The following is a 55,492-nucleotide window of genomic DNA, read 5'->3' as shown; positions in this document are numbered from 1 at the left end:
GATCGGCCCGGCGATCACCAGGATGTCCGCCGCCATCACCTTTTCGTAGAGCGACGGCCACTCGTCGCTCGCCCGGCCGCGCTCGGTCATGTCCGGCCAGACCCCGGTCGCGATGTCGTGGTCGATCGCGCGCACCACCTCGGCCCCGACGCCGTTCTTCTCCATGATCCGGCGGCCCGGCTCAGCCGGCGGACGCTTCCGGGGAGCGGGTGTCGAGGACGACGCGGAACCGCGCGTCGCCGGACATCATCCGTTCGTAGGCCTTCGGGGCTTCGGACAGCGGCATGATCTCGTTGCGGCTGCGGATCCCGCGGTCGTGGGCCAGCCGGAGGCTGTCTTCGTTCTCGATGGCCGAGCCGGTGAGGGCGCCGACGACCGCGTGCGTGCCGAAGATCAGGTCCGGGGTCCGGACCTCGATCGGGTCCGGCGCGGCCCCGACGACGAGCAGCTGCCCGCGGGTGCCCAGCCCCGCCACCAGCGGCGACATGGAGGCGCCGCTGGACGCCGTCGCGATGATCGCCGCGGCCCCGCCGAGCCGGGTGAGCGCTTGGCCCGGGTCGGTGGCGGTGCTGTCGATGTACTCGTCCGCACCGAGTTCGGCGGCCAGTTCGGCTTTGCCGGTGCCGCGGGCGATCGCCGCCACGCGGTGGCCGAGGGTCTTGGCGTACTGGATGCCGAGGTGGCCGAGGCCGCCGATGCCCTGGATCGCGACCAGCGAGCCGGGCCGGGCGCCGGCGGTGAGCAGGGCGCGGTAGACAGTGAGCCCGGCACACAGCAGCGGCGCGACGTCGAGCGGCCGGGCGCCGTCGGGGATGCGGACCAGGCCGGTGGCGCGGGCGTAGGCGACTTCGGCGTAGCCGCCGTCGGTCGTGGTGCCGGTCCAGGGCTGGTCGGTGCAGTTGACGAAGTCGCCGCGGCGGCAGTTGTCGCACTGTCCGCAGTGGCCGTTGAGGTAGCCGACGCCGACGTGGTCGCCGGCCGCCCACGCGGTCACGCCCGGGCCGGCGGCGTCGACCACGCCGACGATCTCGTGGCCGGGCACGACGGGCACCGACGGGTCGGCGCGCAGCCCTTCGACGGCGAGGGTGTCGCTGTGGCAGACCCCGCAGGCCTCGACCCGCAGCCGGACCTCGCCGGGCCCGGGCTCGCGGAGCTCGCGCTCCACGAGAGCGAACTGGCGGCCGCCGGTCACTTCGAACGCACGGTAGGACATCACGGGGCTCCGATCGGGGTGTGGACTCGGGCGTCGAGGTCGCGCAGGACGTGCAGGAACGCTTCGGAGAAGGTGGGGAACGGCTGGACGACGTCGAGCAGCACGGCCAGGGGGACGCGGGCGCGGATCGCGAGGGTGGCCTGCTGGAGCCATTCGCCGGCTTCGGGCCCGGCGGCGTAGGCGCCGGTGAGCCGCTCGCCGTCGGAGAAGACGGTCAGGAAACCGGGCCGGGTGTCGTAGGCGCGGGTGTAGGTGGCCGTGCGGGGCACGCCGGACAGCGGGACCGTCGCCGTGAAAGCGCCTTCGGCGGCGCCGACGGCCGCGGCCTGCGGGTCGGTGAACACCACGCGGGGGATGGCGTCGTAGGTGACGGTCGTGGGCCGGCCGAGGATGTTCGCGGCCACCACCCGGCCCTGGTACTCGCCGACGTGGGTCAGGTTCCACTGGCCGGTGACGTCGCCGACGGCCCACAGGCCGTCGCCCGCGGCCATGCGTTCGTCGACCGGGATCCCGTGGGGGTCGGCTTCGATGCCGACGGTTTCGAGCCCGATGCCGTCGACCCGCGGCCGCCGTCCGGTGGCGACGAGCAGCCGGTCGGCGCGCAGGCCGGTGCCGTCGGGCAGGTCGAGCACGTACTCGTCGCCGTCGAGCCGCGCCGCGCTCGCGTGCTGCCCGAGGTGCAGGGCGATGCCGTCGGCGCGCAGGGCTTCTCCGACGGCTTCGCCGAGCGCCCGGGGTTCGCGGGGAAGGACGTGGCCGGCGCCGTCGACCAGGGCGACCTCGGCGCCGAGCCGGGCGAACGCCTGGGCCAGTTCGACGCCGGTCGGCCCGGCGCCGAGCACGAGGAGCCGGCGCGGGATCTCGGTCGCGCCGGTGGCCTCGCGGTTCGTCCACAGCCCGGGCAGTTCGCGCAGCCCGGACACGGGCGGGAGCACCGGCGCGGAACCGGTCGCGATGACGATGTGGTCGGCGGTGTACGGCTTTCCGTTCACGGCGACGGTGTGGGGTCCGGCGAGCTCGCCTTCGCCTCGGAGGACCTCGATGCCGGTGTCGTGGGCCCACTTCTCGGCGCCCGCGTCGTCGTAGGACGAGACCATGAAGTCGCGCCAGGCCAGCGCCGCGGCGGCGTCCGCCTGGCCGGTGACGGCCTCGCGAGCACCCGGGACGGCCCGGGCGGCGGCCAGTGCTTCGCCGGGCCGCAGGAGGGTTTTGGACGGGATGCACGCCCAGTAGGAGCATTCGCCGCCGAGCAGTTCCCGCTCGACGACGGCGACCCGGAGGCCGCCCGCGGCGAGCGCGGCCGCGGTGTGTTCGCCCGGTGCGCCACCGCCGAGGACGATGGCGTCGAAATCGTGGTGAGCCATGGTTCCTGCTTTCGGGGTTTCGGTGCGCGGGTCGCCCCGCGCACCGCCGGAGGGGCTCAGGCGTCCTGGTGGTCGGTCATGTACTGGGCGTACCAGACCGGCCACTGCTCGTCGTACTGCCCGGTCTCCTTCTCGTGCTCGCCGTGCGCGGCCGCGGCCTCGCGCAGAGCCTTCTCCAGCTGCTGCGTCGAGCCGTAGGTCACGCCGGTGACGCGGCCGGGGAACCGGGTGGTGATTTCCTGCAGCAGCCAGGTGTTGCCGTCGGGGTCGCTGAAGGACGCGAACGACGAATACGTGCCGCGGTCGGGGTGCGCGCCCGGGGCGAACGCGCCCGTCGCGTCGCGGTGGAAGACCTCGCTGACGTCGACGCCGTGGCCGGCGAGCTCGGCGCGGGCGGCTTCGACGTCGTCGACGACGAGGTAGGTGCCGCGCACCGAGCCGGGGGTGGCGTCGGTGATGCCGGTGCCGAAGTGGACCGACGCCGGTGACCCCGGCGGGGTCAGCTGCACGACGCGCGAGGCGCCGAACTCGATGTCGGCGTCTTCGCGCCAGCCGAGTGTCTTGTAGAAGTGCTTGGTCCGGTCGACGTCGGTGACGGGCAGGACCACGACTTCGAGCTTCATGTCCATGATCGGACTCCTTCTGGGGGTGGCGGTGGGTTCGTCGCTCACCACCACACTCGTCCTCCGGCGGCCCGTTCGCCCCCGTGAGACACCCTGGTTCACCCCGGGCCCGGGCCCGGGGATCGCGCTAGGGTTCCGGGTCATGCCGGGTCGGGAGGCGGAGCTGGTCGGCCGCGGCGACGAGCTCGCCGCCCTCGATGGCGCGCTCGCCGCGGCGCGGACGGGGCAGAGCCGGGTGCTGGTGCTGCGCGGCGAGGCCGGCATCGGCAAGACCGCGCTCCTGGAGCACGTCGCGGCCCGGGCGACCGGCTGCCGGGTCGCGCGGACGGCCGGCGTCGAGTCCGAGCAGGAGCTGCCCTACGCCGGCCTGCACCAGCTGTGCGCGCCCTTCACCGACCGGGCCGAGCACTTGCCGGCTCCGCAGCGGACGGCCCTCGGCACGGCGTTCGGCCTGACCGCCGGGGAACCGCCGGACCGGTTCCTGGTCGGGCTGGCGGTGCTGACCCTGCTCGCCGACGTCGCCGAGGACCGGCCCCTGGTGTGCCTGGTCGACGACGCCCAGTGGCTCGATCGGGTGTCCGCGCAGACGATCGCGTTCGTCGCCCGGCGATTGCTCGCGGAGCCGATCGCCCTGGTCCTCGCGGTGCGGGAACCCGCGGAGCAGCTCGACCTGGCCGGGTTGCCGGAGCTGGCCGTCCGCGGCCTCCCAGACGCGGCGGCCGGCGCCCTGCTGGACTCGGTGCTCCAGGGCCCGCTGGACGTCCGGGTGCGCGACCGGATCGTCGCCGAAACGCACGGCAACCCCCTCGCCCTGGTCGAGCTGCCCCGGTTCTGGACCGCCGCCGAGCAGGCCGACGGTCTCCGCCGGCCGGACGGCGACGGGCTGGCCGGCCGCCTCGAGCGGTGCTTCCTGCAGCAGCTGGCGCCGCTGCCGGCCGGCACCCGGAAGTTGCTGCTGATCGCGGCCGCGGAGCCGCTGGGGGACGCGACCCTGCTCTGGCGCGCGGCCGGGGAGCTCGGCCTGGGTGCCGACCCGGCGGCCGCGGCCGAGGCGACCGGGCTGATCGAGTTCGGGCCGCGGATCCGATTCCGGCACCCGCTGGTGCGCTCGGCGGTCTACCGATCCGCGGCCGGCCCGGACCGGCGGGAAGTGCACCGGGTGCTGGCGGAGGTGACCGACGCCGTCCTCGACCCGGACCGGCGCGCCTGGCACCGCGCGCAGGCGACCGTCGCCCCGGACGAAGACGTCGCGGCGGAGCTGGAGCGCTCGGCCGGCCGGGCCCAGGCGCGCGGAGGTCTCGTCGCCGCCGCGGCGTTGCTCGAACAGGCGGCCACCCTCACTCCCGACCCGGCGTGGCGTGCCCGTCGCGAGCTCGCCGCGGCCCGGGCGAAACGCGGTGCCGGCGCGCTGGAAGCGGCGCTGGGCTTGCTGGGCGCCGCCGGGGCCGGGCCGCCCGATCCGGTGCGAGACGCCGAAGCCGAACGGCTCCGCGGGCAGATCGCGTTCGACCAGCGGCGCAGCGGCGACGCGGCCGGGCTCCTCCTGCGTGCCGCCGGGCACCTCGACGGTGACCCGGCCCGCGAGACGTACCTGGAGGCGCTCGGCGCCGCCGTGTGGGCGGGATCCGGCGTCGCCGAAGCCGCGAAACGAGCGCGCGCGGCGCCGCCGGCCCAGGTGCCGCCCACCGCCGTCGACCTCGTGCTCGACGCGCTCGCGACCCGGCTCACCGACGGGTACGCGGCCGCGGCCCCGCTGATGACCGGGGCGATCGACGCCGTCCGCGCGCTGGACACCGGCGGCGAGAACACCGCGCGCGTGCTGTGGCTGCTGGGCAACCGGGCCGGCGGAACCCTCGCGACCGAGGTGCTCGACTACGCGGCCGGCCGCACACTCGCCGAACGTCAGGTCCGGCTGGCCCGCGACACCGGCGCGCTCGTCCAGCTGCAGTTCGCCCTCAACTTCCTGGCCAACCACGAGCTGGCGGCCGGCGACCTGACGGCGGCCCAGGTGCTGGTCGACGAAGACCGCCTGCTCGCCGACGTCACCGGCGGCCGGCCGGTCGGGTACAGCGCGATCCTGCTCGCCGCCCTGCGCGGCCGGGACGCCGAGGCCGGCGCGGTCATCGCCGCCGCGACCGCGGAGGCCGCCGGACGCCGCCAGGGCCGGGTCGTGCGGTTCGCCGACTACGCGCGCGCCGTGCTCGGCAACGGTCTCGGCCGCCACGACCTCGCCCGCGACGCGGCCCGCCGGGTGTTCGAGCACGACACCGTCGGCCACCAGGCCCTGGCGACCGCCGAACTGGCGGAAGCCGCTTCGCGCACCGGCGACGACGATCTCGTCACGGCCGCGCTGGACCGGATGTCCGGACGTGCCCGGGCCACCCCGACGGTGTGGACGCGGGCCCTCGAAGCGCGCCTGCGGGCGCTGGCCGGCGAGACCCCGGACGAGTGCTACGCCGAATCGATCGCGTTGCTCGCCGGGACGCCGTTGCGGGTCGAGCTGGCCCGGGGCCATCTGTTGTTCGGCGAGTGGCTCCGGCGTGCGGGACGCCGTGCCGACGCCCGGGAGCACCTGCGGACCGCACACACCATGACCTCCGCGATGGGCCTCGAAGCCTTCGCCGACCGCGCGCGCCGCGAACTGCTGGCCACCGGCGAGACGGCCCGCAAACGCACCGCCGGGACCACCGGGGAACTGACCGCCCAGGAGTTCCAGATCGCGCGCCTGGCCCGCGAAGGACTGTCCAACCCGGAAATCGGCACGAGGCTCTTCCTCAGCCCGCGCACCGTGGAATGGCACCTGCGCAAGGTGTTCGGCAAGCTGGGGATCAGCTCACGGCGTCAACTGCGCGAAACGGTGCTCGAGAAGGCCTGAGCGCGCCGACCCGCTCAGCGGCTGCCGGCCGGCAACTCCCCGATCCAGCGGTGTGCTGTGGTGCACGCCTCGGCTTCGCTGCCACGCAGGTGCTCGACGACCTCGCCGTCGGCCCACAGCATGAGGGCGACCGTCCCGGGCCGGATCGGGGTCAGCCCGATGAGCAGGCGCCGCCCGTCGCGCTCGACGATCCGCTCGGCGGTGAGCCAGTGCCCGGTCGTGCCGGTGCGGGTGACCGTCCAGGCCGAGTCGGCGGCGAGCTCGGCCACCGACCGGGGTACGAGTTCTCCGGTCTGTTCGTCGGGCACGTCCACCACCCTCGCATGGGTTCTCTGATCCGGTGTTCTAGCGGTGAATCTTAGGTTGACAACGGCTGGCGCGGTTTTCCGGAGCGTCACGCTGAGCTGCGTTTTCGGTGTGCGCCGGTCCGGTCGGCACAGTTCCTGTGTGCCGCCGGTGGTTCCCCGCCGCGGACATGATCCACTACGGTGGGCCGAACCTGGGGGCCGCGACCGCAGGGAGCCGTGATGCCGACCCTCACCACCGTGGCCGACTGGACGATCACCGCGTCCGGTGACACCGCGACCTTCACCCATGCCGCCGCCGGTGGCCATTGGGCGCCGCGGGTGTGGAGCGGGCAGGGTCTCGCGATCGCCGAGGCCGACCTCCCCGCGCTCGACAAGGTGCTGGGCGAGGTGCTGAAGCTGCCGGTCTACTGGCTGGCCCGCGCTCGCCGCCGCGATCCCGGCGCAGGAGAGGCGGCGGTGTGGTCGGAGCCGCGGTACGACTCCGGCGACCAGTTCGTCCACCTCGCCGGCCCGTGCCGGGCCGACGACCCGGCCGCGGGGTACCGGCCGGTCCCGGCGTTCGCCATCGACCTGGTCCACCTGCGCGGCCTGCGGATCAGGATCGCCGCGTACCGGGCGGCGGCCTGCCGCTGAACGCGGAGGTCGGCGAGACGACGTCCGGCGCGCGGACTGCTCCTCGCGGTTTTCGCCGTCGAGGACGCGACAACGCACGGTTCTTCGCCATGCCGCTGCCCGTCGTGCTGCACATCTTCGGCGCGACCGTCTTCTGTGTCCTGGGGGCGTCCAGTTTCGTGCCGGCGACTCGGCTGAGATCGGGCCGGCGAGACGGCCCGGTGTGAGCGGCGTCACCGATCAGAAATCCGCCGCCCGGTCGTCGGTTTCGGCAGCCCCCTCGCACCGGTGGAAGGATTGACGACCATGACCGACGCCAGACCGCTGGGCGCCGACGAGGCCACGTTCATCGCGGCGGCCGGCTCAGGTGACGCGGCGCGGTTCGCGCTCGTCACCGAGCGCCACCGGCGTGAGCTGCAGGTGCACTGCTACCGGATGCTCGCGAACTACGAGGACGCCCAGGACCTGACGCAGGAGACGTTCCTGCGGGCGTGGCACAAGCGGGAGTCGTTCCAGGGCCACGCCGCGCTGCGGACCTGGCTGTACCGGATCGCGACGAACGCCTGCCTCGACTTCCTGGAGAAGCGCAACGGCCGCACACCCCGGCCGGCCGAGCTGCCGGGCGAGGCCTCGGAGGTGCCGCACCTGCAGCCCTACCCCGACCGGCTGCTCCCCGAGGACCCACAGGAATCGGTGGTGGCGCGGGAGACGGTCGAGCTGGCGTTCATCGTCGCCGTCCAGCACCTGCCGCCGCGGCAGCGGGCGGTGTTCGTCCTGCGCGACGTCCAAGGCTGGCCGGCGTCGGAGGCCGCCGACGCGCTCGGGCTGACCGTCGCCTCGGTGACCAGCGCCCTGCAGCGGGCGCGCGTGACGATGCGGGAGCAGCTGCCCGGCCGCCGCCTCGACTGGCGCAGCCCCGCCACCCACGAGGTGTCGGATGACGAACGCGGCGTGGTGAAGTCGTACATCGACGCCCATGAGCGCAACGACCTCGACGCGTTGACGTCCCTGCTGCGCGACGAGCTGCGGTTCGCGATGCTGCCCGATCCGGGCACCGTGACGATCGGGGCCAAGGATGCGGTGGACGGTTGGGTCTCCGGAGGGCTTTTCCAGCGCGGCTACGACGACTGGCGCGGTATCCCCACGACCGTCAACCGCATGCCGGCCGCCGTGCTGTACCGCCGCGCCCCCGGCGACCCGGAGTACCGGCTGTTCGTCATCGCGGTCCTGCACGTCGTCGACGGGAAGATCGCCGAGCTCACCGGATTCGACGCCACCGGCAAGCCATGGCTGGGCGTGTCCCCGACGCTGTGACCGGGCACCGTGCCCCGCCGACGCCGCCGGCGGGGCACGGCGAGCTCATCGCCTGGTTTCGTACCGGGTCAGCACCACGCCGCCGGGAAACGTCCGCGTCTCCACCAGGTTCAGGTGCACCCGGCTGTCCAGCGCGCTGAAGAACGGCGTGCCGCCGCCCGCCACGACCGGGTAGGTGGCCAGGGCGTACTCGTCGATCAGCCCGGCCCGCATGGCCGCCCCGGCGAGCGTGGCACCGCCGATGCGCATCGGGCCGCCGTCCCCGGCCTTGAGCCGGGTGATCTCCGCGACCGCGTCGCCGGTGACCAGGCGGGTGTTCCAGGCGACCTCGCCGACCTTGCCGAGCGTCGAGGAGAACACCACCTTCGGCGTGTCCCGCCAGTTCCGCGCGAACTCGATCCGCGCCGGCGTGGCGCCGGGCTGCTGGTCGCCGGTCGGCCAGTAGGAGCTCATCGTCTCCCACAGCTTGCGCCCGTACAGCGTCAGTTCACTCGCCCGCTCCTGGTCGAGCCACCACTGGAACAGCTCGTCACTCGGCGGCCCGCCCCAGCCGATGTCATCCCCGGGCGCGGCGATGTAGCCGTCCAGGGTCACGTTCATGCCGAAGATCAGGTTCCGCATCGTGCCAGCCTCCTGTGAGTCGGTCTCACAGGTACAGACGGTCGCGGCGCGGGAACCTGATCGGTGCGCGATCGGACGGCGTGCCGCTTGAGAGGTCCAGCCGCCCTTCTCCACGGTCAGACGTCGCGGCGGGTGACGCACAGGGTCGCGGCGGTGATCGAGACGGCGAGGTAGGTCAGGCAGACCAGTGTCGCGAAGCCGGCGGACGGCCATTCCGGGTCGTGGAAAGTGGTCCAGGTCAGGCCTTCTCCGGCGACGCCGGGTGCCCAGCGGACGAGTGCGGGGGAGCCGGAAATTCCCTTCAGGACGATGACGCTGAGGAACAGCAGCCCGACCACGACGGCGGTCGCGCCCGCGGTGTGCCGGACGATCATGCCGGTCGCGGCTCCGAGCAGGGCGACGGTGCCGAGGTAAAAGCCCTGGCCGAGCACGGCGCGCAGGACGTTCGGGTCGCCGAGGCCGACGTCGAGGTGCCGCCCGGCGAGGGCGGCCTGCCCGGTGAAGAAGGTGAGGAAGGCGAGCAGTTCCCCGGCCGCGGCCGCGATCGCGCCGACGACGAGCAGCTTGGCGGCCACGACCCGGCCGCGTCGCGGGGCGGCGGCGAAGGTGGCGCGGATCGTGCCCGTGCCGTATTCCGAGGTGACGGCGAGGACGCCCAGCAGCCCGAAGGCGAACTGGGCCGGCTGGAAGCCGGTGAAGGTGCCGAACACGGGGTCGAACTCCGTGCGCGCCCGTGGTCCCCACGTGTCCCAGGACCGGACGGCGGAACGTGCTTGGACCACGGCGAGGGAGAGCGTTGCGGCGGCCGCGACGGCCAGGATGAGCGGTGTCGAGCGCAGTGAGCGGAGCTTCGTCCACTCGGCGGCCAGCAGGCCGCGGCCGGGCGGGAACGGGCTCATCGGGCGTCCTCTCGGTGGGACCGGCCGCGGTACTGCAGGCCGGGGTCGGTGATCCGGCGGAAGACGTCTTCGAGCGACGGCGGGCGCGGGGTCAGTTCGAGCAAGGGGATGCTGTGCGCGGCGGCGATCGCGGCGATGTCACCGGGGGCGAGTCCGGCGACCGCGAGGCCGTGACGTGGCTCGGTGGTCACGCTGGCGCCGCGCGCGGTGAACAACGCCGCGAGTGGCGTCTCCGCCGCGGTGCGGACCAGCACGTCGCCGCCCCCGGCGTGGTGCACCAGATCCGACATGGACGAGTCCGACAGGAGCCGTCCGCGGCCGAGGATCAGGACGTGGTCGGCGGCCAGCTGCAGTTCGCTGATCAGGTGGCTGGAGATCAGCACGGTGCGTCCTTCGCCGGCCATCGACCGGAGCAGCCCGCGGATCCAGTGCACGCCCTCGGGATCGAGCCCGTTGACGGGCTCGTCGAAGATCAGGATCCCGGGGTCGCCGAGCAGTGCGGCGGCGATGCCCAGCCGCTGTTTCATGCCGAGGGAGAAACCGCCGACCCGCCGGTGGCCGACGTCGGCGAGCCCGGTGATCGCCAGGACTTCGGTGACGCGGCCGGCGGGGATGTCGTTGGTCTGGGCGAGCCAGCGGAGGTGATCGCGGGCGCGGCGGCCACCGTGCAGGGCGGTCGCGTCGAGCAGGGCACCGATCTGCCGCAGCGGCCGCTCGAGCGCCCGGTACGGCCGGCCGTCGACCAGGACCCGGCCGCCGGTCGGCCGCCACGCCGGCGGGTGCGTCACCCGCGAACCACTGCAGTCTCGGAGTTCTCTGCATTGCCAGCGGCTTCAACTACACCGGAACCGGGATCAACGTGTGGAAATGCGGTGAAATCCGAAACATCGGCGCCGAATGGGGTTCCGGCCAGGTTCGCTCGTTCCATCCCTACGCCCCGGAGGCGTTCTACTCCGTCCCCGGCGGTGTCGATGGGGTCAAGCCCTGCTGAGTGATTCCCCGAAGACCGTTCGATGGGGTCAGCCGGAAACAGCGAGCACGTGTTTTCCCAGGACGCCGCCGCGTTCGAATGCCCGGTGCGCGGCGGCGACGTCGGTCAGGGGGTAGACGCTGTGCACGATCGGGCGTAGTGCGCCGGAGGTGATGTGGCCGGCCGTGTCGTCCAGCACGGCCGAGCCCGGATTGGCGCTGAACGTGCGGATGCGCCGGGAACCGTGGATGGTCGATGCCGCGATCGCGGCCAGTGCGGGCGCCGACAGCCCGACGGTGACCATCCGGCCGCCCTTGGCCAGCCGGCCGCGGTAGCGGTTCAGCTCGGAGCCGGCCGTGTCGAGGATGACGTCGAACGGCCCGATCTGCTCCGAGGTGGTGGTGCCGTAGTCGAGGACCTCGTCGGCCCCCAAGGCACGCAGGGCGGTGGCGTGGCGGCCGCGGGCCAGCGCGGTGACGTGGCCGCCCATCGCGTGGGCCAGCTGCACGGCCGCGGTGCCGACCCCACCCGCGGCGCCGCGGACCAGGACCCGCTCGCCGTCGCGCAGCCCGACGCTCTCGCGCAACGCGAGCAACGCGGTGCTGCCCGCCACCACCAGGGACGCCGCTTCGATCGCCGAGACACCCGCGGGAGCGAGACCGACGCGGTCGGCGGCGACCACGACGTACTCGGCCGCCGCCGCGGTCGTGTGCCGCTGCCGCGGGTGCACCGTGCCCCACACCCGGTCCCCGGCGCGGAAACCCGCCACGCCGGCGCCGGTCGTGACGACGACACCGGCGAAGTCCAGGCCGGCACCGATCGGGAACTTCCGGCCCGACACCACCTTCAGCCCGCCGGCGCGGACGATCGTGTCGTGTCCGTTCACGCTGGACGCCTCGACCGCCACCAGGACTTCGCCGGCACCGGGCGTGGGGGCGGCGGTTTCGGTGACCCGCAGGACGTCCGGCGTTCCGAAGCTCATGATCTGGGCGGCCCTCATGTCGTGTTTTCCTTTCGTGACCGGCTGGTACGGAACCGATCCTGGGCCCTGCGAGCGTCAGCTCGGTCGTTCCCCTTTTCCTGGGTTCGCCGGACCCACCCTCGCCCGGCACGTCGTCGGCATACTGGGCCGATGACCGACGACTCCCGCCGCGCGCTCGCCGACTTCCTGCGGACCCGGCGAACCCGGCTCCGGCCGCAGGACGTCGGCCTGGAACCCGGCCCGCGACGGCGCGTCGCCGGGCTGCGCCGCGAAGAACTGGCCCTGCTGGCCGGCGTGAGCTCGGACTACTACCAGCGCATGGAGCAGGGCCGCGACGTGCGGCCCTCCGGCCAGGTCCTCGACGCCATCGCCGGCGCGTTGAACTTCTCCGCCGAGGAAACCCGGCACCTGCACAGCCTCGCCGCCGCCGCGCGCACCCCGCCCCGCCCCGCCCGCGCGTACCCGCCGGAGGAGGTGCCGGAGACCACGCTGCGGCTGCTGCGCGCGACCACCTCGCCCGCCCTGGTCGTCGGGCGCTTCCTGGACTTGCTGGCCTGGAACCCGCTGGCCGGGGCTCTGCTCGGCGCGTCCACCGAGCTGCCCCGGGCCGAGCGGAACCTGCTCGCGCTGCTGCTGCACCCGGAGGGCGGCCGGACGTGCCCGGAGCGGGCGGCCACCGTCGCCGAACTGACCGCGATGCTGCGGGCCCAGGTCGCCGCCGAGCCGGGGCACCCGCGTGCGGCCGAACTGGTGGGTGAGCTGGCGGTACGCAGCACGGAGTTCGCGACGCTGTGGGCCCGCCACGACGTCGAGGACACCACACGTGGCCGGATGCGCGTCGAGCACCCGCTGGTCGGCGAGCTGAACCTGGACTGGGACGCCTACCCCATGCCGGGTGCCCCCGGGCCCGTGCTCATCGTCTACACCGCCGCGCCGGGCGGCCCGGACCACGAACGACTTCAGCTGCTGAGCGGCCTGCTCGACGCACCCGGCAGACCGGCGACCGCCGGCTGAGCGGGTTGCCGGCTCACGATCGCGCTCGGTGGGCGATCTCCGCGGGATCCGGGGGAGTGGTCGGGTAGACCTCGGCATCGAAGAACCGGGCGAACGGCAGGGTCGCCAGCGTCTTCGCGACTTCCGCCTCATCGGCGGCGACTACCTCGACGAACGTCGCCCGCCGGGCGGGGGAAACGTAGTGGGCGCCGATCCGCCCCTGGGAGCGCAGCACTTCCAGCTGCTTCTGCTCGTCCTCTCGCAGTGCGGCGAATTCCGCGAAGTCGGTGTCGTCGCGGAGGGTCGCGAACACCATGAACGTGGGCGTCGCGGCGGCGTTCGGGGTTGACATGGTCGGTCCTTTCGAAGGGTGATTCGTGGCGTCGACCCGGGTGATGTCAGCTGATGACATCACCGTACCACGGCGATGTCATCAGCTGACATCACCCGGCGAGTTCGCGGGCGATCGCACTAAACTCGCCGGATGGGGCGATGGGAGCCGGGAGCCGGTGGCCGGCTGCGCGAGGCTGCACTGAACCTGTACCTCGAACGCGGCTTCGACCAGACCATGGTCAACGACATCGCCGAACGGGCCGGCGTGACCGCCCGCACCTTCTTCCGCCACTTCGCCGACAAGCGCGAGGTTCTCTTCGACGCGGCGACCGAGGTGGAGGAGAAGTCGCTGGCCGCGCTGGAGGGGGCGCCCGCCACGGCGTCGGCGCTGGATCTCGTCGCGGCCGCGCTCGAGGCGGTGGCCGACACCATCGGACACGACCATGAGCTCGCCCGGATCCGGCACACGGTGATCATGGCCAACGCCGATCTCCGGGAACGCGAACTGATCAAGCACGCCCAGATGACGGCCGCACTCGCCGACGGCCTTCGCCGGCGGGGTATCGGCGACGCCGAGGCCGAGCTGGCCGCCGAAACCGGCTCCGCGGTGTACCGGGTCGCCTTCCGGCGATGGGTCGGCGCCGACGGCGACCTGGCTCTGCGCGAGGCCATCGCCCAGTCGTTCGCTCAGCTTCGAACGCTGACCGCGGCCGACTGATCCCCGTGCTCGGCAGTGCCGGCCGGAATTGCTGTCCATTGGCCAATTAGAGTGTTGATTAGGCGATGTCGACCTTCGCTCGACCGTCGACTTTTACGTTGCTTTTACCTGGGCGACCATTCCTGACTTGGCTCAAGATCGCTGATCTTGGGTAGGGTGCTGGCTGTTGAGCTGCGGTTTCGTCGTGTGAACGGCGAAAATCTGCGCACTAAGCGGCCGGTTCTAGGGGTCTGCTCATCGCTTCCCGGTTACGGCTTCAGCGACAAGCCGGCCGCGCCGGGGTGGGGGGATCGAGCGGATATCCGACGCGTGGTGCGAACTGGTGGCCCGGCTCGGCTACCGGCGGTTCGGCGCCCCGGGCAGCGACTGGGCACCAGCATCGCCACGAGCATCGGTCAACGGCAACCCGATCGGGTCGCCGGCATCCATCTCATGCCGCCGCTCGCACCGCCCGATCCGGCCACGTTGGACGACCTCACCGGTGCCGAGCGGGCGGCGCTCGCGACACTGCGGGAGGCGGACGAATGGGGCTCCGGATACTCGGCGCAGCAGCCGACCCGGCCGCAGACGGTCGGCTACGGGCTGGTCGACTCGCCGGCCGCCCTCTGCGCCTGGATCGTCGAGAAGTTCTGGTCGTGGACCGAAGTTCTGGTCGTGGACCGACTCCGGTGGCGACCTGCATCGGGTTATTACCCGGGATGAGCTGCTCGACAACCTGATGCTCTACTGGCTGCCCGGCACCGGTGCCTCATCCGCTCGGCTGTACTGGGAAAGCCTCCGGCAGGTCAATGAATGGATCTCCGGGTCGGCCGGCGCGCCGGTGACCGTACTCACCGGCTGTTCGGTCTTCCCCAAGGAGCTGCAGCGCCCGTCTCGGCGGTGGGCGGAGCGCCGGTTCCCGAACATCCGGTACTGGAACGAGTCCGGCAAGGGCGGCCACTTCGCGGCGTTCGAGCAGCCGGCGTTGTTCGTCGACGAGGTCCGGTCATTCTTCCGGCTGGTCCGCTGATGGTCACCCGTACTCGGTAAGCGGCTGGCTAAAGATCAACAAGTGCCCATCGGGTGTCCGTACGTTGAAGTCGCGCATCCCGTAGGGCCGGTCAGCCAGTGGCTCGACGATGTCGGCGCCGCGGGCGCGCAGCTCGTCGTGGCAGGAATCGACGTCGTCGACGACAACCGTCACCCTGGCCGGGCCGACGCTGCTTTCGGCGTACAGGTGGAACTCGGCGGTGTCGCGGATCACGGCCGCGTAGCTAGGTGGGGTCTCCCAGGTGAATATGGTGTCGAATCCGAGCACGTCCGTGAAGTACGACCGCGCTGCCTGCACATCTCGGCACGGCAGCACGGGAACCGCCACCCGCATGACCATTCCGTCACCTTACCTGACTTTGGCTCAAGATCCCTGATCTTGGGTAGGGTGCTGGCTGTTGAGCTGCGGTTTCGTCGTGTGAACGGCGAAAATCTGCGCACTAAGCGGCCGGTTCCAGGCTGTCTCTCGTGGCGTATGTGCGCACGGTGAAGACGGCGTCGGGGGCCGGGGCGGTGCAGATCGTGCACTCCTCGCGTCGCGGGTCGCGGGACATCGAGCACATCGGCTCGGCGCATGACGATGCGGCGTTGGAGGCCCTCAAGGCGGTGGCGAGGCAGCGTCTGGCTGTGGGGCAGCCCGAGCTCGACTTTGGCCCGGACTTCGCGGCGTTGCAGGCCGGCAGTGGTGCTGGTGGTGGGCCGCTTGCGATCACGTCGTCGCGGATGGGGTACCTGTGGGACGCGCTCGGCCACGCCTACCAGCTGTTGGGGTTCGAGGAGCCCGCTGGTGGTGACGAGGTGTTCCGATTACTGGTGCTGGCACGGATCGTCGAGCCGACCAGCAAGCTGGACAGTCTGCGGGTGGTCGAGGAGGCAGGTTTCGACCCGCCGGCGTACGCGACCCTCAAGCGGCGTCTGCCCGCGTTCGCGAAAGAGTCCTGGCGGCAGAAGTTGGCCGCGGCGTGCGCCCGCACCGCTGATCTGGGGCCGGCGTCACTGGTTCTCTACGATGTGTCCACCTTGTACTTCGAGACCGATGCCGGGGACGGGTTCCGTGAGCCCGGGTTCTCCAAAGAACGCCGCCTCGAGCCGCAGATCACGATCGGGCTGCTCACCGACGCAAGCGGGTTTCCGTTGATGGTTAACGCGTTCGAGGGCAACCGGGGCGAGACCACTACGATGCTGCCGACCATCCGTGCGTTCATGGATGCCCACCAGCTGGCTGATGTCACGGTCGTTGCCGACGCTGGCATGATCTCTGCGGCCAACCAGCAGGCCATCGAGGCCGCGGGGTTGTCGTTCATCCTCGGCGCGCGGATACCCGACGTGCCGTACGTGGTCCAGGCGTGGCGCCACGAGCACCCGGATGAGCAGATCCCCGACGGGCACATCTTCACCCAGCCCTGGCCTGCCGGCCCCAAGGACCAGCGCCGCGACCAGATCATCTACTACCAGTACCGGGCGGACCGGGCTCGGCGCACCCTGCACGGCATCGACGAACAGGTCGCCAAGGCCGAGCAGGCCGTCGCCGGCAAGACCGCGGTCAAACGCAACCGGTTCATCCAGCTCACCGGCGCCACCAAGAGTGTCAACCGGACCCTGGAAGCCAAGACACGCGCCCTTGCCGGCCTCAAAGGCCACGTCACCAACCTCCCGGACGTCACCGCCGAGTTCGTGATCGACGCCTATCACCGACTGTTCCACATCTGCCCTCACCCGCGTCCACGACCGCGGTGCGCACTAATTTGAGCCAAGTCAGGTTTTACGTTGCTTTTACCTGGGCGACCATTCATCCGCTCCGAGGCACCGTTCGGCGACTTCGGGATCCCGCCCCGCCGGCTCGTCCCTACACTCGAATCCTGGGCAAGTGTGTGTGGGGGAAAATGGAGCACTCACGACTGGTCGTCCATCGCACGGTGCTCGCGGTGGATATCGAAGGTTACGGCAACCAGGGCAGGACCACGCCGCACCGGCTCGTGGTACGACAAGGGCTCGACCTCGCGCTACGGCGTGCCTTCAAGGAGGCTGGGGTGCCGTGGTTCGATTGCCGGCACGAGAGCACCGGCGATGGAGCCCTCGTGCTCGTGCCGGCGCAGGTCCTCAAAGGACCGTTCGTCGAAGTTCTTTCCGGGGCACTGGCCGGGGAACTTCGGCGGCACAATGAGACGCACCGGGCCGAGGAGCGGATCCGGCTGCGAATGGCGCTCCACGCGGGAGAAGTCGCCTACGATGACCAAGGGGCGACCGGTCCCGCGATCAATCAGACATTTCGCCTGATTGAAGCTCCTCAGCTCAAGATCGCATTGGCCGAATCGCCGGGAACGCTCGCGCTGATCACTTCGACGTGGTTCTTCGACGAAGTCGTCCGCAGTAGTCCGATGGTGGACTCCTCGACGTTTCGGCCGGTGCGAGTGGCCGTGAAGGAGACCGCGACCGTCGGCTGGATCAGCCTGCCGGATCACCCGTACCCGCCGAGTACCGGAGAGCTCGTTGCGGTGGAACCGGAGCAACCGCCGCGGCGGCCGGAAGCGGCGCGTTTCCCGCCCGCGGTGAGCGGCCGCTCCACGCTTCCCCGTGACCTGCCCGCTTTCACCGGTCGTGCTCAGGAGCTGGCCGAGCTCACCGCGACGGTGTCCACCGCCGCAGGGCAGGGCACCCTGGGGATGGCCGTCCACGTCGTGGACGGCATGCCGGGCATCGGGAAGACGACGTTCGCGGTCCGCGCCGCCTACCAGCTCGCCGGCTACTTCCCCGACGGCCAGGTCTTCCTCGAACTGCACGGCCACAGTCCCGGCCAGGCACCCGTGGACCCCGGTGATGCCCTGGCGTCGCTGCTGCTGCTCCGGGGCGTTGCCGCGATCGACATTCCCGCCGGCTTGGACGATCGGGCCCGGTTGTGGCGGGAGAAGCTGGCCGGGCGGAAGATCCTGCTGCTGCTCGATGACGCCGTCGGTGACGAGCAGGTCCGGCCGCTGCTGCCCGGCAGTCCCGGAAGTCTCGTGCTGGTCACCAGCCGGCGGCGGCTCGAGTCCGTCGCCGACGCCGGCCCGGTCTCGTTGCAGACCCTCCCGCCACCGGACGCCGCGGCGATGTTCCAGCGCTACACCGGTGCGCATCGGCACGATCCCCGAGCCGTGGCCGAGCTGATGGCGATGTGCGGGTACCTGCCGCTGGCCATCACGCTCACGGCCGGCCGGCTGCGCAATCACCCGTGCTGGACGCCCGAGCAGCTGGCCGACGACCTCCGGCGCTCCCGCAACCGGATCACGATGCTCCGCGCGGGCAGCCGAACCGTGGCCGCGGCGTTCGACCTCTCCTACCGGGACTTGAGCCCGGACGAGAAACGGCTCTTCCGCCGGCTCGTCCTGCACCCCGGCACCCGGATCGAGGTGCACGCGGCCGCGGCGCTCGACGGCGAAGATCCGGAAGCGACCGGTGAACGCCTCGATGCGCTGTACCTCAACCACCTGCTCGAAGAAGTGGCGTCCGGGCGCTATCGCCTCCACGATCTGACTCGGGCCTACAGCCCGACCCTGAGCAGCGAAGATGGTGACGACAAAGCCTTCGAACGCCTGCTCGACCACTACCTTTACGCCGTCCGGTCGGCGACGCGGTTCGTCGCCACCCGCGGCCCGCGCCCGCAGATCGCCGCCGAGCCGCCGGCGGGGACGCACGAATTCGAGTCGAAGGGCGAGGCGATCGCCTGGTTGAGCGCGGAACGCGCCAACCTCGGTGCCTGCATCACCTCTGCCGCGGTCCACGGCCACCTGCACCGGGCCGCGGAACTCGCGGTCGCGCTCCACCCCTACCTCGAGCAGCACGGCTACTGGCACGACGCCCACCGGATCGACCAGACCGTGCTGGCCGCGGAACTGGCGGCGGGCAACCTCACGGACGAAGCGGCCACCCGCGCGGACCTGGGCCGGGTGCAGAGCCTGCTCGGAGACTATCCCGCTGCGGTCGAGCACCTGATCCGAGCGCGGGACCTGTGTGCCGGATCGGGCGACCGGCTCGGCGAAGCCGCGGCGCTGACCGAAATCGGGTTCGCTCGAATGGAGCTCTCCGAGTACCCGGAGGCGATCGAGTACCTCACCCGTGCCCGTGCGCTCTACGAAAAACTGGGGAATCCGTTCGGTGTCGCCGGCGCACTCGGCAGCCTCGCGAGCGTGCAGTTCCGGCTCGGGCGGCATGACGCCGCCCGAGCTGATGGCCGGCGGGCTCTTGCGCTGTACACCGAGCTCGGCAACAGGCTCGGTGAAGCCTTGAGCCTGCTCTGCATCGGCTGTACCTACGGTGTCTGCGGGGACTACGCGAGCGCGATCGACACCTTCGATCAAGTGCTGTCCCTGTCCCGGGAGCTGGGTGACCGGTACACGGAGGCCAGGGCGCTGAACAACCTCGGCCGGCTGCACCACGCGGGCGGCAACTTCAGGCTGTCGCTCAGGTACCTGGAGCGCGCCCGGGTCCTGTTCGGTGACGATCGGGCCTGGCAGGCCGAGAACCTCAACAATCTCGGCGGCCTGGCCCTGGCCTGGCCCGAAGCGGGTGACCCCGGCGAGTTCTACCGGCAAGCCCTCGGCCAGTCGAGAGCCATCGGGCTCCGCCTGCAGGAAGGACGGGCGCTCGAAGGGCTCGGACGATGTTCGTTGAGAGCCGCGGACGTCGCAGAGGGCGTTGCCCGGCTGCGGGAGGCATTGGTCGTGTTCGATGAACTGAAGGCTCCGGAGGCGAAGGCGGTGAGTGCCGCTCTCGCGCATTTTGCCGGTGGGTAGCGCATGGGGCCCCGCGCGGACGGCCCGGTCAGGATCCAGCGACCGGGCCGTCCTTCGGCTCAGCACACGAAGCCGGGACGCGAGAAACCTAGTGATCGTTGAGGTAGTAGTGGTTGCTCGTGTGCTGGTAGTTCGGACCCAGGTAGACCGCGACGCCGATGTTCACGTGTTCCGGGAGGTCGTGCGTGCCACCATCGGAAGCCCTGGCCGTGGCGCAAGATCCCAATCCACCGGAGGCGGTGAGCCGGTAAACGACGCGGTAGCCGCCCGTACTCTCCTGGACGGCGACATCGACCCGGGCCGAGAGCCCGTCGGCCGCCGTGTCGCAGACGGACACGACGTCACCGTTCTCTTCAACGTAGACAGTGCCACCCTTGTCGGCGTCTGTGGTGGTCCACGTGTGGTCCCAGCTACCGCCGGGAGGGTCCACGGTGGCCGACGCCGATGTCGCGGTCATGAGTGTGCCGCCGGCGACGAAAGCGGTCGTCGCGACCAAGGCCGCGATCTTGTTGCGCATTGCATGACTCCCATTCTCACACCCGCACGGAGAAATCCGAGCGAGCTGTCGTTGATTTACCTTTTCGTCCACGCGCCGCGTCGGACGGCTTTTCCGGTGGAGGGTCAGGGCTTCTCGAAGTGCTGGTAGTCGATCGGGGTGTCCCAGGAGCCGCCCCAGGTCCAGCCGCGGGAGACGAAGGCCCGCTCGGTGACGTCGCCGGCGTGGATCATGCCGCGCACGTTCTGTGTGCGGTCGACGTAGGGCGCGCCGTTCGGCGGGTAGACCGCGCCGCTGCCGGAGATGTAGGGGTTCTGCACGGTGTTGATGTCGATCGCGCGGCCGTAGGAGTGGTTGGACCACGCGGTACCGCCGGTGATCGCCCGGCAGTTGAACGCCGAGGTGTTGTTCGCCGCCATCGAGGCGTCGTCGTCGGAGTTGTACTTCTCGACGGTTTCCATCCGTTCGATGGGGAACCGGCCGAAGTACAGGTCGGCGAAGGTGCGGGCGACCTCGAAGGCGCGGTCGGCGTTGACGACCAGTTCGCCCCGGTGCACGGCACCGTCGAAGCCGAGGTGGCTGAGGTTGATCAGCCGCAGCTGGTCGGGCCCGACCGGGCATCCCTCGTGCCAGCTGTTCCCGAGCCGTTCGGCGCTGACCGGCTTGATGACGGCGATGTAGGGCGCGAGCCCGCTCCCGGCGGGAGCGGCGACTTCCACGGTCTGCGGCGGGGTGGCCGCCGGCGCCGGTACGGCCACGGCCAGGACCGCGGCGAACGTGAACGTGATGGTGGCCAGAATTTTGGTTCTCAGATTCACTGCGAAAGTCCGCTTTCTTTCGATTTTCTATTACTGCGGAGGACCCCGCCGCAGCCGGACAACCTCGGCGCAAACCGTCGGCGGAGCATTACCCGCACGAAAAAGACCGGCTTGTCCGCGGATGTGCCACGGTTCGACGGGTGGGTTCAGCCTTCCCCGGTAAATCAACCCCAGTTATCGAGAGTGCCCGCCCTCTGCTACCCCAGTCGGGTGAGGCACTCTTGCCAGGCCGACCGTGCCAGTCGTGCCTGAACGGCGTCAAGCGCCCCGAAACGTTTTACCCCTGCCCGAAGGGTCCGCCGAAACGGGAACCTTCGCGCGTCGTGCCGTGACCTGCGAAATCGGCACCACGGGGGCCGTCTTGGCGTCGAAGGGGCGTCGATCTTCGTGAAAGTGCCCTTCCCGGCAGCGACAGCGCGACGCGGATCTGCCCGAGTTCGGTGTTCTCGCCGTTGACCTGTGGAAAGCTGAGCTCGTGCCGGACGATTCGGAGTGGCTGCCGCCGGAGGGCGCGGGTGGTCACGAGAGCGTCGACCTGACCGCCGAGACCCGCCGGCTGCGCGTGCTGGGGCGGCGGGCGCTGGTCCTCGCCGCGCTGTGGCTCGTGGCCGCCGGTGGTGTCTTCACCGGGCTCGCCCTCTACGAATCGTCCGCCGGCAGGCTCCTGCAAGACGGTGTCCGGGTGCCCGGGACGGTGCTGATGCTCGAACGACACCCGCCCGGGATCTACGTCTCCTACTCCGTGCGGGGCAAACTGCACTTCGCCTCCGTCCGCCTCAGCTCGAAGCGGCGCTACGCCGAGGGCGCGCCGGTCACGGTGGTCTACGACCCCGCCGACCCGAACCGCGCGCGCACGACGCTGGAAGACGGTGTCGATCCCCGCGGGCCCGCCTTCTTCTGGATGGCCGGCGTGGGCCTGGTGACGGCCGTGGTCTTCAGCCTGATCGGCTGGGGCCGGTGGTCGATGCGGCACGAGGCTGTGGTGCGCACCGGCTGGCGGCCGGCCGCGGTCACCGTCCGAACCGACCCGGGGAGGTACGGGCACCGGCCGGATCTGCTCGTCGAGTACCGCGACGGGAGCCGGGCGGCGCTGCGGGCGACGCTGTCCAGCCACGGCGCCACGAGGCTGCGGCACCAGCCCGGCCGCGCGGCGTGGGTGGGCGGCACGGGCAGGGAAATGGTCGTCCTCTTCGATACCGGGTGGCGGCTGTACGCGGTGCCGGCGTACGGACGGGAACCCCGGACGTGGCCGGGAACCTAGCCCGCACCGGACCGGACCGTGGATCGGTTCCGCCGTCGGAGGTTCGTCACGCCTGGTCGAGGCGTGGGTAGAGCACCTCTTCGACCAGCAGGAGGATCGCCGCGGCGACGGGGATGGCGACGAGCGCCCCGATGATGCCGAGCAGCGCGCCGCCGAGCAGGACGGCGACCACGGTGACCAGCGCGGGAACCTTGAGCACGTTCCCGATGATCTTCGGCACCAGCAGGTAGTCCTCGACGAGCCGGTAGACGACGAAGAATCCCACGGTCGCCAGGCCTACCGGAAGTGAGACGGTCAGCGCGACGAGGCTCACCAGGACGCCGCCGACCACGGAGCCGATCACCGGGACGAGGTCGAGCACCGCGACCGCGATCGCCAGGAGCGCGGCGTAGGGGACGCCGAAGATCAGCAGCCAGATCAGGGTGAGTGCGCCGGCGATGACGGAGACGGCGAGGTTGCCCAGGACGTAGCCGCCGACCTTGGAGAAGATGTTGTCGCCGATGAGGATCGCCCGCGGCCGGCGGGAGTGCGGGATGAGCCGGTACATCGTGGCGCGGATGCGGGGCAGGTCGGCGACGAAGTAGATGGTGAGGACGATCACGATCAGCGCGTCGGTCACGACGTTGAAGACCGCTTTGCCGGCGCCGAGGACGCCGCTGGTGAGGCCGCCGCCGGAGCTGAACGCCGACTCGATCGCCTGCTGCAGGTGGAAGCGGTCGTTGAGCCGGCCGAGGAAGGTGTTGTGGTCCTGTGCTTCGCGGAGGTACTCCGGGGCCTGCTTGACCAACGCGGTGGCCTGTTCGACGATCACGGGGATCGCCGCGGCGAGGAATCCGCCGGCGGCACCGAAGGCGACGACGAACACCGTGGTGACGGCGAGCCAGCGCGGGAAGCGGTGCGTGACCAGCCACGAGACGGCGGGTTCCGCGCCGATGGCGAGGAACAGGGCCAATCCGACCAGGACGAGGATCTGCTCGGCGCCGGCGAGGAGCTGGATCAGGCCGTAGGTCACGGCTACCCCGGCCGCGGCGGCCATGCCGATGAAGAACGGCGACCGCCGATCGAGCCGTTTGCCGATGCCGCCCAGCGGCTGTTCCGGAGTGCTGATTTCCGCGGCTTCGGCTTCGGCCTCGGCGACCGTGCCCTCTTCGTCATCGCTGTGGGGCTGCCCCACCAGCGGGTGATGTCCTTCGGCGGCCGGATCGGCGGGGGGAGTCATGGGCACCGCACTGTCTCGCACCCGGGGTGCGTGGAGGAAGGCCGGCGCGGCCCGTGGTGACGGATCCGCGCCCGAGTGATCGGCTGTGAGCTCAACCGCGAGCAGGGTAGCCGCCCCGCCCGGAGTTGAACCGGCCGTACGTCGGCTGTTATGCGGATGGCACTCAGCCGAGGGGCCGCCTCGGTCTTCGTCAGTGGAGACGCGCTGTGGTGACCGCCTTTCCGGGCGGAGTCCACGACGGTCGCCTGCTTCGGCCACGGCCCTCATGCGGACAGGTATCAAGGCGCCGCCGGCTGTCTCTGAGTGAGGGACAGTCCGGGAGGGGAGCCACCATGAACGAAGCGATGGAGGCTGGTTGGCGGCGGTATTTCGCCAACAGCGTCATCAGCGGTGACCGCGGTGAAATCGACGCGGCGACGCGTGCGGCCCTGGCCGCGGTGGGCCGTGGTGTCTCCGAAACGCGGGCCAAGGAAGCGGGCAAAGCCGAGGCCAAGCGGTATCGGGAAAGCCTCCAGCACGCCAGTGCGCCCGGCGGGGGACCCGTGTTCGCCGGCAACGCGTCCCCGATGCCGGCCGACTCGCGAATGCCCGGCAGGGCCTCGTTCGCGGCGAGCACCGAAGACTGGCCCGCCTTGTTCGCGCCGCGGCTGCTCGCGGCGCCGGTCCGGTGGGGGTGGCAGGGCGCGGAAACCGCGGATCCGCCGCCGCCGGTCCCCGCGCCGCTGCAGCTCGGGCCGAAACCGGCCTGGATCGAACCGCCGCACCCCGACGTCGGCCCCTTGCACGCCCGGCGGTCGCAAGCCACGCGGAACCTGGTCGTGCGCCTGACGCTGGCGGTCGTCGCCTTCCTCGCCTTCGGGGTCTACCAGGCGACCGTCGCGAGCAAGGTCGCCCACCTGGGCGGGCGGGAGGCGACGAAGGTCTACGGCTACCTCCTGCCCGCCGCGGGGATCCTGATGGGGTTCTGGGTCCTCCAGGCGCTGGGCGCGATGCGCCGGGCGTCGGCGAGCATCCGCGCCTTCCAGCAGCCCTACCTCGCCTTGCGCGCCGCCGAAAAGCAGCGGCACCAGCAGGCGCTCCAGCAGTGGGACACCGCCGTCCGGCAGCACCAGGCCGAGCAGAACGCAGCCCGGCAGGCGCTGGCCCGGCACCGCAGCGGTCCCCTGTGGTACCCCGTGCACCCGGTGTCGGAACCGACCAGGGTCGACGTCTTCGGTGGCGACCCGCACCGGTTCGGGTGGGCCTGCCTGCTCGTCACGCTGGGTACGTCGCTGCTGGTCCGCGGGCACCGCCTGACCGTCCTCGACCTCACCGGCCAGGAGGTCGGCGGCGAGCTGGTGCGGATCGCCGCGGCCAAGGGCATGCGGACGCGCCGGACGGTCCTCGACGAGGGCTCGGACGTCGACCTGCTGGCCGGCCTGTCCCAGCACGACGTCGCCGAGAGCCTGGCGTACGCGCTGACCGAGCGGGCGGACAGCGGCGCGACGAGCGGTGGCGAGCAACGCGAGGAGCGGGCCTTGGCCACCGAAGTGTTCGGGCAGGTGCTCGCCTGCCTGGACCAGCCGCTGACCTTCGCCCGGCTTGCGGCCGCGCTCCGGGTGCTGCGCCGCGGAGGCGATGTCGAAACGCTGGCGCCGCACGAGGTCGGCCGGCTCGTCGACGGGATCGGCGAAGTCGACCAGAACGAATGGACCGGCCGCCGGCTGCGGTACTGGGCGAGCCGGCTCGACGTGCTGCACCGGCTCGCCCCCGCAGGGGGACAGGCGGGGCCGCTGTGGTCGCGCGACGACGTGTCGCTGCTGGCCACCCCGGGCGGCCGTGACGACCGCACGGAGCTGATCGACCGGCTGCTGCTGCAGCTGGCGCGCCAGGCGATGCGGGTACCCGGGCTGCTCGGCTCGCACCTCGTCGTGGCGGGCGCCGACCGGCTCGGCGCGAGCACCGTGGCAGCGCTGTCGGAGCAGGCGCGCGCCGCCGGGATCCGGCTGGTGCTGTTCCTCGACCAGCCGCAGGGCGACATCGAGAAGACCGTGGGCACCGGCGGGGCCGTCTGCATCATGAAGATGTACAACCACCGGGACGCCACGATCGCGGCCGAATTCATCGGCAAGGGCCACAAGTTCGTCGTCAACCAGGTGACCTCCCAGTTCGGCAGGACCTTCACCGACGGCGGCGGCGACAGCTTCTCGGCGAACACGACGGCGGGCTCGAACAGCACCCGCAAGCGGATGCGCAACGAGCGTGGGCTGTCCGACTCCCGCGGGCACGCCTGGACCGGCAGCCGGAACTGGTCCGCCGCCGACAACATCGGCACCTCGACCGGCCGCGCCCGGGTCTACGAGTTCATCACCGAACCCCAGTCGATCCTCGGGATGGCGCCCACGGACTTCATCCTGGTCGACAACTCCGGCGAAGACCGCCGGGTGCTGATGGCGAACTGCTACCCCGGGATCTGCGTCATGGACCGGGTGTCGAGCGTGCCGGCCGGGGCGGGGCGACGCGCATGACGCCGTGGCGGGACGTCGAATTCCACGAACTGACCGAGGTCCCGGCGCCGCCGCCGTCCGAGGCGAAGGACCGCAAGGACCGTCGTGACACCGGCGACGACAGCGACGGGCCGTTGGCCGCGTCGCTGGGCGGCGCCCACTCGAGCCTGCTGGCCGGGGGAAACCCGGCGGCCGCGCTGGCGACGGCGTGGATCCGGCCGCGGCACACCAGGAGCCTGCGGTTCCTGCTCGGGGGGCTGCCGGACTTCCCCCTGGCCGCCGGGAGCCCGGACCGGTCCGGCGACGGCCGCGCACCGGAGGTGCTGTTCCCGCCCGGCGCCCGCGCCACCCCGCTGCGCCCGGCCGAGGTGGCCGAGCTGCTCGGCGGCTTCCGGTTCTGGGTTCCCTGCATCGGCACGCCGGACGCGCTGTGGGCGCCCGCGGCGTCGAAGCAGACACCGAACGGCCGGCGTCGCGGGTCCTTCGACCAGCACGTCGCGCACCTGCGCGACCCGTTCGCCTGGCTGGTGCTCGCCGAACCACTGCCGCCGCACCGGGTCCAGCCCGAGCTGGACCGGCTGGTCGGGGAGATCCTGCCGCTCTCGCGCGGCGAAGTGGGGGAAGCCAAGCGGATCACGCTCGAACGCAAGCAGGCGCGGCACCGGGAACTCACCCGGTCGCAGGCCGAGCACACCTGGCGCGTCCGCGTGCTCGTCGGCGGGGTCGACGAGGCCGAAGCGCGCCGCTCGGCGGCGATGCTGTGCGCCGCCGCCGATCTGCAGGACCAGCCGTACGTCCTGACCCCGCTGGGCCCGGCCACCGCCGATCCCGGCCCCGATGCGGGTGCCTTCCTGGCCACCACCGATCTGCTGGTCCCGCTGACCCGGCCGCCCCGGCGTGAGCTCGGCGGGGTGCGGGTGGTCGACCCGCACCGCTTCGACGTGACACCGGAGCACTCCCACCCCGGCGGGGTGAAGCTGGGCGAGGTGCTCGACTCGGCGCGCACCGAGGCCGGGGGCGTCTCGCTCGGCCACGACTCGCTCAACCGGCACACGTTCGTCTGCGGCGCCACCGGCAGCGGAAAGTCCTTCACCGTCCGGCACCTGCTGACCGAAGCGACCCGGGCCGGCCTGCCCTGGCTGGTCATCGAGCCGGCGAAGGCCGAGTACCACCGGATGGCCAACCGGCTCGAGCGAATCGGCCGGACGCCGGCCGGGGCCACCCCGGAGGTGGTGGTGATCAAGCCGGGTGCCCCCGAGGTGGCGCCGGCCGGCTTCAACCCCCTCATCCCGGCCGTGTCCCCGGCGGACGGCGACCGTGCGGAGAAGAGGTTCTCGCTGCAGACGCACCTCGACCTGACCCGTGCGCTGTTCCTGGCCGCCTTCGAGGCCCACGAGCCGTTCCCGCAAATCCTCGCCACCGCGTTGACCCGCTGCTACGAGGAACTCGGCTGGGACCTGGCTCTCGGCGAGCCCACCCATCCGCGGGGACGGCCGCGCTACCCGACGCTCGGCGATCTGCAGCGGGTGGCCCTGAACGTCGTCGCCGAAGTCGGCTACGGCCCCGAGATGGCGGCCGACGTCCACGGCTTCATCACCGTGCGGCTGGGCAGCCTGCGGCTCGGCACCACCGGCCGGTTCTTCGAAGGCGGCCACCCCCTCGACTTCGCGAAGCTGATGCGGCGCAACGTCGTGTTCCAGATCGAGGACGTCGGCGACGACGCCGACAAGGCGTTCCTCATGGGTGCCGTGCTGATCCAGCTGTCGGAGTACCTGCGCATCACCCTCGGCGGCACCACCGAAAACCCGCTGAGCCACCTCACCGTGATCGAGGAGGCGCACCGCCTGCTGCGCCGTCCGGACCCCGGGGCGACCGGCGCGGCCTCGCAGGCCGTGGAGATGTTCGCCGCCCTGCTGGCCGAGGTCCGCGCCTACGGCGAGGGCCTGGTCATCGTGGAGCAGATCCCCGGCAAGCTGGTGCCCGACGTCATCAAGAACACCGCCGTCAAGGTCGTCCACCGGCTGCCCGCCGAGGACGACCGCAAGAGCGTGGGCGCCACCATGAACCTCGGCGAAAGCCAGTCGCGCTACGTCGTCTCGCTCGAGAAGGGGGAGGGCGCCGTCTTCACCGACGGCATGGACCGGCCCCTCCTGGTGCGCGTCCCGAACGGCCGCGGCGCCGAGAAAGGCGACCTGGTGCCGTCCGCGCCGGTGACCGGCCTCATCGGGCGCCGGAGCCCGACCTGCGGCGACGCCTGCCGGGCGGAGGCCTGCACGCTGCGCCAGATGAGCGAAGCCCGCCAGGTGCTCGCCCGGTACCCGGTGCTGACGATCTGGGTCGAGCTGACTGTCCTCGCACACCTGGTCAACTGCCGCAATCCCACCCTCGACCCCGGCTACCGGCGCCTCCTCGGCGCCGTGCCGCCCCGGATCCTGCAGTGCGCGGTCTCCCACGCGGTCGATGATGCCGTCGACGTCAGGTCCGGGCAGCTGCAACCCGACCTGTCCCCGGCGGAGCTCGCCCGGCATTGCCGCGCCGTGCTGATGGAGTCGTTGTCCGGAGACGGGGAAAACCACTGCCACGGCGACGATTGGGGTTTCCTGGCGAAGCCCTACCAGTGGGAACCCGTCGAGCAAAGCCTCGAGCAGCAGGCGCCCGGCTACCAGCGCCATCCGTCGTCCGACGCCTGGGAACGTCGCTACGACCGGGCCATCCCGGGAGAAGACTGCTTCGACCAGCTGACCGCGGTCCGAGGCTGGAACGATCGCGCGCAGGAAGACCAGAGCGTCCGGGACGCGGTCACGTTCGGCACCCGGCGGCCCTCGGTGCTCGAGCGGGCCATCGGTGGCGTGGTCGCCGACGGCGAGAGCTGGGACGCCAAAGCCGTGGCGGCGACCATGCCGTTCGCCGACGACGGGTGGTCGCTGCTCCACCTCGTTCCCCGCGTGCGGCAGAGAAAAGAGGAGTGACCATGGGAGCCGACACGCCGACGACGCAGAAGCCGCCGGACCAGCCGAAACCGCCGGCGGCGGTGGTGGCCGGACCGTCGATCTCCCAGGGGGAGTGGCGGGAGAAGGTCAAGGCGCAGCTGCAGCCGCTGCCCGCGGAGAAGGATCCGGTCAAGGACGCCCAACGGCTCGTCGACCTGAGCGGTGGCAAGAACCCGGTGGTGAAGCTGGACGCCACCAGCAAGGCGCACCTGGAACGGATCGCGGCGGGCCCGCCGCCGGGCAAGTCCACAGTGGAGCTGACCCGCGACGGCCGCACCCTCGAGATCGGCGCGAACCAGGCCAAAGCCCTTTCGGTGCTGGGTGTCCTGGCGGAGAAGACCGCCGAGCGCCGGACGGAGCCGGGGCACGGCTCGGACGTGCTGGAGATCGTCTCCTACGTCCGGTTCGGCGACGCGAAGCATCCCCAGGGCAAGCACGGCGAGGGCGTGGCGTTCGACATCGCCGCGTACGGCGGTCACCGGTTCGACGAGACCCGCCCGGCCGAGTCCCGTGCGGCGGTCAAGGCGCTCGTGGGGGACCTGCCTGCCGGCCACTACGGCTTGGGCCTCCCTCGGTTGCCGACGAAGTTCCCGATCCCCGAGAACAGCGGGCACCTGCAGAAGTACGCCGAAGACGTCGGCGCGCACCCCGAGGCCTACCAGCGCGATCCCGGCCGCGCGGAGGCGTTCGAGCTCACCAGGAGATGGGGTGACTCCCGGGCTTCGTCGTACGCGGTCGTGAACGTCCGGCCGACCGATGCTCTGCTGAAGGCGGAGGATCCGCACTTCGGGCAACCGCAGACCGCCGCGGAGGTGAAGCCGTTCGGGGACGTGACCCGGCTGGACGCGGGCACGGCGGCCGTCATCCGCGAGGCGGCGAAGGACCATCAAGCCCACGTAACACCGTTCCCGGACGGATTCGGCCACGCCCACCTGTCCGTGGTCCTCCCGGGCGCGACCAGCTTCTGACCCGCCCGGACCCCGGGGCCCGGGAACTGCGAGACACCGGGAAGTGATCATGGCAGGAGACCAGCCGAGGTCCACGGACCAGCCGAAACCGCCGCCGCCGCCGGTGGATGTGCGCCCCCCGATCTCCCAGGGGGAGTGGCGGGAAAGGTCCAAGGCGGCGGCGAAACCGCTGCCCGCAGGACCGGGACCGGCGCCGGCCAAAACTCCGGACGGCCCGCCCAAGCCGGGTTCCGCCGAGTCCGCGGAGAGGACGAAAGCCGGCGGCCCGGCCGATCACCGGCCTCAACCGCCCACGGCCGACCGATCGCGCCTCTCGACCGATTTCCGGGAATGGCCGAAGCCGGGCCCGCCGATCGACTCCGCGAAACCGCCCGCGTGGCGGGGCGGGCCCGTCGACGTGACCCGGGTGACCAGGGAAATCAAGGTCGACGTCAACCGGTATCGGCCGCAAGGAGGTGGACCGGCCGACTTGACCAAGCTGAAGAGCGATGTCGGGAAGCACATCAAGGAGCTGTCCGAGCTGCGCTCGAAGGACGGCGGCGGTGCCTTTCTGAAGGTCGAGCTGCGGAATGTCCGATCCGGACAGGGCAGCGAGGCGCAAGCGATCCGGAAGAGCCTCGTCGAGGCCGGCGCGAAACCCGGCGTGATCGTGAACGTCAGGGTGCAGGACGGCAACAAGATCCGAGCGGTGGACGGGACGATCCTCGGCGCGGTGTCCCAGCCCGGCAAACCCGGTCCGCCCGAGGGCACGCCCGGCGGCCCGAATCCGGTGGGAAAGCCGGGTGACGGAAGGCGGGGTCCCGCCCATGACGCCAGGCCAGGGCCGCCTTCACCGGGACACCGGACCGAGGTACCGCCACCCAGGAACATCCCCATGCCGCCGCACCTTCCGGGCCACGGGCACTGATCCACGAGAGGTGCCGGGCCCGCGGCCATTACACCGCGGAGCCGGACCTCCGCCCCGTCGGACGCCTCAGTCGCACCAGCCCCAGTCGCTGATGGCGACCGCGTCCGTGCCGGCGTCCCCGGTCTTGTCGCCGACCCAGCCCGCGTACCTGACGCACAGGGGCGCGTACCCGCGGACAACGGCGTAGTACTTGAAGTTCCCGCGGTCGAAGACGTTCTTGGTCGTGTCCTCGGAGTCCCGGTACAGCCCGGCGAAGGTGTCGGTGGCGACCCCGATGAACGACCACTTGATGGTGACGACGCAGTTGTAGCCGCCGGACTTGTAGAGCAGGTAGACCCCGCCCCACTTGCTCCCGCCGTCGGTCTTGGCCGGCAGCGACGAGATGATGCGGTAGCCGGAACCGCAGACTTCGGCCGGCGTGTAGGGGTTGGTGGCCGCCCCGGCGGGCGGCGCCGCCGTGAGGACGGCCGCCACGCTCAGCACGGCGACCAGGGTGCGGCGCAGAAGTCTCATGGAAAGCTCCTCGTTCGTCAGGTGCAGGTCCAGCGCAGCGCGGCCGGCGCGTTGCTGGTGTTGCCGAAAATCACGCCGTCGTCGCCGATGACGAACACGTCCGCGTCGCCGCCGTCGGGGAACGGGAGCCGGCCCAGCAGCTTGGTGTCCTGCCAGACCGCGGCCGGTCCGATCAGGTTGGTCAGGCTGCCCGCGATCAGTCCGTGCTTGTTGGTCGCTTCCGCCGTCCCGCCCTGCTCGAGGGGACGCGGGTCGGCCGGGCCGTGCCACGCCAGGGCGCGCGAAGCGGGCCACGAGTCGATCGCCGTGCCGATCACGACGCCGTTGCGGATCTGGCGGATCAGCACGGGACGGTCTTCGCCGGTCAGCGGGGTGACGACGCCGGCCCGCCAGAGCCCGCCGAGCTTGCTGTCCGGGGCGCCGAGCAGCACCGTGCCGTCGTCGTCGAGGTCCATGCCGTACCGGTCCGGGACGTCGATGATCCGCGGTCCCGCGGCCAGGACCGACCACAGGACGCTCACCCGGTGGCCGTCCTCGAGATCGGTGGCGGAGGCGAGCACGTCACCGCGGTCGTTGAGCGCGACGGCCGATTCGAGCCGGTACCCGCGCGGGTCGGGCAGGCGGGTCAGTGTGCCGGGACCGCGGTGGCCGCCGCTGAACAGGTAGACACCCCGGGGGGTCGACGGCAGGCCGCCGTCCAGCAGCACGGTTCCGGCGGAGTTCTCGTCGGCGACGTTCGGGTAGACGAACGTCGCGAGCGCGTCCGGGATGCGCGGCTTGCCGCCGGTCCAGAGCACGACCCTGCCCATGTCGACCCTCCGGTCGATGACGTCCCCGGAGTAGTTGCCGTGGCTGTCGGTCCCCCTGATGTGGACGTCGGCGGCGAAGTAGCCGTCGGGCGCCTCGATGTTGTGCGCCGTCCAGGTACAGGCCTCGCCCGCGGTCGCGGAAGGCGCGGTGACGGCGGTGCCCAGTGCGAGTGCCGCGAAGGTGAGCGCGGCAGCACGTCGGAACATACGAATCCCCCTCGGAATCGGTCGACGCCGAGTCCACGCCCCACCGCACCGGGGGGTTGAGCCACGTCACCCGCACGGCCCAGTCGCCGCCGTTGAGTGTTTCGTCGACGCCGGCCTGATGCAGCCTCGCCGGAGGGGGGACGTCAGTTTTGGCGGAGGTTGCCGATGACGGCTTCGGCCATTTTCGCGACGCCACCGCAGCGGTCATCGGCCCAGTAGTTGTGGGGGAGGTCCTTGCCGATGATTTCGAAGGTGAGCATTTGTTGATCGGTGACCTGGACCGAGACCGAGCAGTCGTCGGTGCTGCCGCGTTGGTGGTAGATGATGGCGGGCAGGCCCTGGATCGAGGTTTCGGTCCAGGGTTCCAGCTCGTCGCCTCTCCTCAGCGGCGAGACCGACAACTCCGTGAGGGTGCGTGGGCTCTTGGCCGGCTTGGAGGCGGTGGCGTTCGCGCCGAGGGGTTCGGTCCAGGAACAGCCGTAGATGGGCGTGGCGGTTTTCCTGAACGTACGCACTTCGCCGGGTGGATCGGCTACGACGGCGGCGACCTGGTCTTTGGTGAGCAAGCTGCACGGGTCGGCATCGAATTTGGTCAGGTCGAGGGGTTGCTTGACCTGGTCCAGTGGCAGCGGCGCGCCGGTCTGTGCTGGGGCGGGTGGCTGGGCGAGCACGCGTTCGGGTGCCGATGAGCCGCACGCGGTGAGCAGGCCGGCCGACATGAGTGCGGCACAGGCGAGGGCTCGTGTCTTCATGCGGGCGCTGCTGTGGGGTCGATGCGCCATTGTTTCTCGTTGTCCATTCCGGAGTTGGCGGGCATCGGGGGCAGGTCGGGGAAGTCGGTGTCGCCCTGCACGAGGGCGGTGGCTTGCGCGCGGAAGTCGCCCAGGGTGGAGACGGCCTGGGCGAACAATCCGTTGATGGCGGTGACGAGGGCGGCGAACGCGTCCACGACCGTGTCGAGGACGTCTTTGGAGGTGAAGACGTCGACGATGGGAATCGCGGCGGTCGCGATCGCGATGATCGTTTTGTAGCCGAGTTTGCCGAGCTCGACAGCGCAGGTGCCGATGAACTCGATGGCTTTGCTGTAGGTCTCGATCACGCAGCCGGCGATCCCGGAGAGGATCCCGGACATGCTGCCGACGACGTCCTGCTGGTCGCCGAGTGCTTTTCCGACGTGGTCGGCGTAGGTGGTGAACTGGGCGGCGGCGCGCCCGGTCCAGGTGCCGGCCACTGCTTGGACGGCGTTGTCGATGTCGTCGCCGGCGTCGGCGAGGGTGTGGTTTTTCGCGAACTCCATCGCCATGTCCTGGACCTGGAAGGCATTGCCCAGCAGCTTGTTGCGGACGTCGTCGAGCAGCTGGATGATTTCGCCGCGGCCGAGCAGCTCGGCGATCCGGCGGATCTTCCCGTCGGCTTCGTCGGGATAGGGCTGCGGCGCCACGGGGGCAGTCGGTGCGCTCACGACTCAGCCCGTGCCCTTCTCCAGGTCGCGCAGACGCTTGAAGTCCGCCTCGTCCTGGGTGTCGTAGTAGTCGGCTGCCTTGTCCAGCGCTTCGGCGAACTGCCCCAGCTGCATCGCGCCTTTGCCGGTCTTGTCGCGGATGTGGGCGATGGCGTCGTTGAACATTTCGACGACACCGGCCTGGACCCCCAGCATGCCCACGTCGTCACCGCGTAGGGCCACCTGGCCCAGGTCCTCCTGACCGAACTTGAGCACCTTGTCGCGCGCGGCGAACACGTCGTCGGTGGCCGCGCGCAGCGCCTGCGGGTAGACCTCGAAGCCCGAGCCGGCCACGGCGGTGCCGAAGGGGTTGGCGAAGTTGCCGTCGCTCATCGGACCTCCCGTGCGGCGTCGTCGATCATGGCCTTACGCCGGGTCGCGGCGGCCGATTCGGCGCCTGCGATCGCGCGCAGGACGTGCCCGGCGAGGCTGGCGCCGGTTTGCCCGGCGACCGCGTCACGCGCGAGATCCACCGACACGAGGCCACCCAGGCCGTCCACGGTCACGGTGCCGAGGCCGGCGGCGACGTCGAGCACCAGCGGCAAGGCTTCGCCGGTTTTGGCGGCCTGCTCCACCGCGGCCACGCGTGCGTCGATTTCCTTCGCGCGGTGGTACAGCTGCTCTTCGGTGGTCACCAGCGCCCCCCTGCCGGCTCGTCGGTCAGGAAGTCCAGCTCCTCGAAGCTCTCCTCGTCCGCCGGCTCGGCCTCGCGTCGCGCAGCCATCACGGCGACCGGCGCGTGCTGCGGAGCGGCCGGCGGTGCCGGCGGTTGCTTGCCGAAGAGGGCGTTCAGCTGTGGAAGCGCGGCCGCATTGGCGGCGGCGCGGGCGGCGCGGACGGCTTCGACGATGCTCAGCCCGAGCTTCGGCACGTGCGTGCCATGCAACGCCCGGTCCTCGATCCGCAAGTCGAGCAGCTTCCCCTGCCCCGTGACCACGGCGGTGACCAGCCGGTCGCCGGAGCGAGCCGTGTGCCGGGCATGAGCAAGCCGTGCGTCCAGCTCGCCGGCCTGCTGCCGCATCAACCACATGTCCCGTCCGGGTGCAGTCATGACCGCATCACGACGCCGCGCATCCATCCCCCTACTACAGGTCCCGCCGAGATGACGAAACGTGCCCCACCCGCACCATACTGTGTCGCTGCTGGTCATCGCCCGCGCGGTCAGCGTGCTCCGGCAATGCCTGCTGATGGCTCCGCGGCGAACGCGGGTGCGCTGCGGACCGCCGAGCAGGTGGGGGAGTTTGTCGCAGTTGTCGCCGAGATCGTGCGGCTGAGCGCGGCGGCCGGTGAAGCCGCCGCGGACGTTCGTCGAGCCGCAGTTCTGGCCGTTGAGCTGAAGATGCTCAGCAGTCTCGATGGCCAGTGGTGCGTGCGGCTCATGCTTCCAGGATGTTGGGGTTGCTCGGCATCCGCGAGTCGTCATGCAGCCAGAAGGTAGGCGCCGGGACCGGGTGCAGGACATTCTGGCGCAGAAGCCGGTCCGGGGATGCGGTGTCACCCCTGGGTTTCATGCTGCGGCATGCCTCGGCTATCAAGTGATGTGCCGACGCCTGGTCCGGCGGGGGCGAGGCAGGACGCCCACGGATGACTGCCAGGGCGGCGATCCGTGTTGCGATCTCGTGGTCGAGGTCCGGCCTGTCGTCGCCTGTCAGGGCAGCCGCGTGTTCAAGCGTCTGCTCCGTGTCGTCAAGCCGCCCGGCGCCGTAGTACAAGGCGGCGAGATTCACCAGCGCGTCCGAAAGCCGGCCACTGTCGCTGGTCATGCGCCATCTGGCGACGGCTTCCTCCTGCGCCGCGATCCGCTCACCCGGCTCAGTGGCGATATTGGCGATGGCCTGGTGTGCCATAGCCGCATTGTGGTGATACCCCGTGGTGGCCCAGTAATACGCCGCCTTGCGCAGCGATGTAACGGCCTGCGCGATATCGCCCAGTCTGATGACCGTGTTACCGTAGAAGTGGCAAGCTTCGGCATGGTTCCGAGCGTCGCCGACGAGTTCGGCAAGCTGAATCAATTGTCCAAAATGTTTGCTTGCCTCTTCGTGGTTTCCCTGCGCAGAATAAAGCCTGGCTAAGTTGAAAATAGGGTTGTGCTGCTCGCTGGGCGCCAGGTGGCTTCTCGTGATAGGTAGCAGGCTCTCGGCGATGCGGAGTGCGGCCTGGAAGTCTTCCTCCGTGGCCAGGATCGTGCTGAGGACCATGCCTGCTTTGATCTGCAGCCGCGGCATGTCATAACGTTTGGCGAATGCCCCGGCTCGCTCCGCCCATTCACGAGCGGCCGTGCGGTGAGGTGCGTCTTCCTGCAATTCTTGCGCCATGCCGATGGAGGCCTCGATCGCCTGCTCGAATTTGCCATCGGCCAGATAGGATCGGACAAGCATCTCGGTAATCTCAAAACGCTCCTGATCGCGGCCGCCTGCGAGCAGGCGCCGCAGTGCGCGTACGAGGTCTTCGGCGATCTGCCACCAACGATTCGAAACCGCTGCCTGCAGGATGACGCGCGCACGTGCCAAGTCGGTGATCTTTCCCCCGGCCTCGGCCACGTCGGTGGCCAGGTTCGTGACATACTGAGCGGTGCGCATCAGGTAGTCGGTGACGCTTGCCCAGTCGTCCTCACTTGACGAACGTTCAGCCAGGGCAAGCCAAATGAGCGGCGGAAGCGAGTAGGTCAGGTGGTCTCCATCCACGGAGACGTCTGCGAGACTCGCATCGACGACCCGAAGCAGATCGAGAGTGGTGGTGTTCTCGTCGGTTCCCAGGCCCACGGCCATTTCCGCAGCATCGGACGTCGCCGCGAACGACAACGCCAGCCGGCGCGCAGCGCGCTGCGCGCCGGCCGGCAAGCTTTCGTAGCTCAGCATGATCGCGCTGCGCACCGCCTGTTGATCCGTCGCGAGGTGGTTCAACCGCTGGCGCTCGTCCGCCAGATTACGGGCGATGACGGGAACGAATTGTGGTGGTTTTCCCACGATGAGCCCGGCCACGATACGCAGGGCCAGTGGCAGGTCGTCACACAAGTCGGCGATGCTGTCGAGTACGGCAGGGTCGGTGCCGGGCGCGAAGCCTGATAGCAACGTGACCGCGTCCGCACGTGCCAGTACGGGCACATGGACGGCTTCCCGGGTGAAAGCCTGGCGCCGGTTCCGGGAGGTCACGACCACCGTTGTTCCCGAGGCGGCCACCCTCAGCAAGGGCTCCACGTGGCCGGCGTCGTGGGCGTTGTCGAGCACGACGAGCGCCCTCGTCGACCCCAGGCGATCTTGGAGCAGGTCGAACAGTTCTTCGTCGTCGTCTCCCTCCCCGACGGAGTCCCTGCTCAGCGCTCCGGCCAGTTTTCGGGCCGCGTGGCTCGCGCTCACCCGTCGACCGGGAGTCATTCCTTGAAGGTCCAGGTAGAGCACGCGCTCGTACGAAGACGCCACCCGGTGCGCCCAGTGGATGGCGACTTGGGAGGTCCCGACGCCGGGACGCCCGGACAGCCACAGCGACTGCGGCGTGCCGATGGCCTCGATCAGGGTGTCACGGCCGGCGAAAATGCGGTCCGTCGGTGGCAGGGGACAACGCTGGACATCTCGCGCATCGAGGTGGTGTCGGTCATCCACGGTGTCCAAGTGCTTCGACGTCGTCATGATCTCTGTCAAGAGCTGTGCTCGGCGGTTGTGTTCGCGATCGAGATCTGCCTCGAACTGCTTCACCGCCGGTGCCTGGTCCGGCTCCCGGCGCAAGCGGTCGAGGTACTGGCTGAGATGCCGGATCTTGGTCTCTTCGGCTTCGACAAGCATCGACAGTTCGGCTAGACGATCAGTAAGTTGTTCGGCGTTTTCCGCAGTCGGCTTGCTTCCCGCCTGCCTCAGGTGACCACGCGTCCGGCCTCGCTCGACGGCTTTGAGTCTTACCAGCGCTTTGATCCAGGCCGGTACCTCATACGCCGGTATGCCGCAGCCGGTCAGGATGACCGCGAGCTGGTCGACCGAAGGCAAGCGCTTGCCGCTGAAGATGCCGGAAAGAGTCCCCTTCGAAAGGGGGACATCAGGCGACCCGAACCGTTCGAGTTTCGCGTAAGAGAGCCCCGCACGATCCCTGACCTGCGACAGCACGTGCACGAAGACTTCGGGCGTCCGAACCTGGGCGGGATCCAGGTCGTGGAACAAGCCGTCCGCGTTCGCACCAGGGGACACTGCACTCCGTTCGGTCGGTACCCGCGAGATGGTAGCCGGATCGACGGGGCGCGGCGTTCAACTTCGTTCGGTTCCGTTCGGGGCTCTCCGAGAACGGTTGATCTTCTGGGTTTATCGGAAGGCGACGTGGCCTGCTGGAACCATGAAACCGACTTCGATCGTCCAGTTGCTCCAGTGGATCATCGGCTCCGCAAGCCGGACCCGGAACGCGACAGCGCTGTTGCGGGTTTGTGTCGGCGGCGTGGTGCTGTTCGGCGCCGAGTTGCTCGTGTTCGTCCTGACGACACAACCCACGGCCGCGATCGCCGTTGCGGGATTCCCCGCGGCCGCGGGTTTGTGGCGAGCCGGCATGCGACAGTCAGACCGGCGTCGTGGTCCGCGACGTCCTCGCTAAGCCGGCGCCTCGGCCGGTGCTCAGTCGTCGCCGCGGGAGTTGTTGTGGGCGCGCTGGTGCTCGGTGATGTCGATGAGCCGGCGCTTGAACCGCCCGTAGTCGTCCTCGCCGAGGCGTTCGGTGTGCCGCTGCTGAATGGCCGCCATGATCGCGTCCGCCGTGCGCATCTGAGCGACACCGCGCTCGGTGGGACGGATGAGCTTCGCCCGGCGGTCGCTCGGATCGGGGCTCCTCTCGACGTACCCGAGTGACTCCAGCTCGTCGATGAGGATGCCGATGTTCTGCTTGTGCTGGCCGGACAGCCGCGACAGGTCGGTGGCCCGCACCCCTTCCTCGTCGAGGTGGGCCAGCACAGCGCCGTGGCGGGGTTTCAGGTCGTCGAAGCCTCGCTCGGCGAGCCTCGAGAACAGCTCCCGCTGCACGGCGAACAACAGCCGGCCCGCGAGAACGCCCAGGTCGGGATCCGTCGAGTTGCGTTTCCGCCCGGGTGATCGCCCGCGACTCCTCGTTCACGCCTGCACCGGCCCCGCGACGGTTTCCTGGATCCAGCCGGTGATCTCCGCCCACACCGGATGACCCGGCTGGACGACGTCGAAGTGGGTGCCGCCCGCGACCTCGACGTAGCGGGCGATGCCGCCCTCGGCGGCGACCTTCTCGACGTAGCGCCGGCTCCATTCGGCGGGCACGGCTTCGTCGGCGGTGCCGTGGACGGCGAGGACCGGGACGCCGGTGCCGGCCAGCTCCACCGGCGACGTCCACGCGTAGTGCTCGGGCACGTCGGCGGCGTGCCCGCCCAGCGGCAACGGCAGGATCCCGTCGCCGACGGCCTCCGCGACGGCGGGCCACGCTTCGGGCCGGGCCGGTTCGGGCGCGTCCTTCGGCGCTTCGGCGTCCGGTTCGGCGAGGACCTTCCCGAAGCCCTCGGCGTCGGCCGCCCGCAGGTCGAGCGCGCCGGCCAGTTCGACCAGGCCGGCCGGGGCGACTTTCGGGCGCGCACCGGGCGCCTCGGGCGGCAGGGCATCGCGGTGGGCGGCCCACGTGGCCAGGTGCCCGCCGGCGGAGTGGCCGAGGAGCACGACCCGGCGGAGGTCGAGCGCGGGGTCCAGGCCGTCGAGGGCGTCGATGGCGGCGGCGACGTCGAGGAACGTGCCGGCCAGCCGCCGCCGGGCTTGCCGATCCGGCGGTATTCGACGTTCCACACCGCGTACCCGCGGGCGACGAGGTCGTCGGCGACGCCGGTGATCCGGCGGCGGTCCCACATGGCCGTCCAGTAGCCGCCGTGGATGACGGCGACGACGGGGAACGGGCCTTCGCCCTCGGGCAGGTACAGCTCCCCGACCTGCGACGGCTCGGGGCCGTAGGCGACGGTGCGGACCCGCCTGGTGCCGTCCTCGGCGTCGTCGTGGCGAACGCCGCGCTCGGCGCCGACCAGGGAGCCGATCGTCGCGAAGAAGGTCCCGATCTCCGGCAGGTTCGCGCCCTTCGCCTTCGACTCGTCCCACGCCGCGTCGTCGGTCCATTCGACGAAGTCCAGCCAGGCCTGCTCGTCGAGGCGGACCAGACGGGCGGCGAGAAAGCCGCGCCGGTCCCTCCGGAACGCGGCCACCATGCCCGGGCGCGCGGCCAGCATCGCCTCGGTGTTCTCCGGGGACGCGTGTCCCTGGCCCCTGACGTCGCAGCCTCGCGCGCTCGCGCCCTGGCCGCCGAAAGGCTGGCCGTACCGCTGGGCGCCGATCAGCCGTTCACCTCGTTCGTGTTCTGGCCGGAGCACGAGACGACCGACCAGTTCGCCGCGTTCGCCCGTGAGGTGGTCCCCGAGACCCCCGCCTGCATATGTGGCGGCGCGGCCCGACCAAGCGGCAGTCTCGGCATCGAGACGACGGGCGGGCGCAGCCGAGACGCTGGTCTTGTCGGCATCGCACAGCTTCGGCTAATCTCCGCCGAGAGCGCTTCCAGTCGTGAGTCCGTCAGCGTCACCAACGTCGGATCCCCACGGAGGCACCATGTCGGCCGTTCGATCACGGTTCATCGCAGTCGTCCTGTTCGCGACGGCGTTCCTCGCCCCACCGGCCGCCGACGCGGCCGCTTACCCGAATCCCGGGCGCGTCACCGGAGACATCGGCGTGCACGACCCGAGCGTGGTGAAACGCCCGGACGGCAGCTACCTGGTGGCGCACACGGGCGACAACATCGCGCTGAAGACCTCCGCCGACCGCGTCGCGTTCCGCAACGCCGGTTCGGTGTTCCCGAACGGAGCGCCGTGGACGACGGCCTACACCGGGGGAAGCCGCGCCCTGTGGGCCCCGGACATCTCCTACCACAACGGCCAGTTCTACTTGTACTACGCGGCTTCCACGTTCGGCTCCAACCACTCGGCGATCTTCCTGGCCACCAGCCCGTCCGGCAATTCCGGCAGCTGGACCAACCGGGGCCTGGTCGTCGAATCGCGCAGCGGTGACAGCTTCAACGCCATCGACCCGAACCTGGTCGTGGACGACGCGGGCCGGTGGTGGCTGGACTTCGGCTCGTTCTGGTCGGGCATCAAGCTGATCCAGCTGAACCCCGCGACCGGGTTGCGCCAGGGGAGCGGCCTGACCGCCATCGCCGGGCGGGGCGGCGGCGCGATCGAGGCGCCGTTCATCGTCAAGCGCGGCCAGTACTACTACCAGTACGTGTCGTTCGACCTGTGCTGCCGGGGTGCGTCGAGCACCTACCGGGTGCTGGTCGGCCGGTCCACGAGCGTCACCGGGCCTTACGCCGACCGCACCGGCGTGGGGATGAATTCCGGTGGTGGCACCGAAATCCTGGCCGGCCACGGCGGCATCCACGGGCCGGGCCACGAGGCCGTGCTCGCCGACAACGACGGCGATCTGCTCGTCTACCACTACTACGCCGACAACGGCGCGTCCCTGCTGGGCATCAACCGCCTGACCTACGATTCGGCCGGCTGGCCGAGCGTCGCCTGAACGAGCCGTGCCGCCCGGCCGCCGTCGAATCACGTGACTCGTGCGCTTAGCGTTCAGTTGCAGCCGGAAATTTGTCCCCGTTCCTGTTTGCGTTCACGGAATTCGACGGCGAACGGTCTTGCCTCTTTTTGAGCCGTGCGGCGGCATTCTTGCCGGAACTGAGAAAGCGATTCCTCATCGTGCCTGGGCCGTACACTCGGAACCGTCGGTCGTGGCGAAGCAGCCGAACGGGACACCCGCGAAGGCGGCGCCCGCCTTGAACACGTCCGGGTAGGCACCGACCTGGACCTGAACGGTTCCGGCGGCGGCTTCGGGCAGACGGAATGGAGCCAGTACGCCTTCGGCGACGGCTGGGCCCACTCCGACAAGAACCCGTGGGGCACCCGGTGGGACTACGGCGATCCGAAGTTCCTCGAGACGATCGGTGGTTCCAGTCCCTGGCGAAGAAGGGGTACCTGCCGACGTTGCAGGTGGCCGGCGGCGGCAAGGTGGGACGTCAGCCCGACAACTACGGCGCGGGCAAGTACGCGATGGTGACCGAGGGAAGCTGGAACACGAAGACCTAACATCGCGGCCGGTACCCGGCACCCCGCCGAAGCCAAGAAGCCGGTGGCGTTCCTCGGGTCCAAGGCCTGTCAGGACCTGACCGCGGCCGAGGGGGTCGCCTTCCCGGCGGTGGAGTCCTCGGCGCGGATCTCGAAGGACACGTTCGCCAAGCAGGGCTTCGACACGGCGCCGTTCCAGGTGCCGATCGACGGGAACAGCACGCACCTGGCGCCGGTGGCCCAGCACTGGACCGAGCTGCAGGCGGTGATGAACCCGGCGATGGACGCGATCATGAGCCTCCCGCGGAACCGGACTCGCTCAAGACGGCCAACCAGCAGGTCAACGCCCTCTTCGCGCGGTAGCGGGCTTCCGCGAGCTCAAGGGCACGACCGCCCGGTGTACCACGCGAACTTGATCTGTGAAGCGAAGCCGAGGTAGTTGCGACCCGGGTAGGCGCAGTCGTCGTATCCGGACAGGCCGTTCTCCCGCTCGACGCGGATCTGGATGTGTGATCCGTCGGAGGTGCAGTGGGTGTAGAACGCCGAGGGGCCGCCTTCCCAGAAACCGCACCGCTCCGCTTGGGACGTCGCCGACCCTTCCGTGCCGATCGCGAAAACGGCGAGGACCGCCGCGATCGCCCCGATGAGGGCACGCTTCCCGGGCGTCAGCACAGCGTCCCCTTGTACCAGGCGTAAGCGACCCAGGCGGTGTAGCCGAGGCGGTTCTCGCCGGGATGGGCGCACACGTCTTTGCCTTTGATTCCGTGGTGCATCTCGACGCGGATCCAGACACTGGAACCGTCGCTGGTGCAGTGGTTGTAGAAACTCTCCTCGACCGTCTCGTGGTAGCCGCAGGTCAGTACCCCCGCGGTCGCGGACGGCGCCTCCGTGAACGATTCGGCGCTCGCCGCCGGCATTGTGCTCATCGTCAAAGCGGCCACCCCCGCCACGGCAGCGGACGCTCGTGTCCTTGTCGACCTCATTTTTCGATCCCTTCGTCGATCACCATTCGGACTTCTAGTGACAGTCGCGGCCCCACAGCTTGTTCGGGGGAGTCCAGATTTCCCCACAGGTGAGGCCGCTGCTCCTGAACGAGTAGCGGAAGGTGAAGTAGTGGTTCGGCTTGAGCTCCGCGACACCGGCGCTGCGCTTGTCGAAGCTGCCGTCGAACATGTGACTGTCAACGTTGAACAACGAATAGCCGCACGTGTTCGCGACGGTGACACGCTGCACCCAGCCGCTCGGTGCGTAGGTGACCTTCGTGGTCACGCAGCCGTCCGTTGCCGACGCCGTCCCCGTGCCGAGCGACACGAGCCCGGCGGTCAGCAGCAGCACACTCAGAATCGCCTTGGACATCTTCATGATCTCTCCTCCCGGAACCCGCTGCCACCACTCCCGGCGCACCGGCTCCGTTGAGTCCTCATCGGCCGGTTCACCCGAATGGCCCCCATGCGCGGCCGGATCCAAGCGGTGTGCACCCGCGGGCGGACCAGCGCTTTTTCGGTGGCGGAACCGGCCGCCCAAGGGGTTCACTCGGGGTTGTGACCACTGACTTCGCACCGCCCGCCGACCTGGCCGACCGCGTCGGCCGCGTGTGGCGGCGCAGCGGGGAGCTGCCGCCCGCGTTGCCGCAACCGTTCGTGGACCTGCTGGTTTTCGCGGACGGTTCGTTGTGGTTGACCGGACCGGAGACCGAGGCCAGGACCGGGAGCCTGACCGAGCCGTTGACGGGGGTGCGGCTGCGGCCGGGGACGTGTGCCTCGGTGCTGGGGATCGCCGCGGACGAGGTGCCGTTGGCGGGGATGCCGTTCCCCGGTTCGGGGCTCGGCGAGGCGTTGCGCGCCTTGCGGGCACCGCCCAGCCCGGCCGATCGGGCGGTGGGTCAGGTGCTCGAGGCCATGCGCGCGGCCCCGGGGACGCCGGTGTCCCGGCACGCGGCCGCGGTCGGGCTGTCCGAGCGGCAGCTGCGGCGGCGGTTCCTGATGGTGACCGGGTTGAGCCCCAAGGCGTACGCGCGGGTGCTCCGGGTGCACCGGGCGGTGGCGTTGGCGCGGGCCTCTTCGGTGCCGGACTGGGCGGAGATCGCCGTCCGCAGCGGGTTCTACGACCAGCCGCACATGATCGCGGAGTTCCGGCGCGCGGTCGGGTCGTCCTGTGTCCGTTTCTTCCAAGCGGTGGCCGCGGCCAGGTAGCACCCTGTGGCCATGTCCGTCGAGGAGATCTTCGCTTTCCACGCGCAAGAGGTGGGCCCGGTGCGGTTCGCCGAGCCGTTCGGCGGCTGGGTGGCCACCCGGTACTCCGATGTGCGCAGAGTGCTCACCGACCACGCGGTGTTCTCCTCCGACGAACTGCGCTACAGCACCCAGCCGATCCCGCACGGTGCGAACCCGTTGTTGCGCAGCCTGCAGGCGACCGATCCGCCCAGGCACCACGCGTTGCGGCGGATCGTCAGCCAGGTGTTCACTCCCCGGGCCGTGTCGTCGCTGGAACCGCTGATCACGGCGAAGGTGCGCGCTCTCCTCGCCTCGGCCGGGCCGGCTTTCGACCTGGTCGGCGAGGTGGCCTACCCGTTGTCGGTGCACACGATCGCGGGTCTGCTCGGCGTGCGGCCGGCCCGGTGGCCGGAGTTCGTCCGGTGGACCGAAGCCATCACGTCGTTCTTCGGCACGTTCACCGCGGACGAGGCCCGCCGGACCGCCTTCCACCAGGCGTTGGCGGAACTGGGGGCCTGCTTCCGCGAGGAGTTCGAGCGGCCGGCCGGCATCATCGCGACCCTGATGGCGTCGGGCCTCACCGAGGACGAGCTGATCAACTTCTGCACCCTGCTCCTGATCAACGGCCACGAGACCACCAAGACGCTGCTCGTGAACGCGGTCCTTTGCCTCGCCTCCGCACCGAAGCCGGCCGACGTGCGGCTAGCCGTCGAGGAGGTTCTCCGCTACCTGCCGCCCACCGGCGGAACGGACCGGTTCGTCACCCGGCCCACCACGCTCGGCGGCGAGGAACTCCGGCCGGGCCAACGGGTCGTCGCGATGATCACGGCGGCCAACCGTGACCCCGGCGTCTTCGCCTACCCGCACACCTTCGACCCGGCCCGGACGGCCAACCCGCACCTGTCCTTCGGCACGGAATCCACTTCTGCATGGGCGCCCACCTGGCTCGCCTGGAGGTCCACGCCGCCCTCACCGCCCTGCTCGACCGCCCTTGGCGGATCGCGGACCTGGACACCCACCGGACTCCGGTCGGTATCGACGTCCTGAAAGTCACCCTGGCGACCGGCCGGTGAAGATCACCCGTGCCCGCGCGGTTCAGCGGAGGCGGCCGGCGACGACGGCGACCCAGAGCATCGCCGTGATGGCACCGACGGCGAGGGTCAGCGAACCCGCCGCGCCACCGGCCATCGCCCAGGCGTCGCCGAGCAGCAACGCGCTGCCGGCGACGTGGGAGACCACGGCGTCACGGCGGTTGCCGGTGCGGGCGAAGTGGCGCCCGAGGACGTAGCAGGCGGCGATGAGCGAGATGAAGGCGATGCTGCCGGCGGCCATGTGCCCGTAGGAGTGCCACGACATCGTCTGCGGTACCCCGGCCGGTGTCCCGGCGGGGAAGCCGTCGGCCGGGTCCATCGGGAGGAGACCGGCCGCGGTCATCCCGACGCCGTTGACCAGCACGAGCCGCGGCGCCCAAGTGCTGGTCAGGGCCTGGCGAAGGCCGGTCGCACCGATGACGATCAGCACACCGGCGACGAGGAAGTTCGCGATCTGCAGCCAGCCGAGCGAGCCGGTGCTGAGCATGCTCAGCGGGTGGCGGGTCAGGTCGAAGCCGTCGCGGAGGGCCGCCTGCGCCAGGGAGACGGTGGCCCACAGTGGCGCCGCGACGGCCAGGCAGGTCAGCCGGGCGGAGGTGGTGGAGCGCCGGGTCGTGGTGGTCATGTCGGTCCTTTCCCGAAATCCGTTCTTGCCCCGACGTCGTCCGGCCGATGTGACAGGGAATGGGCGCGTTCCCTGTCGGTTAGGGTGTTCGACGTCGGGGTGACAGGCGAACCGCCACCGACGAGACGAGAGGCAAGCCGATGCGCTACCTGATGATGTCCAAGGCCACCGACCAGACCCCCGACGAGAAGCTCTACGCCGAGATGGGCAGGTTCATCGAGGAGATGACCGCGGCCGGGGTGCTGCTGGCCACCGGCGGCCTGAACCCCCAGGGCATCCGGGTCACCTCCGCCGGTGACGAGATCACGGTGACCGACGGGCCGTTCACCGAGGCCAAGGAGGCGGTGGCCGGCTTCGCGCTGGTCGAGGTGCGTTCCGAGGAAGAGGCGATCGAGCTGGCCCGCCGCTTCCGCAAGGTGGTGGGGGACGGCGAGAGCATCATCCAGCAGGTCTTCGGGCCGTGATCGACGTCGGCCGCACGGTCGACGCGGTCTGGAAGCTCGAATCGGCGGGCATCATCGGCGGTCTCACGCGGATCGTGCGCGACGTGGGACTGGCCGAGGAGCTGGCCCAGGACGCCCTCGTCGCCGCCCTGGAGCAGTGGCCGGAGTCCGGGGTGCCGGACAATCCGGGTGCCTGGTTGACGACCACGGCCAAGCGACGCGCGATCGACCACCTGCGGCGGGCGGCCCGGCTCGAGCGCCGGCACGAGGACCTCGCCCGCGAGCTCGATCAGCCTCAGGACGTCGAGCACGAAGACGTCCTGAGGCTGATGTTCCTGTCCTGCCACCCGGTGCTGCCGACCCGGCAGCGGGTCTCGCTCACGCTGCGGCTCGTCGGCGGGCTCACCGCCGCCGAGATCGCGCGCGCGTTCCTCACCTCCGAACAGCTGATCACGCAGCGCGTCGCCGAGGGCAAGGAGGCGCTGGCGCGGGAAGGAGTCCCCTTCGAGCTGCCGGCCGGCGAGTCCCTGGCCGGGCGGCTGTCGTCGGTGCTCGAGGTCGTGTACCTGATCTTCAACGAGGGCTATGCGGCGACCTCCGGGGACGATCTGATGCGGCCGGGTCTGTGTCAGGAGGCGTTGCGTCTCGGCAGGCTGCTGGCCGAGCTGGCGCCGGACGAAGCCGAGGTGCACGGGCTGGTCGCGCTGATGGAGATCCAGGCGGCGCGGTCGGCCGCGCGGACCGGCCCGGCCGGGGAGCCGGTCCGGTTGCACGAGCAGAACCGGGGGCGCTGGGACCCGCTGCTGATCCGCCGCGGGTTCACGGCCATGCTGCGGGCGCGGGACATCGGCGGCCCGCCCGGTCCGTATGTGCTGCAGGCCGCGATCGCGGTGTGCCACACCCAGGCCCGCACGGCGGAGGACACCGACTGGGCCCAGATCGCGACGCTGTACGACGCGCTGGTCCGGCTGCTGCCCACGCCGATCGTCCGGCTCAACCGGGCCGTCGCGGTCGGCGAGGCCCGCGGACCGGAAGCCGGGCTCGCGCTGGTCGACGAGCTGACGACCGACCGCACGCTGCGGGACTACCACCTGCTGCCCAGCGTCCGAGGCGACCTGCTCGCCCGGCTGGGACGGCACGCCGAGGCGCGCGTCGAGTTCGGCCGGGCGGCGGCGATGACGAAGAACGCGGCCGAACGCGGCTTTCTCCTCCGCCGTGCCGAAGAACTGGAGACGAACACCTCCGCCGTGACACTCGCGCAGGCCGCCACGGAGTTTCTGGCGCGAGGAGACCTCGACACGGCGACCCAGCGCTCGTACGGCCAGACCCTGCGGCGCTTGCGCCTGTCCCTGGGCGACCGACGCCCGCTGGAGTCGTTGACGGCCGAGGACGTGACGAAGGTGTTCGAGCTGTCGTGGAGCAACGCCGCGGCGAAAACCTGGAACCGGCACCGATCAGCGATCCGGTCGTTCACCGCCTGGGGGTCACTGGCGGACCTGGCGGCCGGGGTGCCGCGGCGGACCGAGACACATCAGCGAATTCCGGCGATCCGCACCGAGCACCTCGAACGCCTGTGGAATCTCGACGCACCGACGCGCGAACAGACCTTGTGGCGCCTGCTCCACGAGTCGGCGGCCCAGGTGCGCGTCGTGCTGTCGCTCAATGTCGAGGACCTCGACCTGGAGGACCGTCGCGCCCGGGCAAGCGGCACCTGGGTGAGCTGGCGTGCCGCCACGGCACGGCTGCTGCCCGACCTGCTGACGGGACGCACCCGCGGCCCCTTGTTCCTGGCCGAGCGCAGGCCCGGGCCGGCCCGGATGCCCGCGACCCGAGATCTGTGCCCGGACACGGGCCGGAGCCGGTTGTCCTACGAACGGGCCGAGTACTTGTTCAAGCGGGCGACGAGGGGACTGGACCCCGCGGGCCGTGGCTACACACTTCGTCAGCTCCGCCCCTCATGAGCTTTTTCCCGAGACCTTCGCTCAACCGGTGAACACCGATGCCGGAGCCGTGCTCGGCGCCGACTCCACGCGATAACCGGTGGACCGGCACGTGCGGCACCCCTAGTGTTCCGTCGAACCGTAGGGCCTTCCGTTCGAAGAGGTGGATTTCCCGAAGTGGATCTATCCCGTAGCTTCACCATCCGCGAGAGCAGCCATCGCATCCACAACCCGTTCACCAGCCGGAAACTGGCCGTCCTGGGCGAGGCGCTGAGCCCATCACCCGGCACTCGGGTGCTCGATCTGGCCTGTGGCTCGGGCGAGTTGTTGTGCACCTGGGCCCGCGATCACGGCATCACCGGAACCGGCGTCGACATCAGCACCGTGTTCCTGGCCAAGGCCCGGGCACGGGCGGTCGAGCTGGAGGTCGCCGAACAGGTCGCTTTCACCCATGGTGACGCGTCGAACCACGTTGCCGACGACCCGGTCGACATCGGGTCGTGTGTCGGTGCGACCTGGATCGGCGGTGGCGTTGCCGGCACCGTGGACCTGCTCCGGCGCAGCCTGCGTCCCGGCGGCGTGATGCTGATCGGCGAACCGTACTGGCGCAGGCAACCGCCGGACCAGGCCACCGTCGAAGGCTGTCACGCCACCAGCGCAGCCGACTTCCGCGCCCTTCCGGAACTGCTGGAACAGTTCGGGCAGCTGGGTTGTGACGTCGTGGAGATGGTCCTGGCCGATCAGGACAGCTGGGACCGCTACGTCGCGGCTCAATGGCTCAACACCCGCCGCTGGCTGGACGCCCATCCCGGCGACGAGCTGGCCGGGCAGCTGCGCGCGGAACTCACCACCGCTCCGGCACGCCACGCCCGGTACCAACGCGAGTACCTCGGCTGGGGCGTCTTCGCTCTGATGGACCGCTGACACCAGCGGCCGAGTACGAAGGGCGACCCAGCCGATCATGAGGGCACCGCACGTCCACCGGATCACCAAATACGATCCCGCTGATCGCGACCACCGGGGCGCGTACCGCGGGGCCGAGGACGTGTCGAGCGACCACGGCCCGGTGGAGGCCGCCTACCTCGCCGCCGTGACGGCGTTCGCCGAGGATGCCGGCGTGACCCGGCTGACCATCCGCGACCCCGCGTTCAGCGGGTGCGTCCACTTCGGAGTAGAGCGCCGCCGACGCCCCGGTGCCCGACCTCGGTCCGCGCGCCCTGGTGTCCGTGTAGCCGGACCTGTCGGCCGACGTTGCGGACGATGTCACCGGACTTCGCCGGCCGGGTCGTCGTGGAGCACGCGGACGGCCGCATCCACAGCTTCCACGCCGACGGCGATGACCGGGCCGGTCTGACCGAGGCGTTGGCCGGCGTCCGCGCGGCCATCCTCCTGCCGCACACCACCACCCCACCCTCGACGAGCTCACCGCGGGCCGGTTCGCTCTCGTCGCGGCGTCGCCCTTCCCCGCCGCAGACCGGGCCGTCGTTCGGCAGCGCGGGGGAGTGTGTGTCACCGCGCCCGCCGGCACGGTCCTGCACGACTGGCTGCGCCAGGGCCGCGCGCACGCTGTCATCGTCCGGCCCGCCGGCACGGTCCTGAGGGCCGGACACGACCTGTCGTAACTCTGCGCTCTCGTGCCTCGCCTCGGGTGACCGGCTCTTACCGGTCGCCTTCGGCCCGCGAGCGCCGGTATTCCGCAGCCCTGGTGCGGTAGTTCTCGTGTTCCTGCGCGTGGTCCGGGGGAAGGTGCGGTGCGTCCGGGGACGTCGTGGCGAAGAACCGCGTGAGCGCCGTGTTCGAACTCTCGGCGAGTGGCCCGGAGCGCGGGAACATCGCTGCTTCGTAGCGGGCGACAGCGTCGTCGAGGCTGTGCTCCTTCGCGATGGCGTGGGCGAGTTCCGCGCCATCGAGCAATGCGAGGTTCGTGCCGTGCCCGCCGAAGGGTGCCATCAGGTGGGCCGCGTCGCCGATCAGGGTGAGCCCGGGGACGTGGTCCCAGGTCAGCGGCGCGGGCAGGGCCCAGAAGCTGCGCTGCACGTAGTCGCCGTCGTTGTCGGTGAGCAGGGGGTGCATGACCGCCGACCACTCGCCGAACTCCTTCAGCAGGAAGGACCGGACCTCCTCGCGGTCGGTGACGTCGACCCCGGCGGCGACGTGCCAGTCGAGTTCGGCGCGGAAGGCCACGTAGCCGCGGACCACACCGTTGCTGTTGCGCTGGACGATCACCGCACGGCCGTCGCCGTCGGTGGAGAACATGTGGCCCGCGCCCACGATCGCGGCGACTTCGGGGTGCCTGGTGTCCACGTCGTCGAACCGGGCGTCGAGGAACTGGACGCCGAGGTACTGCGGCACCGCGTCGGTGAGCAGCCGGCGAACCGCCGACCACGCACCGTCGGCTCCGATGACGAGGTCGGCTTCCGCCCGGGCGCCGTTGGCGAAGTCCAGCCGGTGCACCCCACCGCCCACCGGCGTCGCGGCGAGGAGTTCGTGTCCCCAATGGACGGTCTCGGGTTCCAGGTGCTCGTAGAGCATGGTGCGCAGCAGGCCCCGGTCGATTTCCGGTGCGGCCTCGTCGCCCTCGGCGGGAACGAACTCCGTCAGGACCGTGCCGTGGTGGTCCCGGCGGCTCTTGGCCTGGCCCTCGACCCGGGCCAACGTCCGGAAGGCGGCCAGCAGGCCGGCGTCCTCCAAGGCGATCTGGCCGCTGTCGGCGTGCAGGTCGAGCGTTCCTCCCGGGTCGCGGGCGTCCACGGCGGCGTCCGCGTCGTACACGGCGGGCCGGAAGCCGTGCCCCTGCAGGACTCGTGCGCACAGCAAGCCGGCGGGACCGCCGCCGATGATGGCGATGCGGGGTGGGGTCATGGGTGAACCTCTTCCACGTGTGGTGCGGCGACGTTTCGTCGTAGCCGCTCGCTGCAGGCCGGACGGCCTGACCTCCGCCACCATAGGTGACACGGTTCTAAAAGTCGAACGGTTCTACTTTTTGATCCGTTCAACGCACGCGCTAGAGTGGGGACGTGACCGAGACGGGGCGCCGCGAGCGCAAGAAGGCCGCCACCCGGCAAGCCTTGGCGGACGCTGCGCTGGAGCTGTTCCTGGAGCGTGGGTACGACGCGGTCGGCGTGCGGGAGATCGCCGAGGCTGCCGACGTCTCGACGGCGACGCTCTTCAAGCACTTCCCCGACGGGAAGGAAACATTGGTTTTCGACCAGGAAACCGACCGCGAGGCCGCGCTCGTCGCCGCGGTCCGCGAGCGCCCAGCCGGGCAATCCATCCCGCAGGCACTGCGCCGGCTGCTGTGCGACGAGCGGTCCCGTCAGGTCCGCGAAGACCCGCGCTTCGCCGACTTCCGCCGTCTCGTCGACACCACGCCGGCACTCCACGAATACTTTCGCCGCATGTGGGTGCGCCACGAGAAGGCGCTGTCCGCGGCGATCGCCGAGGACAGCGCGCTCCCGGAGAGCGACCCCGGTTGTCAGGCGCTCGCCCATTTCGCTCTCGAAGCCGTCACCCTCGTCCACGGACGAGACGACGCCGAGTCCGCGCTCGACCGGATCTTCACCCTCCTCGACACCGGGTGGACCGGCATGACGAAGGAATCCGCAGGGCACGGTCACCGAACATGACGGCAACCGGGCTGCTCAGCCGCCGGCTGCGCTGGTGTTGACTTCGCCGTTGACGCCCTGGGGGAAGAATCCGCCGGAGGTGGCGGCTTGGGGGGTCAGGTAGACGATGTTGAGGACCTGGCCGGGGGAGCGGCTGGAGGCGATGCCGCTGGCGTCGGTGGGGACGATGTTGGCGTTGCCGTGGCTGTCGATGACGCCTTGGTCGTCGTCGCTTGCGCCGTCGAGGCTGTCGCGGGCGTCGGACAGCTTGACGGTGGCCCTGGCGTCGCCGCGCTGGTAGAGGGCGCTGCGGATGGTGGCGGCGTGGTAGGCCTCGACGGCGAGGATGCCGCACGAGCAGCGGGGCCGCACCACCACGGCGGCTGGAACCACCAGGGTGACCACGCGAGCACCACGGTCACCTCGGGTGATTCCGGCAGCACCGGTGCCACCGGTCCGACCGGTGACGCGGGGAACCACAGCACCACCACCGGCGGCAACTCGGGCCGGGGCGGCAACGGCGGCGACGCCGCTGTGATCGCCACCGGCTGGAACACCGCTCCGCACACCGTCTGACGGGCAGCGGGAAGCACCCGAGCGGGGCACCGGAGGAAATCCGGTGCCCCGCTCCTTGCTGCGCCGGGCCGTTCGCGGTGGTCAGCCGACCGCGATGGCGGCGATCGGCGGCGTCGTCGGTTCCAGGGACCCGGTGGTGGGTTCGACGGTCACGGCGATGCCGTCGGTGACCTCGGGGAGGGTGGTGTCGACGCTGCCGCCGGAGGCAACCAGCCCGGCCGACCGGGGCCCGTGCGGCCCGGTCAGCCACACCTCGTAGGCGTGGCCGGCAGCCGGCCGCCGAAGGCCCTGGGTGGCGATGAGGGCTCTGCCGGAGCTTCGGGAGATCGTGGCCGTGATGGAGCCGCCGCCGGTCGCGGTGGCCCGCAGGGTGATCGCGTCGGGCGCGGCGGTCACCGCGTTGCCCTCGGCCACCGGCACCGGTGCGGAGCCCGGTTGGTCCCGCCCGATGCTGATTCCGCCGACCAGCGCCGCGGCCGCGGCAGCGACCGACGCGACACCGATCGATGCGCGCCGGCGCCACGGCGTGCGCGGGCCCCACGCGGCAGGCTCAGCGGTCACCAGCGGCGGCCGCTGCCGCGTCTGGAAGACCACGGTGAGCACGCGCCGGCGCAGGTTTTCGCCCGGGTCGACGGCCGCTGCGCCACCGAGGCGGGCGGCGGCCTCCTGGAAGCCGGCGACCTCGACGGCGCAGGCCGGGCACCCGATCAGGTGGCGGGCGAAGTCGGCGCGTTCGAGGTCGGTGATCGCGTCGAGGGCATACGCGCCGGTGAGAGCGTGGGCGTCGGTGGTCGTCATCAGCTCGCTCCCGGTTCCGGTGTGTGCCCGGGGTCCGCACCGGCACGGGGGTCGAGTGTCACTGCGCGGGCTGTCATGCCACCTGTCCTTTCTCGGCGAACGCCGAGTCACGCGCCGCTGTCGTCGGCGTGTCCGGACAAGTTCGGGCCAGCCGGCCGGTGCAGATTGGTGCCGGGGGAGGGGAGCGGGCATGATCACCCGCGAGGGTCAGCGAGAACCTCTTGTCCACAGTGGATTCAGCACGTCGACGTGTCGCCGGAGTCCGGTGCACGCGGCCGGCCGGGTTCTCACCCATTCAGGTGGACGACATTGCGGAACGGTCACTGACCAATACCTGGACCCGGCGAGCCCCGAATGCTGGATATGACCGCTACCGAACTCGACGCCCCAGCAGTTCCGCCTTCCTCGGAGCGCACCCGGCTTCGGTTCTTCGCGGCCGCGTTCACCGGGATCCTGGCGCTGGCCGCCGCGCTGGCGGCCGGGCACCTGGTCGCCGGCTTCATCGGCATCAACGCCTCGCCTTACCTGGCGGTCGGCAACGGCGCCATCGACCTGACGCCGGTGGAGCTGAAGGACTTCGCCGTCCGCACGTTCGGCACCTACGACAAGCTCGTGCTGCTCAGCGGCATGGCCGTGGTGATGGTGGCGGCCGCCGCGCTCGCCGGCGTGCTGTCGCGCCGCTCGCCGGTGCCCGGGACGGTCGTCATCGTCCTGTTCGGCCTGCTCGGCGGGTTCGCCGTGTTCCAGCGCCCGGATCTCACGAGCGTGGCGCTGCTGGCGCCGGCCGCCAGCTTGCTCGTCGGAGCCGCGGTTTTCCTTCTCCTGCACCGGATCGCCCCGCGGGTGTGGCGAGAATCCGGAGCCGGGGAGAAGAGCGGCACGTCCCGGCGGTCCTTCCTCCTCGGCGGCGCCGGAGTCGTCGTCGGAGCCGGCGCGATGGGCCTGGGCGGGCAGCTGATCAGCTCGGCGCGCGACGCGACGGCGTCACGGGAGGCCATCGGCAAGCTCGTTCCCGCGCGGACCGCGCCGGCCATCCCCGCCGACGCCGATTTCGCCAAGCTCGGCACCCCGCCGTTCCTGACGCCGAACGCGAACTTCTACCGGGTGGACACCGCGTTGTCGGTGCCGCAGCTGCGGGCCGAGGACTGGACGCTGCGGCTGCACGGCATGGTCGACCGCGAAATCCGCTACCGCTACGAGGACATCCGCAACCGGCCGCTGATCGAGCGCACGGTGACCATGACGTGCGTGTCCAACGAGGTCGGCGGCGACTACGTGTCGACGTCGAACTTCCTCGGCGTCGACCTGGCCGACCTGCTCGCCGAAGCCGGTGTGAAACCCGGCGCCGAGCAGCTGTACTGCACCAGCGTGGACGGCTGGACCTCCGGCACCCCGGTCGTGGCGGCCCAGGACCGGGGCCGCGGGGCGATGCTGGCGATCGGCATGAACGGCGAACCGCTGCCGCTGGAACACGGCTTCCCCGCCCGGCTCGTCACACCCGGCCTGTACGGCTATGTGTCCGCGACGAAATGGGTCGTGGACATCGAAGTCACCACCTGGGCCGCGCGCAAAGCGTACTGGCTCAAACGCGGCTGGAGCCAGGAGGCGCCGATCAAGACGGAATCCCGGATCGATTCGCACCGCGGTTTCGCCAACGTCAAGGCGGGGAAGGTGCGGGTCGCCGGCGTGGCGTGGGCGCAGCACACGGGCATCGAGAAGGTCGAGGTCCGCGTCGACCAGGGACCGTGGCGGGAAACGACGCTGTCCCGGCAAGTCAACTTGAACACCTGGCGGATGTGGTGGACCGAGGTCGACATCCCGGCCGGGGTGCACCAGGTGTTCTGCCGGGCCACGGACAAAACCGGCTACACGCAGACCGACATGCGCGCCGGCACCGTCCCCGACGGCGCCACGGGCTGGCACAACGTCACCTTCACCGCGGCCTGACAATAACTTTCCCGCCCGACCAATCCGACTCGGGCCGGGCCCCGAATTACCGGCAGATAGCAAATTTCCCGCAAGGGACAGCCGCTTTTATTTCCCCTCTTGGAGTGATTTCTGTGAACAAGCTTGGTATCGCTGGTATCGGCATGACCGCGGCCGCCGCCCTCGCGCTGACCGCGTGCGGCAGCAATGACACCGCGTCGTCGGGCAGCTCCAGCGCCCCGGCTCCGGCTCCTTCTTCGTCGATGGCCGCGCCGTCTTCCAGCATGGCCGCCACCGATGGCGTGACCACCAACGCCGACGTGTTCGGCCCGGCGTGTTCGCAGCTGCCGCAGGGGTCCGCGCCCGGTTCGCTGGACTCGATGGGCCCGCAGCC

The 55,492-nt window shown here is 70.8% G+C and carries 54 protein-coding genes and 3 pseudogenes (1 of these 57 cut by a window edge); 24 read left to right on the top strand and 33 right to left on the bottom strand.

All coding sequences use genetic code 11. The features are described 5' to 3' along the window. The 4 genes and pseudogenes from AB0F52_RS16785 to AB0F52_RS16770 form a co-directional block, all read right to left on the bottom strand. Window positions 1-174, bottom strand: a pseudogene (locus AB0F52_RS16785) (flavodoxin family protein); its annotated part reaches 354 nt to the left of the window's first position; the annotation flags it as partial. A gap of 7 nt (window positions 175-181) precedes the next feature. Then, on the bottom strand, window positions 182-1,213 hold the full coding sequence (locus tag AB0F52_RS16780; RefSeq protein WP_360170974.1) for an alcohol dehydrogenase catalytic domain-containing protein: 1,032 nt from the start codon (window positions 1,211-1,213) through the stop codon (window positions 182-184). Continuing rightward, window positions 1,213-2,577 carry an NAD(P)/FAD-dependent oxidoreductase gene (locus AB0F52_RS16775; protein WP_360170971.1) on the bottom strand — a complete coding sequence of 455 codons (1,365 nt, stop codon included), beginning with the start codon at window positions 2,575-2,577 and terminating at the stop codon, window positions 1,213-1,215. The genes AB0F52_RS16780 and AB0F52_RS16775 overlap by 1 nt, the downstream gene beginning before the upstream one ends. A gap of 56 nt (window positions 2,578-2,633) precedes the next feature. Further along, window positions 2,634-3,206, bottom strand: coding sequence for a VOC family protein (locus AB0F52_RS16770; RefSeq protein WP_360170968.1), 573 nt, complete (start codon window positions 3,204-3,206; stop codon window positions 2,634-2,636). Window positions 3,207-3,342: 136 nt separating this feature from the next. On the opposite strand from AB0F52_RS16770, the gene AB0F52_RS16765 reads away from it, so the two are divergent. Beyond that, window positions 3,343-6,075, top strand: a complete 2,733-nt coding sequence (locus AB0F52_RS16765) for an AAA family ATPase (RefSeq protein ID WP_360170965.1) — start codon at window positions 3,343-3,345, stop codon at window positions 6,073-6,075. A gap of 14 nt (window positions 6,076-6,089) precedes the next feature. Here the strand turns inward: AB0F52_RS16765 and AB0F52_RS16760 are convergent, their stop codons facing one another. Next, entirely contained in the window at window positions 6,090-6,383 is a 294-nt protein-coding gene (locus AB0F52_RS16760; RefSeq protein ID WP_360170962.1) for a hypothetical protein, read from the bottom strand. 219 nt (window positions 6,384-6,602) lie between these two features. Between AB0F52_RS16760 and AB0F52_RS16755 the strand changes: the two genes are divergently transcribed. Beyond that, the gene (locus tag AB0F52_RS16755) at window positions 6,603-7,016 is read left to right on the top strand and encodes a hypothetical protein (protein WP_360170960.1); all 414 of its coding nucleotides are present in this window, start codon (window positions 6,603-6,605) and stop codon (window positions 7,014-7,016) included. Window positions 7,017-7,301: 285 nt separating this feature from the next. Next, a complete protein-coding gene (locus tag AB0F52_RS16750) occupies window positions 7,302-8,309 on the top strand; it encodes an RNA polymerase subunit sigma-70 (protein WP_360170957.1) in 1,008 nt (335 codons plus the stop codon). A gap of 45 nt (window positions 8,310-8,354) precedes the next feature. Here AB0F52_RS16750 and AB0F52_RS16745 read toward each other — a convergent pair whose 3' ends face one another. The 4 genes from AB0F52_RS16745 to AB0F52_RS16730 form a co-directional block, all read right to left on the bottom strand. Next, the gene (locus AB0F52_RS16745) at window positions 8,355-8,930 is read right to left on the bottom strand and encodes a dihydrofolate reductase family protein (protein ID WP_360170954.1); all 576 of its coding nucleotides are present in this window, start codon (window positions 8,928-8,930) and stop codon (window positions 8,355-8,357) included. A 116-nt stretch (window positions 8,931-9,046) separates the two neighbouring features. Beyond that, complete coding sequence (locus tag AB0F52_RS16740; protein WP_360170951.1) at window positions 9,047-9,829, bottom strand: ABC transporter permease; 783 nt, start codon at window positions 9,827-9,829, stop codon at window positions 9,047-9,049. Further along, window positions 9,826-10,617 carry an AAA family ATPase gene (locus AB0F52_RS16735; RefSeq protein ID WP_360170948.1) on the bottom strand — a complete coding sequence of 264 codons (792 nt, stop codon included), beginning with the start codon at window positions 10,615-10,617 and terminating at the stop codon, window positions 9,826-9,828. Before AB0F52_RS16735 ends, AB0F52_RS16740 begins: the two co-directional genes overlap by 4 nt. A gap of 231 nt (window positions 10,618-10,848) precedes the next feature. Continuing rightward, complete coding sequence (locus AB0F52_RS16730) at window positions 10,849-11,799, bottom strand: NADP-dependent oxidoreductase (RefSeq protein WP_360170945.1); 951 nt, start codon at window positions 11,797-11,799, stop codon at window positions 10,849-10,851. A 132-nt stretch (window positions 11,800-11,931) separates the two neighbouring features. Here AB0F52_RS16730 and AB0F52_RS16725 point away from each other — a divergent pair, with 132 nt between their 5' ends. Then, window positions 11,932-12,795, top strand: a complete 864-nt coding sequence (locus AB0F52_RS16725; protein ID WP_360170942.1) for a helix-turn-helix transcriptional regulator — start codon at window positions 11,932-11,934, stop codon at window positions 12,793-12,795. A gap of 13 nt (window positions 12,796-12,808) precedes the next feature. Here AB0F52_RS16725 and AB0F52_RS16720 read toward each other — a convergent pair whose 3' ends face one another. Next, window positions 12,809-13,126, bottom strand: a complete 318-nt coding sequence (locus AB0F52_RS16720; RefSeq protein ID WP_360170939.1) for a muconolactone Delta-isomerase family protein — start codon at window positions 13,124-13,126, stop codon at window positions 12,809-12,811. A 132-nt stretch (window positions 13,127-13,258) separates the two neighbouring features. On the opposite strand from AB0F52_RS16720, the gene AB0F52_RS16715 reads away from it, so the two are divergent. From AB0F52_RS16715 to AB0F52_RS16705, 3 genes are all read left to right on the top strand, one after another. Beyond that, entirely contained in the window at window positions 13,259-13,825 is a 567-nt protein-coding gene (locus AB0F52_RS16715; protein WP_360170936.1) for a TetR family transcriptional regulator, read from the top strand. Window positions 13,826-14,257: 432 nt separating this feature from the next. Next, window positions 14,258-14,527, top strand: a complete 270-nt coding sequence (locus tag AB0F52_RS16710) for a hypothetical protein (protein WP_360170933.1) — start codon at window positions 14,258-14,260, stop codon at window positions 14,525-14,527. 16 nt (window positions 14,528-14,543) lie between these two features. Further along, the gene (locus AB0F52_RS16705; protein WP_360170930.1) at window positions 14,544-14,834 is read left to right on the top strand and encodes a hypothetical protein; all 291 of its coding nucleotides are present in this window, start codon (window positions 14,544-14,546) and stop codon (window positions 14,832-14,834) included. 3 nt (window positions 14,835-14,837) lie between these two features. Here the strand turns inward: AB0F52_RS16705 and AB0F52_RS16700 are convergent, their stop codons facing one another. Beyond that, entirely contained in the window at window positions 14,838-15,194 is a 357-nt protein-coding gene (locus AB0F52_RS16700) for a VOC family protein (protein WP_053731577.1), read from the bottom strand. A gap of 173 nt (window positions 15,195-15,367) precedes the next feature. On the opposite strand from AB0F52_RS16700, the pseudogene AB0F52_RS16695 reads away from it, so the two are divergent. Both AB0F52_RS16695 and AB0F52_RS16690 read left to right on the top strand, forming a co-directional pair. Next, a pseudogene (locus tag AB0F52_RS16695) lies at window positions 15,368-16,561 on the top strand (IS1634 family transposase); the annotation flags it as partial. Window positions 16,562-17,259: 698 nt separating this feature from the next. Then, the gene (locus AB0F52_RS16690; RefSeq protein ID WP_360170926.1) at window positions 17,260-19,626 is read left to right on the top strand and encodes a tetratricopeptide repeat protein; all 2,367 of its coding nucleotides are present in this window, start codon (window positions 17,260-17,262) and stop codon (window positions 19,624-19,626) included. Window positions 19,627-19,714: 88 nt separating this feature from the next. Here AB0F52_RS16690 and AB0F52_RS16685 read toward each other — a convergent pair whose 3' ends face one another. Next, window positions 19,715-20,143, bottom strand: a complete 429-nt coding sequence (locus AB0F52_RS16685) for a hypothetical protein (protein WP_360170923.1) — start codon at window positions 20,141-20,143, stop codon at window positions 19,715-19,717. A 104-nt stretch (window positions 20,144-20,247) separates the two neighbouring features. Then, window positions 20,248-20,940, bottom strand: a complete 693-nt coding sequence (locus tag AB0F52_RS16680; RefSeq protein WP_360170920.1) for a M15 family metallopeptidase — start codon at window positions 20,938-20,940, stop codon at window positions 20,248-20,250. A gap of 475 nt (window positions 20,941-21,415) precedes the next feature. On the opposite strand from AB0F52_RS16680, the gene AB0F52_RS16675 reads away from it, so the two are divergent. Continuing rightward, entirely contained in the window at window positions 21,416-22,201 is a 786-nt protein-coding gene (locus AB0F52_RS16675; RefSeq protein ID WP_360170917.1) for a DUF3592 domain-containing protein, read from the top strand. A 46-nt stretch (window positions 22,202-22,247) separates the two neighbouring features. Here AB0F52_RS16675 and AB0F52_RS16670 read toward each other — a convergent pair whose 3' ends face one another. Next, window positions 22,248-23,375 carry an AI-2E family transporter gene (locus AB0F52_RS16670; RefSeq protein WP_360172003.1) on the bottom strand — a complete coding sequence of 376 codons (1,128 nt, stop codon included), beginning with the start codon at window positions 23,373-23,375 and terminating at the stop codon, window positions 22,248-22,250. A gap of 377 nt (window positions 23,376-23,752) precedes the next feature. Between AB0F52_RS16670 and AB0F52_RS16665 the strand changes: the two genes are divergently transcribed. The 4 genes from AB0F52_RS16665 (at window position 23,753) to AB0F52_RS16650 (ending at window position 30,771) form a co-directional block, all read left to right on the top strand. After that, entirely contained in the window at window positions 23,753-25,927 is a 2,175-nt protein-coding gene (locus AB0F52_RS16665; RefSeq protein ID WP_360170914.1) for a hypothetical protein, read from the top strand. Beyond that, window positions 25,924-28,875, top strand: a complete 2,952-nt coding sequence (locus AB0F52_RS16660; protein WP_360170911.1) for an ATP-binding protein — start codon at window positions 25,924-25,926, stop codon at window positions 28,873-28,875. Before AB0F52_RS16665 ends, AB0F52_RS16660 begins: the two co-directional genes overlap by 4 nt. Before the next feature lie 2 nt (window positions 28,876-28,877). Further along, entirely contained in the window at window positions 28,878-29,864 is a 987-nt protein-coding gene (locus tag AB0F52_RS16655) for a hypothetical protein (RefSeq protein ID WP_360170908.1), read from the top strand. A 406-nt stretch (window positions 29,865-30,270) separates the two neighbouring features. Beyond that, window positions 30,271-30,771, top strand: a complete 501-nt coding sequence (locus AB0F52_RS16650) for a hypothetical protein (protein ID WP_360170905.1) — start codon at window positions 30,271-30,273, stop codon at window positions 30,769-30,771. Window positions 30,772-30,837: 66 nt separating this feature from the next. Here AB0F52_RS16650 and AB0F52_RS16645 read toward each other — a convergent pair whose 3' ends face one another. From AB0F52_RS16645 to AB0F52_RS16600, 10 genes are all read right to left on the bottom strand, one after another. Continuing rightward, window positions 30,838-31,284: a hypothetical protein gene (locus AB0F52_RS16645; RefSeq protein WP_360170902.1), complete on the bottom strand. Its 447-nt coding sequence runs from the start codon at window positions 31,282-31,284 to the stop codon at window positions 30,838-30,840. A gap of 17 nt (window positions 31,285-31,301) precedes the next feature. After that, window positions 31,302-32,300 carry a hypothetical protein gene (locus AB0F52_RS16640; RefSeq protein ID WP_360170899.1) on the bottom strand — a complete coding sequence of 333 codons (999 nt, stop codon included), beginning with the start codon at window positions 32,298-32,300 and terminating at the stop codon, window positions 31,302-31,304. Window positions 32,301-32,443: 143 nt separating this feature from the next. Beyond that, on the bottom strand, window positions 32,444-33,052 hold the full coding sequence (locus tag AB0F52_RS16635) for a DUF3558 domain-containing protein (protein WP_360170896.1): 609 nt from the start codon (window positions 33,050-33,052) through the stop codon (window positions 32,444-32,446). After that, complete coding sequence (locus tag AB0F52_RS16630) at window positions 33,049-33,762, bottom strand: hypothetical protein (protein WP_360170893.1); 714 nt, start codon at window positions 33,760-33,762, stop codon at window positions 33,049-33,051. Before AB0F52_RS16630 ends, AB0F52_RS16635 begins: the two co-directional genes overlap by 4 nt. A gap of 3 nt (window positions 33,763-33,765) precedes the next feature. Continuing rightward, on the bottom strand, window positions 33,766-34,134 hold the full coding sequence (locus tag AB0F52_RS16625) for a hypothetical protein (protein WP_360170890.1): 369 nt from the start codon (window positions 34,132-34,134) through the stop codon (window positions 33,766-33,768). Beyond that, a complete protein-coding gene (locus AB0F52_RS16620; RefSeq protein WP_360170887.1) occupies window positions 34,131-34,436 on the bottom strand; it encodes a hypothetical protein in 306 nt (101 codons plus the stop codon). Before AB0F52_RS16620 ends, AB0F52_RS16625 begins: the two co-directional genes overlap by 4 nt. Further along, window positions 34,433-35,224, bottom strand: a complete 792-nt coding sequence (locus AB0F52_RS16615) for a YbaB/EbfC family nucleoid-associated protein (RefSeq protein WP_360170884.1) — start codon at window positions 35,222-35,224, stop codon at window positions 34,433-34,435. The genes AB0F52_RS16620 and AB0F52_RS16615 overlap by 4 nt, the downstream gene beginning before the upstream one ends. Continuing rightward, entirely contained in the window at window positions 35,178-37,949 is a 2,772-nt protein-coding gene (locus AB0F52_RS16610) for an NB-ARC domain-containing protein (protein ID WP_360170881.1), read from the bottom strand. Before AB0F52_RS16610 ends, AB0F52_RS16615 begins: the two co-directional genes overlap by 47 nt. Before the next feature lie 441 nt (window positions 37,950-38,390). Then, the gene (locus AB0F52_RS16605; RefSeq protein WP_360172000.1) at window positions 38,391-38,792 is read right to left on the bottom strand and encodes a MarR family winged helix-turn-helix transcriptional regulator; all 402 of its coding nucleotides are present in this window, start codon (window positions 38,790-38,792) and stop codon (window positions 38,391-38,393) included. Window positions 38,793-38,879: 87 nt separating this feature from the next. Continuing rightward, window positions 38,880-39,569, bottom strand: a complete 690-nt coding sequence (locus tag AB0F52_RS16600) for an alpha/beta hydrolase (RefSeq protein ID WP_360170878.1) — start codon at window positions 39,567-39,569, stop codon at window positions 38,880-38,882. Between the two features lie 804 nt (window positions 39,570-40,373). On the opposite strand from AB0F52_RS16600, the gene AB0F52_RS16595 reads away from it, so the two are divergent. Both AB0F52_RS16595 and AB0F52_RS16590 read left to right on the top strand, forming a co-directional pair. Then, complete coding sequence (locus AB0F52_RS16595; RefSeq protein ID WP_360170875.1) at window positions 40,374-41,336, top strand: arabinan endo-1,5-alpha-L-arabinosidase; 963 nt, start codon at window positions 40,374-40,376, stop codon at window positions 41,334-41,336. A gap of 386 nt (window positions 41,337-41,722) precedes the next feature. Continuing rightward, window positions 41,723-41,902 (top strand): hypothetical protein, encoded by a 180-nt coding sequence (locus AB0F52_RS16590; RefSeq protein ID WP_360170872.1) that lies wholly within the window; start codon window positions 41,723-41,725, stop codon window positions 41,900-41,902. A gap of 69 nt (window positions 41,903-41,971) precedes the next feature. Here the strand turns inward: AB0F52_RS16590 and AB0F52_RS16585 are convergent, their stop codons facing one another. The 4 genes from AB0F52_RS16585 to AB0F52_RS16570 all read right to left on the bottom strand — a co-directional run bounded on the left by AB0F52_RS16585 (window position 41,972) and on the right by AB0F52_RS16570 (window position 43,243). Next, a complete protein-coding gene (locus AB0F52_RS16585; RefSeq protein ID WP_360170869.1) occupies window positions 41,972-42,175 on the bottom strand; it encodes a hypothetical protein in 204 nt (67 codons plus the stop codon). An 84-nt stretch (window positions 42,176-42,259) separates the two neighbouring features. Further along, window positions 42,260-42,553 (bottom strand): DUF6355 family natural product biosynthesis protein, encoded by a 294-nt coding sequence (locus AB0F52_RS16580; protein ID WP_360170866.1) that lies wholly within the window; start codon window positions 42,551-42,553, stop codon window positions 42,260-42,262. After that, the gene (locus AB0F52_RS16575; RefSeq protein WP_360170863.1) at window positions 42,547-42,807 is read right to left on the bottom strand and encodes a DUF6355 family natural product biosynthesis protein; all 261 of its coding nucleotides are present in this window, start codon (window positions 42,805-42,807) and stop codon (window positions 42,547-42,549) included. Before AB0F52_RS16575 ends, AB0F52_RS16580 begins: the two co-directional genes overlap by 7 nt. A 91-nt stretch (window positions 42,808-42,898) precedes the next feature. After that, window positions 42,899-43,243 carry a hypothetical protein gene (locus AB0F52_RS16570; RefSeq protein WP_360170860.1) on the bottom strand — a complete coding sequence of 115 codons (345 nt, stop codon included), beginning with the start codon at window positions 43,241-43,243 and terminating at the stop codon, window positions 42,899-42,901. A 179-nt stretch (window positions 43,244-43,422) separates the two neighbouring features. Here AB0F52_RS16570 and AB0F52_RS16565 point away from each other — a divergent pair, with 179 nt between their 5' ends. Then, window positions 43,423-44,073: an AraC family transcriptional regulator gene (locus AB0F52_RS16565; RefSeq protein WP_360170856.1), complete on the top strand. Its 651-nt coding sequence runs from the start codon at window positions 43,423-43,425 to the stop codon at window positions 44,071-44,073. Between the two features lie 12 nt (window positions 44,074-44,085). Then, window positions 44,086-45,141, top strand: a complete 1,056-nt coding sequence (locus AB0F52_RS16560; RefSeq protein WP_360170853.1) for a cytochrome P450 — start codon at window positions 44,086-44,088, stop codon at window positions 45,139-45,141. Window positions 45,142-45,189: 48 nt separating this feature from the next. Here AB0F52_RS16560 and AB0F52_RS16555 read toward each other — a convergent pair whose 3' ends face one another. After that, on the bottom strand, window positions 45,190-45,810 hold the full coding sequence (locus AB0F52_RS16555; protein ID WP_360170850.1) for a DUF998 domain-containing protein: 621 nt from the start codon (window positions 45,808-45,810) through the stop codon (window positions 45,190-45,192). 140 nt (window positions 45,811-45,950) lie between these two features. Here AB0F52_RS16555 and AB0F52_RS16550 point away from each other — a divergent pair, with 140 nt between their 5' ends. The 3 genes from AB0F52_RS16550 to AB0F52_RS16540 all read left to right on the top strand — a co-directional run bounded on the left by AB0F52_RS16550 (window position 45,951) and on the right by AB0F52_RS16540 (window position 49,117). After that, window positions 45,951-46,274, top strand: coding sequence for a YciI family protein (locus AB0F52_RS16550; protein ID WP_360170847.1), 324 nt, complete (start codon window positions 45,951-45,953; stop codon window positions 46,272-46,274). After that, window positions 46,271-48,214, top strand: a complete 1,944-nt coding sequence (locus AB0F52_RS16545) for a sigma-70 family RNA polymerase sigma factor (RefSeq protein WP_360170844.1) — start codon at window positions 46,271-46,273, stop codon at window positions 48,212-48,214. Before AB0F52_RS16550 ends, AB0F52_RS16545 begins: the two co-directional genes overlap by 4 nt. Window positions 48,215-48,370: 156 nt before the next feature. Continuing rightward, window positions 48,371-49,117, top strand: a complete 747-nt coding sequence (locus AB0F52_RS16540) for a methyltransferase domain-containing protein (RefSeq protein ID WP_360170841.1) — start codon at window positions 48,371-48,373, stop codon at window positions 49,115-49,117. Between the two features lie 339 nt (window positions 49,118-49,456). Here the strand turns inward: AB0F52_RS16540 and AB0F52_RS16535 are convergent, their stop codons facing one another. Together AB0F52_RS16535 and AB0F52_RS16530 are read right to left on the bottom strand one after the other, a co-directional pair. Beyond that, on the bottom strand, window positions 49,457-49,591 hold the full coding sequence (locus AB0F52_RS16535) for a hypothetical protein (protein WP_360170838.1): 135 nt from the start codon (window positions 49,589-49,591) through the stop codon (window positions 49,457-49,459). A gap of 261 nt (window positions 49,592-49,852) precedes the next feature. After that, on the bottom strand, window positions 49,853-51,055 hold the full coding sequence (locus tag AB0F52_RS16530; protein WP_360170835.1) for an NAD(P)/FAD-dependent oxidoreductase: 1,203 nt from the start codon (window positions 51,053-51,055) through the stop codon (window positions 49,853-49,855). A gap of 155 nt (window positions 51,056-51,210) precedes the next feature. Here AB0F52_RS16530 and AB0F52_RS16525 point away from each other — a divergent pair, with 155 nt between their 5' ends. Further along, window positions 51,211-51,819 carry a helix-turn-helix domain-containing protein gene (locus tag AB0F52_RS16525; RefSeq protein WP_360170832.1) on the top strand — a complete coding sequence of 203 codons (609 nt, stop codon included), beginning with the start codon at window positions 51,211-51,213 and terminating at the stop codon, window positions 51,817-51,819. A gap of 15 nt (window positions 51,820-51,834) precedes the next feature. On the opposite strand, the gene AB0F52_RS16520 is transcribed toward AB0F52_RS16525, so the two are convergent. Both AB0F52_RS16520 and AB0F52_RS16515 read right to left on the bottom strand, forming a co-directional pair. Continuing rightward, the gene (locus AB0F52_RS16520) at window positions 51,835-52,203 is read right to left on the bottom strand and encodes a hypothetical protein (protein WP_360170829.1); all 369 of its coding nucleotides are present in this window, start codon (window positions 52,201-52,203) and stop codon (window positions 51,835-51,837) included. A 252-nt stretch (window positions 52,204-52,455) separates the two neighbouring features. Continuing rightward, on the bottom strand, window positions 52,456-53,172 hold the full coding sequence (locus AB0F52_RS16515; protein ID WP_360170826.1) for an anti-sigma factor: 717 nt from the start codon (window positions 53,170-53,172) through the stop codon (window positions 52,456-52,458). 363 nt (window positions 53,173-53,535) lie between these two features. On the opposite strand from AB0F52_RS16515, the gene AB0F52_RS16510 reads away from it, so the two are divergent. Together AB0F52_RS16510 and AB0F52_RS16505 are read left to right on the top strand one after the other, a co-directional pair. After that, entirely contained in the window at window positions 53,536-55,119 is a 1,584-nt protein-coding gene (locus AB0F52_RS16510) for a molybdopterin-dependent oxidoreductase (protein ID WP_360170823.1), read from the top strand. 113 nt (window positions 55,120-55,232) lie between these two features. Then, window positions 55,233-55,492, top strand: a pseudogene (locus AB0F52_RS16505) (fasciclin domain-containing protein); the annotation flags it as partial.

Source organism: Amycolatopsis sp. NPDC024027 (assembly GCF_040638975.1).
Classification (GTDB): domain Bacteria; phylum Actinomycetota; class Actinomycetes; order Mycobacteriales; family Pseudonocardiaceae; genus Amycolatopsis.
The sequence above is the reverse complement of the archived record's forward strand: the minus strand, read 5'-3'. Positions and strand labels throughout refer to the sequence as shown.

What these genes read in the sequence shown, in the direction of transcription:
- AB0F52_RS16645 (WP_360170902.1), bottom strand. Translation starts at nt 31,284, where the DNA reads ATGAGACTTCTGCGCCGCACCCTGGTCGCCGTGCTGAGCGTGGCGGCC.
- AB0F52_RS16775 (WP_360170971.1), bottom strand. Translation starts at nt 2,577, where the DNA reads ATGGCTCACCACGATTTCGACGCCATCGTCCTCGGCGGTGGCGCACCG.
- AB0F52_RS16750 (WP_360170957.1), top strand. Translation starts at nt 7,302, where the DNA reads ATGACCGACGCCAGACCGCTGGGCGCCGACGAGGCCACGTTCATCGCG.
- AB0F52_RS16560 (WP_360170853.1), top strand. Translation starts at nt 44,086, where the DNA reads ATGTCCGTCGAGGAGATCTTCGCTTTCCACGCGCAAGAGGTGGGCCCG.
- AB0F52_RS16665 (WP_360170914.1), top strand. Translation starts at nt 23,753, where the DNA reads ATGAACGAAGCGATGGAGGCTGGTTGGCGGCGGTATTTCGCCAACAGC.
- AB0F52_RS16575 (WP_360170863.1), bottom strand. Translation starts at nt 42,807, where the DNA reads ATGAGCACAATGCCGGCGGCGAGCGCCGAATCGTTCACGGAGGCGCCG.
- AB0F52_RS16700 (WP_053731577.1), bottom strand. Translation starts at nt 15,194, where the DNA reads ATGGTCATGCGGGTGGCGGTTCCCGTGCTGCCGTGCCGAGATGTGCAG.
- AB0F52_RS16710 (WP_360170933.1), top strand. Translation starts at nt 14,258, where the DNA reads ATGCCGCCGCTCGCACCGCCCGATCCGGCCACGTTGGACGACCTCACC.
- AB0F52_RS16765 (WP_360170965.1), top strand. Translation starts at nt 3,343, where the DNA reads ATGCCGGGTCGGGAGGCGGAGCTGGTCGGCCGCGGCGACGAGCTCGCC.
- AB0F52_RS16530 (WP_360170835.1), bottom strand. Translation starts at nt 51,055, where the DNA reads ATGACCCCACCCCGCATCGCCATCATCGGCGGCGGTCCCGCCGGCTTG.
- AB0F52_RS16510 (WP_360170823.1), top strand. Translation starts at nt 53,536, where the DNA reads ATGACCGCTACCGAACTCGACGCCCCAGCAGTTCCGCCTTCCTCGGAG.
- AB0F52_RS16635 (WP_360170896.1), bottom strand. Translation starts at nt 33,052, where the DNA reads ATGAAGACACGAGCCCTCGCCTGTGCCGCACTCATGTCGGCCGGCCTG.
- AB0F52_RS16730 (WP_360170945.1), bottom strand. Translation starts at nt 11,799, where the DNA reads ATGAGGGCCGCCCAGATCATGAGCTTCGGAACGCCGGACGTCCTGCGG.
- AB0F52_RS16615 (WP_360170884.1), bottom strand. Translation starts at nt 35,224, where the DNA reads ATGACGACTCGCGGATGCCGAGCAACCCCAACATCCTGGAAGCATGAG.
- AB0F52_RS16745 (WP_360170954.1), bottom strand. Translation starts at nt 8,930, where the DNA reads ATGCGGAACCTGATCTTCGGCATGAACGTGACCCTGGACGGCTACATC.
- AB0F52_RS16715 (WP_360170936.1), top strand. Translation starts at nt 13,259, where the DNA reads ATGGGGCGATGGGAGCCGGGAGCCGGTGGCCGGCTGCGCGAGGCTGCA.
- AB0F52_RS16740 (WP_360170951.1), bottom strand. Translation starts at nt 9,829, where the DNA reads ATGAGCCCGTTCCCGCCCGGCCGCGGCCTGCTGGCCGCCGAGTGGACG.
- AB0F52_RS16570 (WP_360170860.1), bottom strand. Translation starts at nt 43,243, where the DNA reads ATGAAGATGTCCAAGGCGATTCTGAGTGTGCTGCTGCTGACCGCCGGG.
- AB0F52_RS16705 (WP_360170930.1), top strand. Translation starts at nt 14,544, where the DNA reads ATGCTCTACTGGCTGCCCGGCACCGGTGCCTCATCCGCTCGGCTGTAC.
- AB0F52_RS16780 (WP_360170974.1), bottom strand. Translation starts at nt 1,213, where the DNA reads ATGTCCTACCGTGCGTTCGAAGTGACCGGCGGCCGCCAGTTCGCTCTC.
- AB0F52_RS16720 (WP_360170939.1), bottom strand. Translation starts at nt 13,126, where the DNA reads ATGTCAACCCCGAACGCCGCCGCGACGCCCACGTTCATGGTGTTCGCG.
- AB0F52_RS16640 (WP_360170899.1), bottom strand. Translation starts at nt 32,300, where the DNA reads ATGTTCCGACGTGCTGCCGCGCTCACCTTCGCGGCACTCGCACTGGGC.
- AB0F52_RS16595 (WP_360170875.1), top strand. Translation starts at nt 40,374, where the DNA reads ATGTCGGCCGTTCGATCACGGTTCATCGCAGTCGTCCTGTTCGCGACG.
- AB0F52_RS16550 (WP_360170847.1), top strand. Translation starts at nt 45,951, where the DNA reads ATGCGCTACCTGATGATGTCCAAGGCCACCGACCAGACCCCCGACGAG.
- AB0F52_RS16725 (WP_360170942.1), top strand. Translation starts at nt 11,932, where the DNA reads ATGACCGACGACTCCCGCCGCGCGCTCGCCGACTTCCTGCGGACCCGG.
- AB0F52_RS16585 (WP_360170869.1), bottom strand. Translation starts at nt 42,175, where the DNA reads ATGATCGCGTCCATCGCCGGGTTCATCACCGCCTGCAGCTCGGTCCAG.
- AB0F52_RS16770 (WP_360170968.1), bottom strand. Translation starts at nt 3,206, where the DNA reads ATGGACATGAAGCTCGAAGTCGTGGTCCTGCCCGTCACCGACGTCGAC.
- AB0F52_RS16625 (WP_360170890.1), bottom strand. Translation starts at nt 34,134, where the DNA reads ATGAGCGACGGCAACTTCGCCAACCCCTTCGGCACCGCCGTGGCCGGC.
- AB0F52_RS16515 (WP_360170826.1), bottom strand. Translation starts at nt 53,172, where the DNA reads ATGACGACCACCGACGCCCACGCTCTCACCGGCGCGTATGCCCTCGAC.
- AB0F52_RS16685 (WP_360170923.1), bottom strand. Translation starts at nt 20,143, where the DNA reads ATGCGCAACAAGATCGCGGCCTTGGTCGCGACGACCGCTTTCGTCGCC.
- AB0F52_RS16655 (WP_360170908.1), top strand. Translation starts at nt 28,878, where the DNA reads ATGGGAGCCGACACGCCGACGACGCAGAAGCCGCCGGACCAGCCGAAA.
- AB0F52_RS16555 (WP_360170850.1), bottom strand. Translation starts at nt 45,810, where the DNA reads ATGACCACCACGACCCGGCGCTCCACCACCTCCGCCCGGCTGACCTGC.
- AB0F52_RS16660 (WP_360170911.1), top strand. Translation starts at nt 25,924, where the DNA reads ATGACGCCGTGGCGGGACGTCGAATTCCACGAACTGACCGAGGTCCCG.
- AB0F52_RS16755 (WP_360170960.1), top strand. Translation starts at nt 6,603, where the DNA reads ATGCCGACCCTCACCACCGTGGCCGACTGGACGATCACCGCGTCCGGT.